The organism is Mycobacterium lentiflavum (assembly GCF_022374895.2).
In the GTDB taxonomy this organism is placed as follows: Bacteria; Actinomycetota; Actinomycetes; order Mycobacteriales; family Mycobacteriaceae; genus Mycobacterium; species Mycobacterium lentiflavum.
In genome coordinates, this window is record NZ_CP092423.2 from 2,616,891 (window position 1) to 2,674,561 (window position 57,671).

Here is a 57,671-nt window from a genome sequence, read left to right on the forward strand (position 1 = left end):
GCTGTCCCGCTACGTCGACGCGATCGTGTGGCGGACCTTCGGTCAGGAGCGGCTGGAGGCGATGGCCTCGACCGCGACGGTGCCGGTGGTCAACGCGTTGTCCGACGAGTTCCACCCCTGCCAGGTGCTGGCCGACCTGCAGACCATCGCCGAGCACAAGGGGTCGCTGCGCGGGTTGTCGCTGTCCTACTTCGGCGACGGCGCCAACAACATGGCGCATTCCCTGATGCTCGGCTCGGTCACCGCCGGAATGCACGTGACGATCGCGGCGCCGGAGGGCTTCACGCCGGACCCGGCCGTGCTGGCCGCCGCCGAGCAGCGCGCCGCGGCGACCGGCGCTTCGGTCAGTGTGACCGCCGACGCCGACGCGGCCGCCGCGGGCGCCGACGTGTTGGTGACCGACACCTGGACGTCGATGGGACAGGAGGCCGACGGGCTGGACCGGGTCAAACCGTTTCGGCCGTTCCAGATCAACGCACGCTTGCTGGGGCTGGCGAAACCGGAAGCCATTGTGCTGCACTGCCTTCCGGCTCACCGCGGCGACGAGATCACCGACGAGGTGATGGACGGGCCGGCCAGCGTGGTCTTCGACGAGGCCGAGAATCGGCTGCATGCCCAGAAGGCGCTGCTGGTGTGGCTGCTGGAGCGGTCGCGATGACGCGCAGCAAGGCCACCGCCGACATCACCCGGGCCGGGCGTCAGGCTCGCATCGTGGCGATCCTCTCGTCGGCGCCGGTGCGCAGCCAAAGCGAACTCGCCGCGCTGCTGGCCGACGAGGGCATCGATGTCACCCAGGCCACCCTGTCGCGCGATCTCGAAGAGCTCGGCGCGGTGAAGCTGCGCGGCGCCGACGGCGGCGTCGGGGTCTACGTCGTGCCGGAGGACGGCAGCCCGGTACGCGGCGTCTCCGGCGGCACCGCGCGCTTGTCGCGACTGCTGAGCGAGCTGCTGGTGTCCACCGATGCCAGCGCGAACCTCGCGGTGCTGCGCACTCCGCCGGGCGCAGCTGACTATTTGGCCAGCGCAATCGATCGCGCGGCGTTACCGTACGTCGTCGGCACCATCGCCGGGGACGACACTCTGTTCGTGGCCGCGCGGGAGCCGATGACCGGCGCCGAGCTGGCCCGAACTTTAGAACAGCTCAAGTAAACCTAGGAGATTGATTCATGTCAGAGCGCGTCATCCTGGCGTATTCCGGCGGTCTGGACACCTCGGTGGCGATCAGCTGGATAGGCAAGGAGACCGGCCGTGAGGTCGTAGCGGTCGCGATCGACCTCGGCCAGGGCGGCGAGGACATGGAGCTCGTGCGCCAGCGGGCGCTGGACTGCGGTGCGGTCGAAGCGGTCGTCGTCGATGCCCGCGACGAGTTCGCCGAGGGCTACTGCCTGCCGACGGTGCTGAACAACGCGCTCTACATGGACCGCTACCCGCTGGTGTCCGCGATCAGCCGGCCGCTGATCGTCAAGCATCTGGTCGCGGCGGCCCGCAAATACGGCGGCGGCATCGTCGCGCACGGCTGCACCGGCAAGGGCAACGACCAGGTCCGGTTCGAGGTCGGATTCGGTTCGCTGGCACCGGATTTGGAGGTACTCGCGCCGGTGCGTGACTATGCGTGGACGCGGGAGAAGGCGATCGCGTTCGCCGAGGAGAACGCGATCCCGATCAACGTCACCAAGCGCTCGCCATTCTCGATCGACCAGAACGTGTGGGGTCGCGCGGTGGAAACCGGCTTCCTAGAACACCTTTGGAACGCGCCCACCAAGGATGTCTACGACTACACCGAGGACCCGACCCTCAACTGGAGCACACCCGACGAGGTGATCGTCGGCTTCGAGCGGGGCGTCCCGGTGTCCATCGACGGCAAACCGGTGTCGGTGCTCGAGGCGATCGTGGAGCTCAACCGGCGGGCCGGCGCCCAAGGGGTCGGGCGCCTGGACGTCGTCGAAGACCGCCTGGTGGGCATCAAGAGCCGCGAGATCTACGAGGCGCCCGGCGCGATGGTGTTGATCACCGCGCACGCCGAACTCGAACATGTCACCCTCGAGCGCGAGCTGGGCCGGTTCAAGCGGACCACCGACCAGCGCTGGGCCGAGCTTGTCTACGACGGGCTGTGGTTCTCGCCGCTGAAGATCGCGCTGGAGAGTTTCGTTGCCAAGACCCAAGAGCACGTTTCTGGCGAAATCCGAATGGTGTTGCACGGCGGGCACATCGCCGTCAACGGCCGCCGCAGCTCGGAATCGCTCTACGACTTCAACCTGGCCACCTACGACGAGGGCGACAGCTTCGACCAGTCGGCGGCCAAGGGCTTCGTCTACGTGCACGGGTTGTCGTCCAAGCTGTCGGCCCGCCGGGACCTGGCCAGCGAGGCGTGAGTGTGAATTTCGCGACGAGACACGCCGTCAAACCGTCGCAGGGTTCACACTCGCGGCGGCGTGCGGGCGAAGTGAGGGCCCGGTGAGCACCAACGAGGGAGCACTGTGGGGCGGTCGCTTCGCCGACGGCCCGTCCGACGCGCTGGTCGCGCTGAGTAAGTCGACGCATTTCGACTGGGTGCTGGCGCCCTACGACGTCACCGCGTCGCGGGCGCACACCATCGTGTTGTTCCGGGCCGGGCTGCTCACTGAGGAACAACGCGACGGGTTGCTGGTCGGGCTGGACAGTCTGGCGCAGGACATCGCCGACGGCAGTTTCGGCCCGCTGGTCACCGACGAGGACGTGCACGGCGCGCTGGAGCGTGGACTGATCGACCGGGTCGGCCCCGAGCTGGGCGGCCGGCTGCGGGCCGGGCGGTCCCGCAACGACCAGGTGGCCACGCTGTTCCGGATGTGGCTGCGCGACGCGATCCGCCGGGTCGCCGCCGGGGCACTGGACGTCGTCGCCGCGCTGGCCGCGCAGGCCGACGCCCACCCGACGGCGATCATGCCCGGCAAGACGCACATGCAGTCCGCCCAGCCGATCCTGCTGGCCCACCATCTGCTCGCGCACGCGCATCCGTTGCTGCGCGATGTGGACCGCCTCGCCGACTTCGACAAACGCGCGGCGGTGTCCCCATATGGCTCGGGGGCGCTGGCCGGTTCGTCGCTGGGCTTGGATCCGGACGCGATCGCCGCGGACCTGGGATTCGCCACCGCCGCCGCCAATTCCGTCGACGCGACGGCCGCCCGCGACTTTGCCGCCGAGGCGGCGTTCGTCTTCGCGATGATCGGCGTCGATCTGTCGCGGCTCGCCGAGGACATCATCATCTGGAGCTCGACCGAGTTCGGCTACGTCACGCTGCACGACTCCTGGTCGACCGGCAGCTCGATCATGCCGCAGAAGAAAAACCCCGACATCGCCGAGCTGGCCCGCGGCAAGTCGGGACGGCTGATCGGGAACCTGGCCGGGCTGCTGGCGACGCTGAAGGCGCAGCCGCTGGCCTACAACCGTGACCTGCAGGAAGACAAGGAACCGGTGTTCGATTCGGTGGCTCAGCTGGAGCTGCTGTTGCCGGCGATGGCCGGGCTGGTGGGCAGCTTGACGTTCCACGTCGAGCGGATGGCGGCGCTGGCCCCGGCCGGCTACACCCTGGCCACCGATATCGCGGAGTGGCTCGTGCGGCAGGGAGTGCCGTTTCGGTCCGCGCACGAGGCCGCGGGCGCGGCCGTACGGACCGCCGAAGGCCGCGGCGTCGGCCTCGAGGAGCTGACCGACGACGAACTGGCGGCCATCAGCCCGACCCTGAAGCCCGACGTCCGTGCGGTGCTGACCGTCGAGGGCTCGGTGTCCTCCCGCGACGGCCGGGGGGGCACCGCGCCCGACCGCGTCGCCGCCCAACTGCGCGATGTCCTCGAAAGCTGTGCGGAGCTTCGGTCGCGGCTGGCGATCGAAAGATGACTCACGCCGGCTCCTGCCTGGCGCACGAGGGATACGTTCAGCCCCGGTTGCGATGACCAAAGGCCCTGTGGAACTGCGGGCCGCGCGGAGAGGCTGGACACGGATCAAATTCGCCATCGGAATGCCAGGAGGAATCATGGGTTGGCCAGTGGCTGCGGTGCTGATCGCGTTCGTCTTCGCCGTCATGGTGGTGCTCGCCACCTACATCAGCGTCCGATTCACCAAGAAGTAAGGCTTGCGCGAACCGATGACGGCCGGGTGGCACAGGGCGAGGGTGTGAACTCAATAAGACCCATTGTCGACACGCGGGATGGCCGGGTCCACGGGCGGGTCGTTGATGGCGTGTACGCATTCCTCGGGGTGCCCTATGCGGCGCCACCGTTCGGCGCCGACCGGCTCAACCCTCCCCGGCGACCCGACTCGTGGAGCGGGGTGCGTGAGGCCACCGCGTTCGGCGCGGAGGTGCCGCAGCTCAAACCCGACAATCCGCACTGGGCCGCGCTGCTACCCGATCCCGCCGTCTCAGGTGAGGACTGCCTGAACCTCAACATCTGGACTCCGGAGTTGGGATCGGCGGCGCTGCCGGTCATGGTGTGGATTCCGGGGGGAATGTTCGAGTTCGGTTCGGGCGCCTCGTACGACGGCAGCCGCTTTGCCCGCGACGGGGTGGTCTGCGTGACCATCAACTACCGCGTCGGGGCGGAGGGCTTTCTCTATCTCGATGACGGCACCGCTAACCTGGGCCTACTTGACGAGATCGCGGCCCTGCGCTGGGTACAGCAGAACATCGCTGCCTTCGGCGGATCCCCGGACAATGTCACCGTCTTCGGAGAATCAGCCGGGGCGATGAGTGTCGGCACGCTGCTCGGCATGCCCGGCGCCGACGGTCTGTTCCGGCGTGCCATCGCCCAGAGCGGAGCTGCTCACCAGGCCACTCCGGCCACGACCGCCTTGCGGATTGGCCGCTACTTCGCCGAAAAGCTCGGAGTGGCGGCTACCCATGAAGCCGTCGCCGCGGTGGCCACCGACCGATTCCTTTCCGCCCAGGCTGAGCTGAAGGCCGACCTTCTCGCACAGCCCGACCCCGAGCGTTGGGGCGCCGAAACGGTGGCCAGCACCCTGCTATGGCAGCCCGTCGTCGATGGCGACGTAATCCCGGATCGCCCGCTTGCCCGGATCGCTGCCGGCAGCGCCGCCCATGTTGACCTGCTGGTCGGTAGCAACACCGAGGAATGGCGACTGTTCCTGGTGGTCAGCGGCCTGATCGGGCAAATCACCGAACAAATCCTGACCGGACCGGTGTCGGTCTTCGGTTCGATGTCGCTGGCGGCCTACGGGCTTCCCGTCGACACCGCCCTTGCCGCCTATTGGGCCCGGTATCCCGAGGCGAGCCCGGGTGACCTGCTCGCGGCGGTACAGACCGACTGGTGGTGCCGCATCCCGGCCATCCGCCTCGCCGACGCCCACGTCGGGCCTGGTGCGGCCACTTACATGTACGAATTCGGTTGGCCATCAACGGCATTCGACGGACTCCTGGGTGCATGCCACGCACTCGAAGTCGCATTCGTGTTCGACATCCTCGGTAAGCAGTCCGAGCCGCTGCTGGGGCCCGAACCCCCGCAGCTTCTCGCCGACACCATGCACGCCGCCTGGATGTCCTTCGCCAGCACGGGCGACTGCGGGTGGCCCCGGTACGACCTGACACGGCGGACGACCATGTGCTTCAACACCACGTCGCATATCGCCACCGATCCGCGCGCCGCAGAACGCGCTTTGTGGGACGGCATACGTTAGTGCTCAGGTGTGATCTTGGCTATGTCGGCGTCGCCACATATTGCGGCGCCGCTCGCTTGGGAGGAATAAACTCGCAACTCGAAGCCGTAGGGTTGAACCCGTCGACCTGCATGTTCGTCACCAAGGGGTGGGACCAATGAGCGTCATCGCAGGCGTATGCGGTGCATTGCCGCCGTATCGCTATTCCCAACGAGAACTCACTGACTTCTTCCTCAGCATTCCCGGCTTCGCGGACTACGAGGACATCGTCCGGCAGCTGCACACCAGCGCCAAGGTCAACAGCCGCCATCTGGTCATCCCGCTGGAGCGCTATCCCCGGCTGACCGACTTCGGCGTCGCGAACCAGATCTACATCGACAATGCCGTTGAGCTGGGTACCGAGGCGCTGGCCGGGGCGCTGGACGACGCGGGGCTGCAGCCGCGCGACGTCGACGTGCTGTTCACGACGACGGTCACCGGGCTCGCGATCCCCTCCATCGACGCCCGGATCGCCGGACGGCTCGGGCTGCGCGACGACGTGCGGCGGGTGCCGCTGTTCGGCCTCGGCTGCGTGGCCGGGGCGGCCGGCGTGGCCCGGCTGAACGACTATCTGCGCGGCGACCCGGATGGCGTGGCCGCCCTGATCTCCGTCGAGCTCTGTTCGCTGACCTACCCGGGGTACAAGCCCTCGCTGGCCGGTCTGGTCGGCAGCGCCCTGTTTGCTGACGGCGCGGCATCCGTGGTCGCCGTCGGCGAGGACCGCGCGGCGGAGATCGGCGCCAGCGGTCCGGACGTGCTGGATTCGCGCAGCCACCTCTACCCGGACTCGCTGCGCACCATGGGCTACGACGTCGGCACCGAGGGCTTCGAGCTGGTGCTGTCCAAGGACGTCGCGGCCGTCGTCGAGCAGTACATCGAAGACGACGTCACCGGTTTCCTGGGGGCGCACGGCCTGACCCCGACCGACGTCGGTGCCTTTGTCAGCCACCCCGGTGGTCCGAAGGTCATCGAGGCGATCACCGCGGCACTAAGCCTGCCGCCCGACGCCCTGGAACTCACCTGGCGGTCGCTCGGCGAGATCGGCAACCTCTCGTCGGCGTCGGTGCTGCACGTGCTGCGCGATACCATCGCCAAGAAGCCGCCCAGCGCAAGCCCGGGTCTGATGCTCGCGATGGGGCCCGGCTTCTGCTCGGAGCTCGTCTTGCTGCGCTGGCACTGATGCCTGCGTATGGATCCCGCGTCGTCTCGTAGCCCGATGAATAGCACTCCTGAAGAGCTGGTCAAGGCGCTGCGCGCGGCGCTGAAGGAAAACGAGCGGCTGAAGCGGGAGAACCGTGAATACCTGGCTTTGCTAACCCAGGAAGCGACCGAGCCGGTGGCCATCGTCGGGATGGCCTGCCGGTACCCGGGTGCCGTGGACTCGCCGGAAGCCTTGTGGGAGATGGTCGCCGAGGGCCGCGACGTGGTGACCGACTTCCCGGCCGACCGCGGCTGGGATCTCGCCGAGCTGTTCGATCCCGACCCCGACGCGACCGGCAAATCGTACAACCGTTGCGGTGGATTCCTTTCCGGCGTCGCCGATTTCGACGCCGCGTTCTTCGGGATCGCGCCGAGTGAAGCGCTGGCGATGGATCCTCAGCAACGCTTACTGCTCGAGGTGTCGTGGGAGGCGTTGGAGCGGGCCGGAATTGACCCGATCACGCTGAGAGGATCGGCGACGGGCGTATTCGTCGGTATCTTCCACGGTTCGTATGGCGGTCAGGGCCGCGTCCCCGGAGACCTGGAGCGGTATGGCTTGCGCGGTTCGACTCTCAGTGTCGCGTCGGGCCGGGTCGCGTATTCGCTGGGGCTGGAGGGCCCGGCGGTGTCGGTGGACACGGCGTGCTCGTCGTCGCTGGTGGCGCTGCACCTGGCCGCGCGTTCACTGCGCGCGGGCGAGTGCGATGCGGCGCTGGTCGGCGGCGTGACCGTAATGGCCACCCCGGCGATGTTCGTGGAGTTCAGCCGCCAGCGGGCGCTGTCCGCCGACGGTCGGTGCAAGGCGTATGCCGGTGCGGCCGACGGCACCGGCTTCTCCGAGGGTGTCGGCGCGCTGGTGGTGGAGCGACTGGCCGACGCGCAGCGGCTGGGGCACCGGGTGCTGGCCGTGGTGCGCGGTTCCGCGGTGAATCAGGACGGCGCGTCCAACGGGCTGGCGACCCCCAACGGGCCGGCGCAGCAGCGGGTGATCCGGGCGGCGCTCGAGAATGCCCGGCTGGCCACGGCGGACGTGGATTTGGTGGAGGGCCACGGGACCGGCACCACATTGGGCGATCCCATCGAAGCCCAGGCGATCTTGGCAACCTACGGGCAGGATCGTCCGGCTGATCGGCCGTTGTGGCTGGGCTCGATCAAGTCCAACATGGGCCACACGTCGGCGGCGGCGGGAGTGGCCGGGGTGATCAAGCTGGTGCAGGCGATGCGGCACGGCGTGATGCCCCAGACGCTGCACGTGGATGTGCCTACGCCGCATGTGGATTGGTCGGCGGGTGCGGTATCGCTGCTGACCGAGCAGCGGTCGTGGCCGCCGCTGGATCGGCCGCGCCGCGCGGCGGTGTCGTCGTTCGGGATCAGCGGCACCAATGCGCACGTGATCCTGGAGCAGGCTCCGGTGGTGGAAACCGTTGCGGCTGATGGCGATATGCCGGTGGCGCCGTGGGTGTTGTCGGCCCGGTCGCCCGAAGCGCTGGCGGGCCAGGCGCGGCGACTGCTGGCATACGTGCAGGCCGATCCGCGGCTCGGTGTTGCCGACGTCGGGTGGTCGCTAGTGTCGACCCGCTCGGCGTTCGACCATCGGGCCGTGGTCGTCGGTACTCGCGACGAGCTGATGGCCGGGCTGGCCGGACTGGCGGCGGGGGAGCCGGGCGTCAACGTCGTGCAGGGGCGCGCACAGGCCGTCGGCAAGACGGTGTTCGTGTTTCCGGGTCAAGGCTCGCAGTGGGTCGGCATGGGAGCCCAATTACTCGACACCGCACCGGTATTCGCCGAGCAGTTGAACCGGTGTGAGAAGGCGCTCGGCGAGTACGTCGAGTGGTCGCTGATCGATGTGGTCCGCGGCGCGGCGGGCGCCCCGGGGCTGGATCGGGTCGACGTGGTGCAGCCCGTGCTGTGGGCAATGATGGTGTCGCTGGCCGAATTATGGCGCTCGATGGGTGTGCAGCCCGACGCGGTCATCGGCCACTCGCAGGGCGAGATCGCCGCGGCCTACGTGGCCGGTGCGTTGTCGCTGGAGGACGCGGCTCGGGTGGTGGCGCTGCGAAGCCGGCTGCTGGTGCAACTGTCGGGGGCCGGGGGCATGGTCTCAATGGCGTGCGGCCAGGACCAGGCGCGCGAGCTGTTGGCGCCCTCCGGTGATCGCTTGAATATCGCTGCGGTCAATGGTGTTTCGGCGATCGTCGTCTCCGGAGAGGTGCACGCCCTCGAGGAGCTGATCCGCCGTTGTGAGGGTGCCGGCGTGCGTGCCCGCCGGATCGACGTCGACTATGCCTCGCATTCGGCGCAGGTCGACGCCATTCGTGAGTCCCTTGCCCAGGCCCTCACCGGCATTGAACCTCGATCCTGCGCGGTCACCTTCTTCTCCACCGTCACCGGTGAGCCCCTCGATACCGCGGGGCTGAATGCCGACTACTGGTACCGCAGCATCCGTCAGACCGTGCAATTCGCGCGGGCGGTGCGTACGGCCAGCGACGCCGGCTACCGGGTGTTCATCGAATCGAGCCCGCATCCGGTGCTGGCCGCGGGCATCGAGGGCACCGTCGCCGATGATGCCGTCGTCATTCCGTCGCTGGGCCGCGACGACGGCGGGCTGGACCGGTTCTGGTTGTCCGCGGGTCAGGCGTATACCGAGGGTGTGGCGGTGGATTGGCGTCCCGTCTTCTCCGGCGCCCACCAAGTGGAGTTGCCGACGTATGCCTTCCAGGGCCGACGATTCTGGCTGCCCCCGATGGGGATTGGTGGCGGCGATCTCGGTGGCTTGGGATTGGCCGGAGCCGAGCACGGCCTGCTGGGCGCGGTGGTGCAGCGGCCCGACTCCGGTGCCGTGGTGCTGACCGGCCGACTGTCGCTGGCCGCGCAGCCGTGGCTGGCCGATCACGCGGTGGCCGGGGTGGTGTTGTTCCCCGGCGCCGGGTTCGTGGAGTTGGCGTTGCGGGCCGGCGACGAGGTCGGCTGCTCGGTGGTCGAGGAGCTGACACTGTCGGCACCGCTGCTGCTGCCCGCGTCCGACGGCGTCCAGATTCAGGTCGTGGTCGGGCCTCCAGGTAGCTCGGGCCGCCGGGCGGTATCGGTGTATTCCCTTGGCATGGAGCCCGATTCGGAATGGGCACTGCATGCCGAGGGCGCGTTGAGCATGGGCGCGGACAGTCCGGCCGCGAACTTGTCGGTATGGCCACCGGTGGGAGCGACGGCCGTGGACGTTGCCGACGCGTACGAGCACCTGACCCGGCGAGGCTACGAATACGGTCCCGCGTTTCAAGGCCTGCAGGCCATGTGGCGCCTCGGCAATGAGGTCTTCGCCGAAGTCGCCGTCCCCGAGGTCGCCGGGATGAGGGTCGACAGTTTCGGAATCCATCCGGTGCTGGTCGACGCCGCGTTGCATGCGATGGGCGTGGTCGGCGACCAGGCCGAGACCATGCTGCCGTTCTCCTGGCAGGGCGTGTGTCTGCACGCCGCCGGCGCGTCCCGGGCGCGGGTGCGGATCGCACCGGTCGGGGTGAGCGCGGTGTCGGTGGACCTGGCCGACGGAGCCGGCCTGCCGATCCTGTCGGTGCGGGAGCTGGTGGTCCGGCCGGTCTCGGCGGCCCAGCTAACGGCGGTGGCCGCGGCACCCCGGTCCGGCGGCGGCTTGCTGGAGGTGACGTGGTCGCCGGTTGCCGTGCCGCCCAACGCTTTTGGCGGACAAGACGTGAGGGTGTGGGAGCCGCGCTCGGGCGCCACGGTGGAGTCGGTGTATGCGGCCACGCATGAAGCGTTGGGTGTGTTGCAGTCGTGGTTGGCCGGTAGCGATTCGGGGCAGTTGGTGGTGCTGACTCGTGGTGCGGTGGGGCTGGCCGGCGAGGACGTGGTGGATTTGGCGGGTGCGGCGGTCTGGGGGTTGGTGCGTTCGGCGCAGGCTGAGCAGCCGGGCCGGGTGGTGCTGGTCGATAGCGATGGATCGTTGGACGACGGTTCGTTGGATATTGCCGAGGTGATCGCTTGCGGTGAACCGCAATTGGTGGTGCGGTCCGGCGTCGCGCACGCGGCGCGGCTGATCCCGTCGCGGTCGGTGTCGACGTTGCCGGCGGGTCAGTGGCGGATGAGCGTGGGTGGCGGCGGCACCCTGGAGGATCTGGTCGTGCGCCCGCTGCCTCGCGCAGAGGTGGCTGCCGGGCAGGTGCGGGTGGCGGTGGCTGCGGTCGGGGTGAATTTCCGGGATGTGTTGGTGGCGTTGGGGATGTATCCCGGCGGTGGCGAGCTCGGCGTCGAGGGTTCCGGGGTGATCGTCGAGGCCGGTCCCGGCGTCCGGGGCCTCAGCGTCGGCGACACCGTGATGGGCTTGTTGGGGGTCGTTGGATCCGAAGCGATTGTGGATGCGCGGCTGGTGACGAGGGTGCCGGCCGGCTGGTCGCTGCCGCAGGCCGCGAGCGTGCCGGTGGTGTTCTTGACCGCCCTGTACGGGTTGTCGGTGCTGGCCGGGCTGAAGGCCGGCGAGCGGGTGTTGGTGCATGCCGCTACCGGCGGGGTGGGGATGGCGGCCGTGCAGTTGGCCCGGCACTGGGGTGCGGAGGTATTCGCGACTGCCAGTCGTGGCAAGTGGGATACGTTGCGGGCGATGGGTTTTGACGACGATCACATGGGCGACAGCCGGAGTCTGGATTTCGAGGAGAAGTTCCTGGCGACTACCGGCGGGGCCGGGGTCGATGTGGTGCTCAACTCGCTGGCCGGTGAGTTTCTGGATGCCTCGCTGCGGTTGCTGGTCGGCGGCGGGCGGTTCATCGAGATGGGCAAGACCGATCTTCGTGACCCCGCGTCGATGGCGCCGGGCGTGAGGTACCGGGCGTTCGACCTGATCGAGGCCGGGCCGGACCTCACCGCGACCATGCTGTCCGACCTGATGGCGATGTTCGACGCCGGTGTGCTGAAGCCGTTGCCCGTCAGGATGTTTAATGTGCGGTCGGCCTCGTCGGCGTATCGGTTCGTCAGCCAGGCCCGCCACATCGGCAAGGTGGTGCTGACGATCCCGGACGGTCCCGGTGACCCGGTCCTCACGGGGTCCGGTGGCGGCCTGGCCGGCGGCTGCGTGCTGATCACCGGGGGCACCGGGATGGCCGGGTCGGCGGTGGCCGCGCACCTGGTGGCCCGTTACGGCGTGGCCCACGTGGTGCTCATCAGCCGCCGCGGCGCCGACGGCGAGGGCGTGCCGCAGCTGGTGGATCAGCTCAAAGCCGCCGGGGCCGAGGTGTCGGTGGTGGCCTGCGATGTCGCCGATCGAGAGGCGTTGGCGGCGTTGATCGCCGGGTTGCCGGCACGGTATCCGCTCAAGGGCGTGTTCCACGCCGCCGGGGTGCTCGATGACGGGCTGATCGCGTCGCTGACGCCGCAACGCATGGCCCCGGTGCTGCGGGCCAAGGTGGACGGCGCCTGGAACCTGCACGAGCTCACCCGCGAAATGGATTTGTCGGCGTTCGTGATGTTCTCCTCGATGGCCGGCATCGTGGGCTCCCCGGGACAGGGCAACTATGCCGCGGCCAACAGCTTCCTCGACGGCCTTGCCACCTACCGGCGTGCCCACGGCCTGGCCGGATTGTCGATCGCCTGGGGACTCTGGGAACAGGCCAGCGGCATGACCCGACACCTCGACGAGCGCGACAAAGCGCGGATGAGCCGTATTGGGCTCGCCCCCATGGCAACCGAGCAGGCGCTGCGACTGTTCGATACCGCGATGCTGGCCGAACGCCCGGTGATGGTCGCCGCGCGCATCGACCCCGGCGCGTTGGCCGACAACGGCGCGACACTGCCCCCGCTGCTCAGTCAGCTGGTCGCCCGCCCCATCCGGCGTGTCATCGACGAGACCGACACCACCGCCGCCTCGATGACCAGCCTGGTCGCTCGCCTGCAGGGCCTGTCCCCAGAACAGCGGCACAGCGAACTGGTCGACCTGGTCAGCCGCAACGCCGCCACCGTGCTGGGCCGTCCCAACGCCGGCGACATCAACGCGGGCAGCGTCTTCCAAGACCTCGGGTTCGACTCGCTGACCGCCGTCGAACTGCGTAACCGGCTCAAAACCGCGACGGGACTGACCCTTTCGCCGACCTTGATCTTCGACTACCCGACGCCGATAGTCCTGGCCGAACACCTCGAGACCCGGCTGGTGGTTCCCGGTGTTGCGAACTCCACCGAGCAGCCCAACCTGATGGCCCGTTTCGCACGCTTCAATGACATCACCCGCGAGTTGCAAACACTGCTGAACCAACCCGATTGGCAGCCAGAAGACAAGCCGCACTTGACCACCCGCATCCAGACATTGCTGACCACGCTCGGCGCCCACCTGGATCCGCACGACCAGCAGGAAGCCGACGACGAGGACATCCACAGTGCCAGCGAAAGCGAACTGTTCGCCATCCTCGACGAAGAACTCGGCTCGTAAGACGCCAAGGAGCGCCCGTGTCGGACACCGACAAACATCTTGATTACCTCAAGCGGCTGACCGCAGATCTGCGGCGCACGCGACGCCGGGTGGCCGAACTCGAGGGCAAACTGTCCGAGCCGGTGGCAGTGGTCGGGATGGCGTGCCGGTATCCGGGTGGAGTGGATTCGCCGGAAGCATTGTGGGACATGGTGGTTGAGGGCCGTGACGCCGTGTCGGATTTTCCTTCGGACCGGGGCTGGGACGTGGCGGGGTTGTACGATCCCGACCCCGATGCCCCTGGCAAGATGTACGTGCGGCAGGGATCATTTCTCGGCGACGCCGGCGATTTCGATGCCGGGTTCTTCGGGGTCGGCCCGAGCGAGGCGCTGGCGATGGATCCGCAGCAGCGCTTGATGCTGGAGCTTTCGTGGGAAGCGTTGGAGCGCGCGGGAGTTGACCCGCTGGGGTTGCGGGGGTCGGCGACGGGCGTGTTTGCCGGTGTGATCCATGCCGGCTACGGCGGGCAGGTGGAAGGCGAGCTGGAGGGCTACGGGCTCACCGGCTCGACGTTGAGCGTGACCTCGGGCCGGGTGTCGTATGTGCTGGGCCTGGAAGGCCCGGCCGTGTCGGTGGATACGGCGTGTTCGTCGTCGCTGGTGGCGCTGCACCTGGCCGCGCAGTCGTTGCGCTCGGGGGAATGCGATCTGGCCCTGATCGGCGGCGTCACGGTCATGGCCACACCCGCCGCCTTCGTCGAATTCAGCCGCCAGCGAGCGCTGGCCCCCGATGGCCGCTGCAAGGTGTACGCCGGGGCCGCCGACGGCACCGCCTGGTCGGAAGGCGCCGGTGTTCTGGTGGTGGAGCGGTTGGCCGACGCGCGCCGAGCGGGACACCCGGTGTTGGCGATCGTGCGCGGGACCGCCGTCAACCAGGATGGCGCGTCCAACGGGCTGACCGCCCCGAACGGGCCTTCCCAGCAACGCGTCATCCGCACCGCGCTGGCCGGCGCCGGCCTGACCGCGGCCGACGTCGATGTCGTCGAGGGCCACGGCACCGGAACCGTGCTGGGCGATCCGATTGAGGCGCAAGCGTTGTTGGCGACCTATGGCCAGGATCGGCCGGCGGACCGTCCGCTGTGGCTGGGGTCGATCAAATCGAACATCGGTCACACCTCGGCCGCCGCGGGCGTCGCCGGAGTCATCAAGATGATCGAGGCGATCCAGCACGGTGTGCTGCCGCAAAGCCTGCACGTGGATGTGCCTTCGCCGCATGTGGATTGGTCGTCGGGCGCGGTTTCGTTGTTGACCGAGTCGCGTGCCTGGCCCAGCGGCGACGGGCCGCGCCGGGCCGGCGTGTCGTCGTTCGGGATCAGCGGTACTAACGCGCACGTGATCATCGAGCAGCCGCCGGCGGCTGACGCCGAAGACGTTGTCGCTGAACCGGATCCGCGCGAGACGGCGTGGGTGCTGTCGGCTCGCTCCGAGCAGGCCCTGGCCAATCAGGCCAAGCGGTTGCTCGCCCGCGTGTCCGGGGACGCGAAGCTGAGCCCGGTGGACGTGGCGTGGTCCCTGGTGACGACACGCGCGGTGTTCGACCATCGGGCCGTGGTGGTCGGCGCGGACCGGGACCAGCTGATCGCCGGCTTGGGCGAGTTGGCCGCCGGTGAGCTGAGTGCCGGCGTCACGGCTGGGCGGGTCCGCTCGGCGGGCAAGACCGTGTTCGTGTTTCCCGGCCAGGGGTCGCAGTGGCTGGGGATGGGCCAGCAGCTCTACGACCGCTTTCCGGAGTTCGCCCGCGCATTCGACGAGGCGGTCGCCGCACTGGATCCGCTGCTGCGGCTACCACTGCGGCACGTGATCTGGGGCGAGGACGCGGAGCTGCTGCAGAGCACCGAGTTCGCGCAATCGGCGCTGTTCGCCGTCGAGGTGGCGGTCGCGGCGTTGCTTGCGCATTGGGGCGTGCTGCCCGACGTGGTGACCGGCCATTCCGTCGGCGAGATCACCGCGGCCTACGTGGCGGGCGTGCTGTCGCTCGCGGATGCGGCCAAAGTCGTTGCGGGCCGCGGGCGGTTGATGGCGGCATTGCCGCCCGGGGGTGCGATGGTCGCGGTTGCCGCCAGCGAAGCCGAAGTCGTGCCGTTGCTGGGTGCGGAGGTGAACCTCGCGGCGGTCAACGGCCCTAACGCCGTGGTGATCTCCGGTGCCGAGGCCGCGGTCACCGCGGTGGCCGACGAACTCGCGCGCCGGGGCCGGCGGGTACATCGACTGGCGGTCTCGCACGCCTTTCACTCCGCGCTGATGGAGGCGATACTCGGGGAGTTCGCGCAGCTGGTCGCCGGCGTGTCGGCCGCACCGCCGCGAATAGCTTTGGTGTCCAACCTGACTGGCGAACTGGCCGGGCCCGGCTACGGATCGCCCGAGTACTGGGTAGAGCATGTGCGCCAGCCGGTTCGTTTCGCCGATGGGGTGCGCGCTGCCGAGTCGTTGGGCGCCCGGGCTTTCGTGGAGGTCGGTCCGGGTCGCGGTCTCACCGCTGCCGTCGAGCAGTCGTTGACCACCGAGCAGGCGACATCGGTGATCACGGTGGCCAAGGACCGCCCCGAAGCGGAGTCGGCACTCAAGGCACTCGGGCAGTTGTTCACCATCGGCGTCCCCGTGGACTGGGCCGCGGCGGTAGGAAACGGGCACCGCGTCGACCTACCCACGTATGGCTTTGTCCGGCAACGATTCTGGCTGCCCCTTGGAGCGGTGGGATCGGGCAATGTAAGCAGTGTCGGCTTGGCCCGGGCGGCGCATCCGTTGCTGGGCGCGGTGGTGGAGCGACCCGACTCCGGCGGTGTGGTACTGACCGGCCTGTTGTCGGTAAGCGGATCGCCCTGGCTGGCCGACCACGTCGTCGACGGCGTGGTGTTGTTCCCCGGCGCCGGGTTCGTGGAGTTGGCGTTGCGGGCCGGCGACGAGGTCGGCTGCTCGGTGGTCGACGAGCTGACCTTGCTGGCCCCGTTGGTGTTGCCGCCGGGCGGCGCGGCGCGCGTGCAGGTCGTTGTCGACGCGGCGGGGGAGTCGGGCTCCCGTGCCGTGTGGGTGTATTCGCGTGGTGCGGCCACGGATTCGGTCTGGGTGCTACACGCCCAGGGCTCGTTGAGTGCCGCGGCGCCCGAACCCGCGGCGGATTTGTCGGTGTGGCCGCCGGTCGGGGCTTCGGTGGTCGAGGCCGGCGACGTGTACGAGGTCCTGGCGGCGCGCGGCTACGACTACGGCCCGGCGTTCCGCGGTCTGCGAACGCTGTGGCGGCGCGGGCACGAGGTCTTTGCCGAAGTGAGTGCCGGCGAGGGCGTGACCATGGGCGGCTTCGGGATTCATCCCGTCGTGCTGGATGCCGCGTTGCACGCCTGGGGGATTGCTGAGGGTGGCGATTCGACGATGCTGCCGTTCTCCTGGCAGGGCGTGTGTTTGCATGCCGCCGGGGCCTCCCGGGTCCGGGTACGCATTGCGCCGGCCGGTAGCGGCGCGGTGTCCGTGGACCTGGCGGACGGAACGGGTCTGCCGGTCTTGTCGGTGCGAGAGCTGGTGGTTCGGCCGATTTCGATCGGTGCGCTATCGGCCGCCCTAGCCGCTGCAGCCGGCGGCGGCGGCGGACTGTACGAACTCGCATGGACCCCGGTGTCGTTGGAGCCCGGTGCGGTTGCCACCGAGAACCTGACGGTGTGGGAGCCGAGTTCGGGTGTCACGGTGGAGTCGGTGTATGCGGCCACGCACGAGGCGTTGGGTGTGTTGCAGTCGTGGTTGGCCGGCGGCGACGCGGGGCCGTTGGTGGTGCTGACTCGTGGTGCGGTGGGGCTGGCCGGCGAGGATGTGGTGGATTTGGCGGGTGCGGCGGTCTGGGGGTTGGTGCGTTCGGCGCAGGCTGAGCAGCCGGGCCGGGTGGTGCTGGTCGATACAGACGGTTCGCTGGACGACGGTTCGTTGGACATTGCCGAGGTGATCGCTTGCGGTGAACCGCAATTGGTGGTGCGGTCCGGCGTCGCGCACGCGGCGCGGCTGGTCGCCGTCGGGGCAGGGGCCGTGCTGGAGCTGCCGCCCGGCGGCTGGCGGCTGGCCGCCGGCGGTGGCGGCACCTTGGAAGACGTGGTAGTCGCTCCGGCCGCGCCGGCGGAGCTGGCTTCCGGTCAGGTGCGGGTGGCGGTGGCCGCGGTCGGGGTGAACTTCCGGGATGTGTTGGTGGCGTTGGGGATGTATCCCGGTGGCGGTGAGCTCGGCGCCGAGGGAGCCGGGGTGGTGCTCGAGGTCGGGCCCGGGGTCCAGGGGCTGTCGGTCGGCGATGCGGTGCTCGGCTTGCTGGGAGTCGTTGGATCCGAAGCGATTGTGGATGCCCGGTTGGTGACGACGGTGCCGGACGACTGGTCGCTGCCGCAGGCCGCGAGCGTGCCGGTGGTGTTCTTGACCGCCCTGTACGGGTTGTCGGAGCTGGCGGGGCTCAAGGCCGGCGAGAAGGTGTTGGTGCACGCCGCCACGGGCGGGGTGGGGATGGCCGCGGTGCAGCTGGCCCGGCACTGGGGTGCGGAGGTATTCGCGACCGCCAGTCGGGGCAAGTGGGACACGTTGCGGGCGATGGGCTTTGACGACGATCACATTGGCGACAGCCGGAGTCTGGATTTCGAGGAGAAGTTCCTGGCGACTACCGGCGGGGCCGGGGTCGATGTGGTGCTCAACTCGCTGGCCGGCGAGTTTCTGGATGCCTCGCTGCGATTGCTGGTCGGGGGCGGGCGGTTCATCGAGATGGGCAAGACCGATCTTCGCGACCCCGCGTCGATGCCGCCGGCCGTGACGTACCGGGCCTTCGACCTGATGGAGGCCGGCCCGGACCACATCGCCACGATGCTGTCCGACCTGATCGCATTGTTCGAGGCCGGCGTGCTGAAGCCGTTGCCGGTCAAGACATTCGACGTGCGCTGCGCCTCGTCGGCGTATCGGTTCGTCAGCCAGGCCCGCCAGATCGGCAAGGTGGTGCTGACCCTGCCGGATGGTCCGGACGATCCGGTGCTGGCGAGCTCGACCGGCGGGCTGGCCGGGGGCAGCGTGCTGATCACCGGGGGCACCGGGATGGCCGGTTCGGCGGTGGCCGCACACCTGGTGGCGCGCTACGGCGTGGCTCACGCGATGTTGGTCAGCCGCAGCGGCGCCCACGGCGAGGGCGTGCCGGAGCTGGTGGATCAGCTCAAAGCCGCCGGGGCCGAGGTGTCGGTGGTGGCCTGCGATGTCGCCGATCGAGATGCGTTGGCGGGGCTGCTTACTCGACTGCCCACGCAGTATCCGCTCAAGGGCGTGTTCCACGCGGCCGGAGTGATCGACGACGGGTTGATCGCGTCGCTGACGCCGGGCCGAGTGGACACGGTTTTGCGGAGCAAGGTCGACGGTGCCTGGAACCTGCACGAGCTCACCCGCGAAATGGATTTGTCGGCGTTCGTGATGTTCTCGTCGATGGCCGGCATTGTGGGCTCCCCGGGACAGGGCAACTATGCGGCGGCCAACAGCTTCCTCGACGGCCTTGCCACCTACCGGCGAGCGCACGGTCTGGCCGGATTGTCGATCGCCTGGGGACTGTGGGAACAGGCCAGCGGCATGACCCAACACCTCAGCGAGCGCGACAAGGCCCGGATGAGCCGGGCCGGGTTGGCGCCGCTGTCCACTCCGCACGCACTCCAGGTATTCGACGAGGCCATGCTCGCCGACCGCCCGCTGCTGGTGGCCGCCCGCATCGACTCGGCGGGGCTGGGCGCGGGCGGTGCCGTTCCGCCGGTGCTGCGTGACCTGGTCAGGCGGCCGGGTCGGCGACTGATCAGCGATGCCGACGCAGCGGTGTCGACGTCGGGGCTGGCCACCCGGCTGCAGGGACTCAGCCCCGAGCAGCGTCACCACCAGTTGGTGGAACTGGTGTGCACCAACGCCGCTACCGTTCTGGGCAGGTCCAACGCCGACATCGAGGCCCAGCTGCCGTTCCAGGACCTCGGGTTCGACTCGCTGACCGCGGTGGAACTGCGCAACCGCATCAAAATGGCTACCGGGCTTACCCTTTCCCCAAGCCTGATCTTCGACTTCCCCACACCCGCGGCCCTCGCCGCACACATCGACGAACAGCTCGACTCGGTGACCACCGGTGCGCCGGCGGCCGCATCGGACCAGCTGGCGCGTTTCGCACGCTTCAATGACATCGCCCGCGAGTTGCAAACACTGGTCGACCAACCCAATTGGACGCCGGACGAAAAAACCCGCTTGGCCGCCCGCATCCAGGCCATCGTGAACGAATTGGAATCCCCGTCGCCGCTGACGACCAGCGAATCGCAGGTCATCGACGAAGACATCACCACCGCCACCGAACGCGAACTCTTCGCGATCCTCGATGACGATCTCGGCCCCTGATGTCCGACGTCGCAGTCATCGGCCTCGCCTGCAGATTGCCCGGTGCCGCCGGCCCGCGGGGCTTTTGGGAGCTCGTTCGCGACGGGTTGGAGGACACCCGGCTACCCGGTGACATCGCGGAGTTCGACGCCGACTTCTTCAACCTGTCGCCCCGCGAGGCCAGCGCGATGGATCCACGTCAGCGGATTGCACTCGAACTCGCCTGGGAACTCTTCGAAGACGCCTTTCTGATACCGGAAACCCTGCGCGGCGAACAGGTTTCGATCTACCTCGGGGCGATGACCGACGACTACGCCGTGCTGACGCTTCGCGACGGCGCGGACAATCTCGACCATCACTCCTTCGGCGGGGTTACGCGCGCCATGATCGCCAACCGGATCTCCTACGCGCTCGGCTTGCGGGGGACCAGCATGATCGTCGATTCCGGTCAATCGTCCTCGCTGGTCGCGGTGCACCTGGCCTGCGAAAGCCTGCGCGCGGGCGAGTCGGCGCTGGCGATAGCCGGTGGGATCCACCTCAACCTGGCCGACGAAACCGCGATGCTCGAAACGGAATTCGGCGCGATGTCGACTTCCGGTCACACCTATGCTTTCGACGGACGCGCGGATGGCTATGTGCGGTCCGAGGGTGCCGGCATGGTGCTGTTGAAGCCGTTGGTCGCCGCCCTGACGGACGGAAACAGAATCCGCGCCGTCATCCGCGCCAGTGCGGTCGGCAATGCCGGCCACAGCTCCGCCGGCCAGACCGTGCCGTCGGTCCCCGGGCAAGCCGACGTCATCCGGCGGGCGCTCGCCCGCGCCGGGCTGGGCGCCGACGACATCGACTATGTCGAGGCGCACGGCACCGGAACCGAAGTCGGCGACCCGGTCGAGGCGCGGGCACTGGGTGAGATCTTCGCTGCGCGCCAACAGAACCCGGTACGGGTGGGCTCGGTGAAAACCAACATCGGCCACACCGGCAGTGCGGCCGGAATCGCGGGCTTGCTCAAAGCGATACTGGCCGTCGAAAACGCGGTGATTCCACCAAGTCTCAACTACGACCCAAACGCGGTCGGCAACGATCTGAGAAGCCATGGGCTGCAGGTGAATACCGCACTGGCAGCGTGGCCGATCCGGGACCGGCCGCGCCGGGCCGGCGTGTCGTCGTTCGGAATGGGCGGGACGAATGCGCATGTGATCGTCGAGCAGGCGCCCGCACAGCCGGAAACTGTTGTCGCCGAACCACAACGAGTCACCCCGCTGCCGTGGGTGCTGTCGGCGCGCTCGGAGCAGGCGCTGATCAACCAGGCGGGGCGGTTGGCCGCCCACCTCACGTCCGACGACGTTGCGACCGTGACGGATGTGGCGTGGTCGCTGGCCACCACGCGGTCGGCCTTCGAACACCGGGCGGTGCTGGTGGGCAGTGATCGTCTGACCCTCAGCGCGGGCTTGACACGGTTGGCCAACGGAGACCGGGGGGCGGTAGCCGGCCGCGCTCGAGCGGGCGGCAAGACCGCGTTCGTATTTCCCGGCCAAGGTTCGCAATGGCTGGGAATGGGCCGCCAGCTCTACGGGCGCTTTCCGGTGTTCGCCTTGGCATTCGACGACGCCGTCGAAGCGTTGGATGTCGCGCTGCGTTCGGGATTGCGCGAGGTGATCTGGGGCGTCGACGCAGAGTTGTTGGCGAATACCGAATATGCACAGCCGGCGCTGTTCGCCACCGAGGTGGCAGTGGCAGCACTGCTGCAAAGCTGGGGAATCGAACCCGATCTGGTGATGGGTCATTCGGTGGGGGAGATCACCGCCGCACACATCGCGGGCGTGCTGACGCTCGACGACGCCGCGCGGCTCGTCGCGGCGCGGGGCCGCTTGATGGCGGCGCTGCCGGCCGGCGGCGTGATGATCGCCGTGGCCGCCAGCGAGGACGCCGTAACGCCGTTGCTCACCGACGGCGTGGCCATCGCGGCGGTCAATGCCCAAAACTCCGTGGTGCTTTCGGGCGCCGAGGCCCCGGTGGCCGCGGTGGCCGACCGGTTGGCGCAGCAGGGGGTGCGGGTACACCGCCTCGCGGTGTCGCATGCGTTTCATTCGGCCCTGGTAGAACCCATGATTGACGAATTTGCCCGCCTGATAGCTGACGTCAAAGCCGACGAGCCGCGGATTGGCTTGGTGTCCAACGTGACTGGCGAATTAGCCGGCGCCGACTATGCAACGGCGGAATACTGGGTCGAACATGTGCGCCGGCCGGTACGCTTCGTCGACGGCGTCCGCTTGGCGGAATCGTTGGGGGCCAACGTTTTTGTCGAGGTGGGTCCCGCAGCCGGCCTGAGCGCGGCGGTGGAGCAGTCGCTGAACAACGAGCATGCCGCCGCGGTGGCCACGCTGGTCAAGGAAGAGCCCGAAATCGAGGCGCTGATGAGCGCGGCTGGGCAACTCTTCGTCCACGGCGCAGCCGTTGATTGGCCGTCGATGGTGAACGGCCTGGGTGGACGTCGTGTCGAGCTGCCGACGTATGGCTTTGCCCGGCAACGGTTTTGGTTGGGCGCCCGCGCGGACGCGCCGGCGCCGTTGATCGACCGGGCGGCGGATCTGGCCGAGCAGTTGCGAGCACTGGCCCCCGAGGACCAACACCGGCAGTTGGTGGAACTGGTGCGCGCTCACGCGGCAACGGTGCTGGGGCACGCGAGCGGTCGTGACATCGAGGTCGAGCGCGCCTTTTCCGACATCGGTTTTGAATCGCTGTCCGGCGTCGAACTGCGCAACCGGCTGAAAGCCGCTACCGGCTTGGCCTTATCGCGCACGCTGATCTTCGACTTCCCCACCCCGTCGGCGCTGGCCGAACAACTGCGTCATCAGCTGCTGCACGACGAACGCGCAGATTCCGACGACGAGAAGACGTGGCAGGCGCTGAAAAAAATTCCGCTACGCGAACTTCGGCGAACCGGCTTGCTCGACAAGCTCTTGCTGCTCGCGGGCGAGTCGGAGCTGGCAGGTGCCGAACCCGGTGTCAGCAGTGACACCATCGATTCGTTGAGCCCCGATGCGTTGATCGCTATGGCGCTGGAGTCCGACAAAGCGGATGATGTCGAGTGACGAAATCCACGCTGGCAAGCCTGATTACACGTCCCTTTCCGTGAGTGATATCCGACACATGTTGAATAGCCGTATCTTTGCGGCCCTGAACCAGACCGCATAAACTTCCGTGCAATGGGGGGAACCATTTTAGGTAGAGGTCAGGTATGAGCGTCATCGCAGGTGTGTTCGGTGCAGTGCCACCGCACAGTTACAGCCAGGGCGAGATTACCGACCAATTCGTCAAGTTCCCGGTCTTGCAGGAACACGAAGCGATCGTCCGGCGTCTGCATGCCGGGGCGAAGGTCAACAGCCGCCACCTGGTCCTGCCTCTGGAGCAGTATCTGTCGCTGACCGATTTCACCGAAACGAACGAAATCTTCATCGAAAACGCCGTCAACCTCGGGTGCGAGGCCTTGCTGGGTGCTCTCGACGAGGCGGGACTGCAACCCCACGACGTCGACGTGATCGCCACCACGACCGTCACCGGCGTCGCGGTGCCGTCGCTGGATGCCCGCATCGCCGGGCGGATCGGCCTGCGCCCGGATGTTCGCCGGATTCCGCTGTTCGGTCTGGGCTGCGCCGGCGGCGCGGCAGGGGTGGCCTTCCTGCACAGCTATCTGAAGGGTGCGGCGGACGGCGTCGCGGTGCTGGTGTCCGTTGAGCTGTGCTCGCTGACTTTCCCGACCGTCAAGCCGACGGTATCGGGGCTGGTCTCCACCGCAATGTTCGGCGACGGGGCGGCCGCCGTGGTGGCCGTCGGCGATCGTCGCGCCGAACAAGACCAGCGGCTGCGTGCCAGCGGCCCCGACATCGTGGATTCCCGCAGCCGCCTCTACCCCGACTCACTGCACATCATGGCGTGGAACGTCGGCCCCGCCGGCCTGCAGCCGGTGTTCTCCCCGGAGCTGGCGACGATCGTCGAGCGGCACCTGGCCGGCGACGTCGACCGATTCCTCAGCGGACACAGCCTGACCAGGGGCGACATCGAGGCGTGGGTGGCCCACCCCGGTGGTCCCAAGGTGATCGATGCGATCGGCAAGAGCCTCGAGCTGCCCCCCGAGGCGCTCGAGTTGACCTGGCGCTCACTGGGCGAGATCGCCAACCTGTCGTCGGCGTCGGTGCTGCACGTCCTGCGTGACACCATCGCCAAGCCGCCGGCCGGCGGCAGCCCGGGCCTGATCGTCGCGATGGGCCCCGGATTCTCCTCCGAGCTCGTGCTACTGCGCTGGCACTGAGTCGGCGATTTCGACGACCAGCCCCGGGGTGGGACTGAGCGCGGCGAGGTTGGCCGCCCGGATTCGCTGAGCGGGCAACCGCAGGGTGGTTCGGGCCACCAGCCGGGCAAGCATGGTCGTCATCTCGGTCGTCGCCATCGCCGCCCCGATGCAGCGGTGCAGCCCGCCGCTGAACGGAATGAACTCGTGCGGTGCGGGCTTGCGGTAATCGGGAGAATCCGGGTCCCACCGTCGGGGCCGGAACTCGCGCGGATCCGGCCACACCTCGGGCAGCCGATGGGTGACGTAGGCGCTGAAGATCAGCAATCGACCCGCGCGGATCCGGTGTCCGTCGAAGCTGAGGTCGCGCATCACGCGGCGGGCGGAGATCACCGCGGGCGAGTACAGCCGAAGCGTCTCGTGGACCACGCCGTTGAGGTAGGTCAGCGCGCCGAGGTTGGCGGCGCTGGGCGGCTCGTCGCCGAGCACCCGGCGAACCTCGTCGGCGGCGTTGTCCCAGGCGCCCGGCAGGGTCAGCAGCGTGTAGATCGCCCAGGCCAGCGCGCCGCTGGTGGTCTCGTAGCCGGCGGTGATCAGCGAAATGATCGAGTCGCGAATCTCGTTGTTGCTCAATGCATATCCCTCATCGCCGCGACCGTTGATCAACATGGTTAGCAGGTGGTCGTCGGGTCTGGGCGCGGTGCGGGCGTCGGCGATCAGGCTGTCGATGAAGTCGTTGAGGCGCTGGCGGGCAGCCATCGCTCGCCGCCATCCGCGGGAGTTGAGACGCCGCTGCAGCGCCACGACCTGGGGCAGCTGGTGGGTCAGGTCCAGCAGCGGCTGGAGTTGCTCACCGAGGAAGTCGGAGTGCGCCGCCAAGCGTGAGCCGAACAGGCTCTCCGCGGTGCTGCGCCGCACCGCGCCGCGGCACTGCTGGTAGATGTCCAGCCGTTGCCCCCGCCGCCAGCCGTCGATCGTGGCGTCGATATTGGACACCATGGTCTGCACGTAGTCCTGGATCTGCCGGTGGCGCAGCCCCGGGGCCACCACGCTGCGGCGACGGCGGTGATCGTCCCCGTCACTGACGATCAGCGCGGTGGGCCCGTCGACCCATGCGAGGTTCTCGAACGTCCGCGCCCAGCTGAACGCGTCGGCGTTGGCGAACACGAATTTGTTGGCCTCGGGGCCGAGCAGATAGGTGTAGCCGTGCCGGCCGACGCCGGAATTGATCACCGGGCCCCGCAGCCGGTATAGGGCGAGCAACCCTTCGCCGGGCAGGTAGCGGATCGGTGGCTTGCTCATAGTGACTATTCGACCATTTCCGAGAGCTCCAGCCAGCGACTTTCCAGCGTGGCGACTTCGTCTTCCAGGGCCCGCAGCTCGCTCGTCAGCCGGGTGATGCCGACGTGGTCGGACTGGTCGTGGTCGGCGAGTTCGACGTGTTTGGCCGTAATCCGGTCGGCCAGCCGGGCCAGCTGGCGGTCGACCGAGGCCAGCTCCTTCTCGGCGGCGCGACGTTGCGCGCCGCTCATCGCCGCGGTGTCGGGGGTCGCCCGCGGCGGGTGCGCCCCAGGCGCGGAATCCGCAGTCAACCGCAGGTATTCGTCGACGCCGCCCGGCAGGTGGCGCAGCCGGCCGTCGAGAATCGCGTACTGCTGATCGGTGATGCGTTCCAGCAGATAGCGGTCGTGCGAGACGACGATCAGGGTGCCGGGCCAGGAGTCGAGCAAATCCTCGGTGGCCGTGAGCATGTCGGTGTCGACGTCGTTGGTGGGCTCGTCGAGGAGCAGGACGTTCGGCTCGGACAGCAAGGTCAGCATCAGCTGCAGGCGCCGACGCTGCCCGCCGGACAGCTCGCCGACTCGCGCGGAGAGCTCGGTGAAGCCGAGTCGCTCCAGCAGCTGGGCCGGGGTGACCTCGCGGCCCTCGACCTCGTACCCTCCGCGCAGCCGGCCCAGCACGTCGGCGATCCGGTCGTCGGCAAGGTCGGCTAGCCGATCGCCTTGTTGATCGAGCACCGCCAGCGCAACGGTCTTGCCGCGCTTCACGCGCCCGGTGTCCGGCGCGATGGTGCCGGCGATCAACCCCAGCAGCGTGGACTTGCCCGCGCCGTTGGCGCCGACGATGCCGGTCCGTTCACCAGGCGCGATCCGCCATTCGACATCGCGCAGCACCGGACGCCCGCCGAATGAAACGGAGACGTCGAGCAGGTCGATCACGTCCTTGCCTAGCCGGGCCGTCGCCAGCTTGGCCAGCTCGACGGTGTTGCGCAGCGGCGGCACGTCGGCGATCAGCTGGTTGGCGGCGTCGATCCGGAACTTCGGCTTGGAGGTCCGCGCCGGCGGGCCGCGGCGCAGCCAGGCCAGCTCCTTGCGCATCAGGTTCTGCCGCTTGGCCTCCACCGCGGCGGCCTGCCGGTCCCGTTCGACGCGCTGCAGCACGTACGCCGCGTAGCCGCCCTCGAAGGGTTCGACGATCCCGTCGTGCACCTCCCAGGTCGTGGTGGCGACCTCATCGAGAAACCATCGGTCGTGCGTCACCACCAGCAGCCCGCCGGTGTTGCGCGCCCAGCGCTGTTGGAGGTGGCCGGCCAGCCAGGTGATGCCCTCGATATCGAGGTGGTTGGTCGGCTCGTCGAGGGCGATAACGTCCCACTCGCCGATCAGCAGCCTGGCCAGCTGCACTCGTCGCCGTTGCCCACCGCTGAGCGTGGAAATCATTGCATCCCAAGCGATATCGGCTACCAGACCGCCGACCACATCGCGGATGCGCGGGTCGCCGGCCCACTGATGCTCGGGTTGATCGCCAACCAGCGTCCAGCCGACGGTGTGTTGCGGGTCCAGGGTGTCGGCCTGGCTCAGCGTGCCGACCCGCAATCCGCTGCGTTGGGTGACCCGCCCGGAGTTGGGCGGCAGCTGACCGCTCAGCAGGCGCAGCAGGCTGGACTTGCCGTCGCCGTTGCGACCGACGATGCCGATGCGCGCGCCGTCATTGACCCCGAGCGAGATCGAATCGAATACCACTTGAGTCGGGTATTCGAGGTGAACGGCCTCGGCCCCCAGAAGGTGCGCCACCGGGCCGAGGCTAGCAAGACGTCGACCCCGGACTGGCCCAGGTGACCAATCCTTCCGGATCCGTCTCGGTCGCCGCCCTCCCGGACGGCGGCGTCGTGCAGATGAAACTAGACGACGAACTCATCGTAGGGGCCGCGGAATTGCCGACATCCGACCAGGCCGACGCGGCACAAGCGCACGTGTTCGCCACCCGCTACGTCGACACCGATTGACCTTCACTTAGCTCCGTCGGCGGGAGGCGCAGGTGGAGCGGGATCGACCTTGCGCGGGCGACGACCAATGACACCCTCGGTCCACGGCCGCTCCTCGGTGTAGACAGCGGCGTCGTCCGGCTGCACGCGCTTGGCCGTGCCGCCCGCTTTATTCTGACCGGCGCCGAGCCCGCCCATCGCCGCCCCGCCTCCCATTGCTCCGGCGGTCCCCGGCGTGCCCGAGCTCGCACCGTGCAGACCGGATCCGGCCGCCGACCGCGCCACCGACTCGGGATCCATCGCGATCTGCCCCTTCGGCATCTGCAGCCCCGTAGGCGGTTGTGCCGCGTTCGGCGGTTGCAACGGTGGCTGCAACCGTGGCGGCGTGCCGATTCCACTGCCGCCCAACGGTATTCCGGCGCCAGCGCCCGCCGAAGCGGCCGGGGCCAGATGCGGTGGGTGCCCACCCGGGGGCAGCGGTGGGATCAACGGCGCGCCCGGCGTGGGGCCCGCCGCAGCAGGCTTGGGGCCCACGCCTTTTGCCATGTTCGCGAACTGGCCCGCGGCGCCCATCAGCTTCGACGGGGACGGTAGCGGCAGCTTCGGCATGCCGGCGCCTGCCGACTTGGCAAGGGCGGCCTGCTGGGCGCTCATGGATTTGGCGAAGTTCGCGGTCGCCGCCTTCTGCTGTTCCTGCGCTTGCTTTTGCGCCTGCCGCGCGATGTCCTGCGCCTCTTCGCGCGCTTTTCGCGCCTCTTCCTGTGCTTCCTGCCGTGCTTTGCGCGCTTCCTCTCGTCCCTTCTCCGCCTCCTCTTTCTGCGCTTTCAGCATCGCTTGCATGGGCTGCATAGCCCGTTGCTGTGACCGATCCGCTATCTCCTGTGCCTTCTCTTCGGGCGTCTTGAGGAGATCGGCGTCCGCTCGATCGGGCGGCATCGAAAGATTGATCACCGACCACGGCAAACCAGCTTGTTTGCGGTATTCGACCCGCACGTCTTCGGACATCTTCTGCAGCCGCTTATAGGCCTCGTAGTCGCGGCTGGAGATTCTCTTCGAAGTCAACTTGGTGTGCAGGGGTTCCACTTGTTCCGGACGGGGGTGTTGAACGACCGCGACACAATGTGCTGAGGCGAGCGCCCGCGCCTGTTGGCTCAGCAGCGCGCAGTTGGCCGCCATCTGGTTCAGCCACACCCGGTGCAGCTCGAACTGCTTCTCGACCTGGGTAACCGCCGCCCCGCGCCAGGACTCGAAGGGCCGGAACCGCAGCGCGGCGTCCCGCAGTTTCCCCTCATAGGCACCCCAGTTGTCGGCAAATCGGAATAACGCCGTTGCGCGCGCATCGCCCGCATTGATTTGTTTCGCCGCGTCTCTGACGCGCAGAAACACGTTGTCCGCCTGCAGCACCAACGCTCTGGTCCCGTCTCCCAACCACGACGGGCTGGTGGGCGGGGGGACATACGAGCCGACGGCGTCGGGCCGGAGTTGGTACGCGGACGGGCGCCGCAGCGTGGCCGAGAAAGCCGGCATGGCCGACGTCAGTTTGTTCGCGGCCTCCGAGTCGACGCCGTCGTATTTTATGGCGGCATGGACTAGCAACTCTGCCAGACGCCGCCACCGCTCTTCGCCTGTCTTGAGGGCCATCGACACGTTGTGGGCGGATCGCTGCAGCACGGTGGCCGCGTTGAAGACCATCGCGAGCTCGCATGGAGCTGTGGGTGCGTCGTCGGGCCATTGCGGCATGGCCTCAGCCAGGTCTTTGGCCCTGTCGATCAGCTCCTGCGGCTCGACACTGAGCGTCGATGGTGGGCGTTCCGGGGGCTTGACGACACTCGGCACGCTCGGTTGCTGGACACTGATCGCCGGCAGTCCGCGTGACGACGGTGGTAGTTTCACCATCCCAATCCTGTTCTGCTGCTACCAATCGGCGTGCTGACACCGCTGCGAATTGACGTGGTGAGCACATGGGAGTGTTGCAACGAGGCGATCCGTATTGCGCCGGGCTGAATTGTCTGCCCAGACAAACCCGACGCCTGGGAGCCTAATCGACATTCGGCTTTTCGGCGTGATATCACGCAGTTTCGGCGGGCGCGCCAATGCTGCAGTCGCACTGGCGAATTGATTGAACACGCGATGTAGAAAAGGTTAATCAGGGACTGCCGCGGATTCGCCATAGAGGTCGGCGGTACGCCGCCGATAAGCCGGGTCTGCCAGTGCGGTGTCGTGCAGCGCGGTGAGGTGTGTCCAATACAGCCAGTCGGCGATCGCCGCACGTCGGGTTTCCGCGTCGACCCGACGGTGTGCGGCCCGAAGCGCAAGCTGTTCGGCCGCGGATGCGTAGGCGTGAAACGCCCGCAGGTGTGCGTCCTCTCGGCCGGTATCGGTGCTGAACATCGGTTCCATGACTTCGAACCACAACATGCCTTCTTCGGCCGGCTCAGTGCTGGCCGCGGGCGGGGGCGGCAACCGGTCGCGCAAGCTCTCATCGGGGACGGTCGCCAGCCATTCGGCCGCCTGCGGATCGACCACCTCCAACCGGGACCGGCCGACCATCTCCCCGCTATCCGGGATGTCGTCCGGCTGCAGCACGAACTTCTCCACCCCTGGTGCGGAATCGGCCAACTGCTCCTCGGTGGCGATGACCGCCCGCAGCTCGTACCCGTGGTGCTGCGCCCAGCCCTGCACCGCGATCACCGGGTAGGTCGCCCAGCTCGCCCGGTCGGCGACCGGGATCTCGTCGTCAGCGCTGGCCAGGTACACCGGTTCGGGCAATCGCACTCCGTCGGGGATATACGCGATGCCGTAGCTGTTGGCCAACACAATCGCGCCGTCGGTCGTCACCGCGGTCACCCAGAAGAAGCCGAAATCACCCTCGTCGTCGTCGCCGCCCGGCACGTTCAAGGCGGCGGCGATGCGCCGGGCCAGCAGCAGCGGATCGACCCCGTCGCGCCGCGCTGCGTCCGCGGTGGCGGCTTCGGCGACGGCATCGCGTTCGGCCCGCGCCGCTGATACCGGGATCGAGGCCATGACGGCGTCCCGGGTGCGGGGCACCGGTGTTGTGGCGGTCGAGCCGCTTGCCGGCTTGGATCCGGAGTCCGGGGCCGGATCGGCGGCGACGGGGGAGGTGCCGGGCGCCTGCGACGGCGTGCCGGTCGGCGCGACCGCGGGACCTGTTGCGCCGCCACCGGCATCCGGGGCCGCCGACGGTGGCGGCGGCTGGGGCATGGCCGGCGCTGCCGGACCGTGCGGTGTCGGAGGGGCCGTCGGACCCAGCGGAGCCGCCGGAGCCGCCGGACTCAACGGGGTGTGCGCGGCGGGCGTCTCGACCGGCATCGGTCGAACCGGCCGGTCGTGGGCCGGCGGGGGCGCCACCGGTGGGTGGTGTGCCGGCGCCGGGTGCCCCGCCGCCGGTCGCAGGGGTGCGATGGGAGGCTTCGACGACCCCGCGAGTGACTGCGGGATTCCGCGGCCGCCTGCGCCGCCACCTGCTTGCGAAACCGAAAACAGACCTCGACCGCCCGCGCCCCGCGGCGGAGTCGACGCCGGTCGATCCTTTTGCGTTGCCGGATCCGGGGCGATTCGTGGATCGCCCGGTGGTTTCGAACCGTCGGCCGTTGCGGGCCCCGGCCCGTTTTGCATGCCCGACTCAGTCGGTGTTCCCGGGCCATTCGCCGTTACCGGTCCATCCGCCGTTGCGGGACCATCGTCGGCGCCCGGGCCTTCGTCGGCGCCCGGGCCTTCGTCGGCTCCCGCACCGCCCGGAATTGCCTGATCAGCGGGGTTTTGCGGGTCGCCGGACACGTCCTGATCGGTCGGCGCGTCACCTGCATCCGTCGACGTGTCCACCGACGCGGGCTTCACCGCGCCGTCTGACGCGTCCGGGTCGGCGGGAGCGCCCCACGCCCCGGAGTCGACGCCGTCGCCGGCATCCGGACCGGCCGGGCCTGCCGACGGTCCAGGATTGAAGGCATCCTCCGGCGCCTCCGGATTCAGCGGTGCCGCGCCACCGGCGAAGCCGGGGTCCGGCGCACTGGGACCGCTCGCCGCCGGCCCCGTGGAGTGCCCAAGCTGCTCCGGCGCTGGAGGTGGCGCCGACGACACCTGCGGACCGCCGCCCGGCACCGGTGCCTGCACTGCTGAAGACGCGACCCTGGGCGGTGGCGTTGCGGCCTTGTCCCTGTTGCCGGTGAACTGAGCCTGGTCGAGTTGATCGCCCAGCTTCCGGTCGGTTTCGGCGTACCTGCGAGCGGCGGCAGCGATCTTTGATCCGGTCGCCGTGATGGCGGCTTGGGCGGCGGGCAACCCTTCCGTCACCGGCGCCTCGATCATCGGCATCGTCACGTTGATCGCTTCCGACACCGGATCCGCGCCGGTCGCTGCCCACGGCGGCGGCGGCTGCGGCAGCACCTGGCTCTGTAAGGTGGCGCCGGCGAGCTCGAGATGGAACGGGTCGACGATCAGGTGTTCAGGCATTGCCCAAAATCCTTGCCCAAAATCCTTGCGTAGCAACGCATTCGATACCCCCCAGGGCGAACTACATCGATTGCACCACGATCGTGACCGACCCACAACAGCGAGCAGACCCAACGCCGAGCCGTCGGGAGCCTAACAGCTACCCGACCCGCGGCTTGAGATGTTTCGACGGCGTTGGCCGGACGGGCGTAAACGCGTAACCATGCAGCCTCGCGTGCGGCCGTCGACAACGCCGCGCGGGCAAACAGCCTGACCAGAACCGCTAAGGACAGCGATGTGCCATGATGTCTCAGCTGTCGAGAGTGGGGAGCAGCGGTGGATCTGAACTTGTCGATGATCACGCGGCCGGTGGAACGACTGGTCGCGACGGCCCAGAACGGCCTGGAGGTCTTGCGGCTGGGGGGCCTCGAGACCGGCACCGTTGCGTCGCCGTCGCAGATCGTCGAGAGCGTGCCGATGTACAAGCTGCGGCGCTACTTTCCGCCCGACAATCGCCCCGGGCAGCGTCCCGTGGGCCCGCCGGTGCTGATGGTGCACCCGATGATGATGTCGGCGGACATGTGGGACGTGACCCGCCAAGACGGTGCGGTCGGCATCCTGCACTCGCACGGGCTGGACTGCTGGGTCATCGACTTCGGTTCACCGGACAAGGTCGAGGGCGGCATGCGCCGCAACCTGGCCGACCACATCGTCGCGCTCAGCCAGGCGATCGATACGGTCCGCGAAGCCACCGGCGCCGATGTCCATCTGGTCGGGTATTCGCAGGGCGGGATGTGGTGCTATCAGGTCGCCGCCTACCGCCGTTCCAAAGCGCTGGCCAGCATCGTGACCTTCGGATCGCCGGTGGACACCCTGGCCGCGTTGCCGATGGGCATCCCGGCAAACTTCGCCCCGCCCGTGGCCAACTTCATGGCCGATCACGTCTTCAGCCGGCTGGCCATCCCCGGCTGGATGGCGCGGGCCGGCTTCCAGATGCTGGATCCGCTGAAGACCGCGAAGGCGCGCGTCGACTTCGTGCGCCAGCTGCACGACCGCGAGGCGCTGCTGCCCCGCGAACAACAGCGCCGATTCCTCGAGCGCGAGGGGTGGATCGCCTGGTCCGGTCCGGCGATCTCGGAACTGCTCAAGCAGTTCATCGCGCACAACCGAATGATGACCGGCGGTTTCGCCGTCAACGGCCAGATGGTCACGCTCACCGACATCACCTGCCCGGTGCTGGCCTTCGTCGGCGAGGTCGATGACATCGGCCAGCCGGCGTCGGTGCGCGGTATCCGCCGCGCGGCACCCGACGCCGAGGTCTACGAAGCGCGCATCCGCACCGGTCATTTCGGCCTGGTCGTCGGATCCAAAGCGGCAGAACAGGGTTGGCCCACCGTCGCCGCGTGGATCGAATGGCTCTCCACCGGTGGCGACAAGCCCGACAACATCGACCTGATGGCCGATCAGCCCGAAGAGCACACCGACAGCGGCGTCGCGCTGAGTTCGCGGCTCACGCATGGCATCGGCGAGGCGTCGGAGGCGGCGATCGAGCTGGTGCGCGGCGCCACCGGCGCCGTGGTCGCGGCCAACAAATCCATCCGGACCCTGGCCGTCGAGACCGCACGTACGCTGCCCCGGCTGGCCCGGCTGGGGCAGATCAACGACCACACCCGAATCTCGTTGGGCCGCATCATCACCGAGCAGGCGCGCAACGCGCCGCGAGGCGAGTTCCTGCTTTTCGACGGTCGCGTGCACACCTATGAGGCGGTCGACCGCCGCATCAACAACGTTGTCCGCGGCCTGATTCAGGTCGGCGTGCGGCAGGGCGACCGGGTCGGCGTGCTGATGGAGACGCGGCCCAGCGCGCTGGTCGCAATCGCCGCACTGTCCCGGCTCGGTGCCGTCGCGGTGGTGATGCGCCCGGACGCCGATCTGACCGCGTCCGTCCGGCTCGGGCGGGTCAGCGAGATCATGACCGACCCCACCAACCTCGAGGCCGTCCGCGATTGGCCGGGCCAGGTGCTGGTGCTCGGCGGCGGTGAGGCGCGCACCCTGCACCTGCCCGAAGACGGCTCCAAGCAAAACCCGGTCATCGACATGGAGCAGATCGACCCGGATGCCGTCGAGCTGCCCGCCTGGTACCGGCCCAACCCGGGACTGGCCCGGGATCTGGCGTTCATCGCGTTCAGCGCGGTCGGCGGCGAGCTGGTGGCCAAGCAGATCACCAACTACCGGTGGGCGGTGTCCGCGTTCGGGACCGCTTCGGCGGCCGGCCTGGACCGCCGCGACACCGTATATTGCCTGACGCCGCTGCATCACGAGTCCGCCCTGTTGGTCGCCCTGGCCGGCGCGGTCGTCGGCGGTACCCGCATCGCGTTGTCGCGCGGGCTGAACTCGGACCGCTTCGTCCACGAGATACGGCAATACGGCGTCACCGTGGTGTCCTACACCTGGGCGATGCTGCGCGACATCGTCGACGATCCCGCCTTTGTGCTGCACGGCAACCACCCCGTTCGGCTGTTCATCGGTTCGGGTATGCCGACCGGATTGTGGGATCGGGTCGTCGACGCGTTCGCGCCCGCGCAAGTCGTCGAGTTCTTCGCCACCACGGACGGACAGGCGGTGCTGGCCAACGTGTCCGGCGCCAAGATCGGCTGTAAGGGCCGGCCGCTGCCGGGCGCCGGCCGAGCAGAACTCGGTGCCTACGACGCCGAGCACGATCTGATCCTGGAAGACGAGCGGGGGTTCGTTCAGATCGCCGACGTCAACCAGGTCGGGGTGCTGCTCGCGGCTTCCAACGGGCCGATCGATCCGACGGCGTGGGTCAAGCGGGGCGTTTTCGCGCCCGCCGACACCTGGATCTCCACCGAGTACCTGTTCCGCCGCGACGAGGACGGCGACTACTGGCTGATGGGCCGGCGCGGCTCGGTGGTGCACACCGCGCGCGGGCTGGTCTACCCCGAGCCGGTCACCGACGCGCTCGGCCTGATCAACGGCGTGGATCTCGCGGTGACCTACAACGTGCCGTTCGGCAACCTCGAGGTGGCGGTGTCGGCGGTGACGTTGTTGCCCGGGGCCACCATCACCGCGGCGGATTTGACCGAAGCTTTCGCCGCCATGCCGGTCGGGCTGGGGCCCGACATCGTTTGCGTGGTGCCGGAGATGACGTTGAGCGCGACCTACCGTCCCACCGTCAGCGCCCTGCGCGCGGCCGGGATTCCCAAATCCGGTCGGCATGCCTGGTATTTCGATGCCACCAGCGAGCAGTACCGCAAGCTGACGCCGGCGGTGCGGGCCGAGCTGAGCGCTACCTACAAGGGCACCGACGATAAGGGCACCGATGGTTGACGACACGCTGCTGAGCATTCTGGTCTGTCCGCAGGACCGCGGTCCGCTGCTGCTGGTGTCCCAAGAAGACGGCGACGAACTGCTCTACAACCCGCGGCTGCGTCGCGCCTACCGCATCGAGGACGGCATCCCGGTGCTGTTGATCGACGAGGCACGCGATGTCGACGACGACGAGCACGCCCGTCTCATGGAACGAGGCCGTCCGGCAACTCCCCGGTGAGGTAGCGCTGCAGGTTCGGTGCGATGGTGCGCGCGATCTGTTCGGCCGGCAGCGACGCGAACGGCTCCAATTCGAGGATGTAGCGGGCCATTACCACGCCCATCAACTGCGACGCGGCGAACTGGATGCGGATGCGGCCGGTACCCGGTGGATTGTCGACGCGCGGCCCCACTTCGGTGATGATCACCTCTTGGAAAAAGGAGCGCACCAAGCTCACTTCGGCACCGGACAGCAACGACCGCATGGTCGCGATCAAGCCGGCCCCCAGCTCGGAGTCCCAGAGGTGCAACAGCAGCGACGGGAGCCGCAGCCCGAGTTCTCCGACCGGCGTCTCGCGTATCGGCCCAAGCACCGTCATGGGATCGATCGGCAGATGTATCGCCGCGGCGAACAGCTGCTGTTTGGTCCCGAAGTAGTGATGCACCAACGCGGAATCCACGCCGGCTCCCGCGGCCACCGCCCGTATCGAGGTGCGGTCAATGCCGTTGCGGGCGAATAGTTCTCGTGCGCTGGTGAGAATGCGCTCGCGGGTGTCGGAGTTTCCGGCCGGGCGGCCGGGCCGCCGGCGCCCGGTCTTGGCGGCCGTCACGTTATGGCGTTCGGCGCCGCAGTGTCGCCGCGGCCAGGCACAACGCCGCGAACGCAGAACCCGCCACCACGGCGATGTCGCGCACCGCGATGCCGGTCAGTTCGGTATGGGCATTGACCTGTTGCAGGGCTTCCAGCGCGTAGCTGGCCGGCATGACATTGCTGATCCATTGCAGCCAGTCTGGCATCAGCGCTCGGGGCACGATGATGCCGGCCAGCAGCAGTTGCGGCACCATCACCAGCGGGATGAACTGCACTGCCTGAAACTCGGTGCGGGCGAACGCACTACACAGCAGACCCAGCCCGACGCCGAGCACCGCATTGACGATCGCGATCACGAATACCCACACCCAGCTGCCCTTGGTGTCGAAGCCGAGGAACCAGAAAGACACGGTGCACGCCACCGTCGCCTGCGCCGCCGCGGCGATCGAGAAGGCGGTTCCGTAGGCGATCAGCAGGTCGAGCCGGCGCAGGGGAGTGGTCAGAATGCGCTCCAGCGTCCCCGAGGCCCGTTCGCGCTGCATGGTGATCGCGGTGATGATGAACATCACGAACAGCGGGAAGAGGCCCAGCAGGATCAGGCAGGCGTTGTTGAACGGCGCCGGCGTGCCCGGCAAGTGGCGGGCATTGTGAAACATGAAGTACATCAACGTGATAACCAGAACCGGGACCGCGAGGATCATCGCGACACTGCGGTGATCGGAGGCCAGCTGACGCAGTATCCGCGTGGTGGTGGCCGTATACCCCTTGAGCCCTAACCGGCTTCGCGCATGATGTTGCGCTTGATGATGGACAGAAACGCGTCCTCCAGTGACGTGCATCCGGTGTCCTCTCGTAGTTGGGTCGGCGTGGTGTGGGCGACCAAGTTCCCGTCGCGCATCAGCAATAGGTCTTTGCAGTGATCGGCCTCGTCCATCACGTGACTCGAGACCAGCAGGGTGGTGCCGGCGTGGGCGAGGTCGTTGAACTGATCCCAGAGGTCGGCGCGCAGCACGGGGTCGAGCCCGACCGTGGGCTCGTCGAGCACCAGTAGCTCCGGCTGGCAGACCAGTGCGCAGGCCAGCGACACCCGGGTGCGCTGGCCGCCGGAGAGGTTGGCGCAGAACGCGGTCCGGTGATCGGTCAGCCCGACCCGCTCGATTGCGTGGTCGGCGGCCTGGCCGTCGAAGCCGTACAGCGACGCGAAGTAGCGGACGTTGTCGACGATCCGCAGGTCGTTGTAGATGGTCGGGTCTTGGGGCAGGTAGCCGACGCGGCGGCGCAGCTCGGCGGAGCCGGCGGGTCTGCCGAGCACCGTCACGGTTCCCGACGTCACGTTCTGCGTGCCGACGATGCTCCGGATCAGCGTGGTCTTGCCGCAGCCGGACGGGCCGAGCAGGCCGGTGATGCTGCCCTTCCCGATCTGCACCGAAAAGTCGTGCAGAGCTGGGCGTTTGCCGCGGATGACGCGGAGCCGGTCGATATCGACGGCGACTTCGCCGCCGCTGGGGATTAATTCATCACGAGATGAAATCATCATGTGATGAATATCCGCCGGCGGGGCGAGGGTGTCAAGGGTCTGTATGTTCTTCGCCACCGCCAGGTGACCACGAGACACTTTTCAGAAGCGATATCACCTGCGATATCGCAAACGAAAAGGACCTCATGGTCAGGTCGCGGTACAGACGTGACCCATGTGACTACGGGCGCACGGCTCCGGTCAGCTGGGGGAGCCGGGGCGGCGCAACGGCAGATGACCGTGCACGCCTTCGGCGTAGGCGGTCTCGGCGTGCTGCGTGAAGTCGACGCCGGTTGTCTCTTCTTCGGGGCTGATCCGGAAGCCCATCGTCCGCTCGATCACCGTCGCGAGGACGAACGTCACCGCGAACGCGTAGACCGCGACGACGACGATCGCGAGGGTCTGCTTGCCTAGCTGGCCGAAGCCGCCCCCGTAGAACAGGCCCTGCGGGCCCGACGTCATGACGGCCGTGGCCAGCAGCCCGATCAGGAAGACCCCGACCACCCCGCCGACGAAGTGCACACCGACGACGTCGAGCGAATCGTCATAGTTGAAGCGCAATTTCGCGGTGACCGCGAACGCGCAGACGACGCCCGCGGCGAGACCGACGGCCGCAGCGCCAAGCGTGTTGACGGTGCCGCACGACGGCGTGATCGCGACGAGGCCGGCCACCACACCGGATGCCGCGCCGAACGTCGTGGGCCTGCCGTCGCGGATCTGCTCGACCGTCAGCCAGCCCAGCATGCCGAGGCAGCCGGCGACGAGCGTGTTGAGGAAGATGGCCGCGGCAGTCCCGTTGGCGGCCAACGCGGAACCGGCGTTGAACCCGAACCAGCCGAACCACAGCAGTCCCACGCCGACGAAGAGCAACGGCAGATTGTGCGGTCGCATGGCGTCTTTCTTGAAGCCGATGCGGGGTCCGAGCACCAGCGCCAGCGCCAGCGCCGAGGAACCCGAGACGATCTCGACGACCAGGCCGCCCGCGTAGTCGAGCACGCCGAGCTTGGCCAGCCAGCCGCCGGGGCCCCATACCCAGTGCGCGACAACCGAATACACGACAATCGCCCAAATCGGCACGAACACCATCCAGGCGGCGAACTTGGCACGGTCAGCGATCGCGCCACTGACCAGGGCTGCCGTGATGATCGCGAACGTCAGTTGGAACGTCGCATAGAGGAGCTCGGGAACCGTGCCGTGCAGGCTGTCGGGCGTGATGCCGAGCATCCCGAGATGACTGAGGTTGCCGATGAACCCGCCCGCGCCGTCCTCGGAGAACGCCAGCGTGTAGCCGACCAGCAGCCAGGTCACCGTGACAAGCGGGATCGAGACGAAGCTCATCATCATCATGTTGAGCACCCCGGTGGTGCGGACCATCCCGCCGTAGAAAATCGCCAGGCCCGGGGTCATCAACAGGACCAGGGCGGTACTGGCCAGCAGCCACGCGGTGGCAGCGGGGTCGATTGCATGCATTGTTTGGGCTCCTTCGCCACGCGGCAACCGGAGAGTTTGCCATGTTCGGGCGCTCGGTAGGTTCGGTGGGTGGGTGCACGCGAGCTGGTGGTCGACCCGGTCGCGGCGGCGCACCGGCTACTCGGCGCCACCCTGACCGGCCGGGGCGTGCGCGCGGTCATTGTCGAGGTGGAGGCCTATGGCGGGGTTCCCGACGGGCCGTGGCCGGATGCGGCGGCGCACTCCTACCGGGGACCCAGCGGCCGCAACGCGGTGATGTTCGGGCCGCCGGGACGCCTGTACACCTACCTCAGCCACGGGATCCACACCTGCGCCAACGTCTCGTGCGGACCCGACGGCACGGCCGCCGCCGTGCTGCTGCGCGCGGCCGTGATCGAGGACGGCGTCGACACCGCCCAGGGCCGCCGCGGGGCGGCCATCCGTACCACCGCGCTGGCGCGCGGTCCCGGCAATCTGTGCGCAGCGTTGGGAATTACGATGTCCGACAACGGGATTGACCTGTTCAACCCGCACAGCCCGGTATCGCTGACGTTGAACCCGACCGACGGCGCGGTGGCGGGCCCGCGGGTGGGCGTCAGCCACGCCGCCGACCGGCCGTGGCGGCTGTGGCTTGCCGGTCGACCGGAAGTCTCGGCGTACCGGCGAAGTCCGCGGGCACCCGCGCCGGGCGCCAGCGACTAGATTCTTACCCCATGATCCTCGACGAGCTGGGCTGGCGTGGACTGATCGCGCAGTCCACCGACCTCGACGCCCTGGCCGCCGAAGTGCAGCGCGGACCACTGACGGTGTACGCCGGCTTCGACCCCACCGCACCGAGCCTGCACGCGGGACACCTGGTGCCGCTGTTGGCACTGCGGCGTTTTCAGCGCGCCGGGCACCGGCCCATCGTGCTGGCGGGCGGGGCGACCGGCATGATCGGGGACCCGCGTGAGGTCGGTGAGCGCAGTCTGAATGAGGCCGGCACCGTCGCCGAATGGACCGAACGCATTCGCGGACAGCTGGAACGCTTCGTCGACTTCTCGGATTCCGGGAACTCACCCACCGGCGCGATCGTCGCCGACAACCTCGAGTGGACGGGCCCGATGTCGGCGATCGAGTTCCTGCGCGATCTCGGCAAGCACTTCTCGGTCAATGTGATGCTGGATCGCGATACCATCCGGCGCCGGCTCGACGGCGACGGGATCTCCTACACCGAATTCAGCTACATGCTCTTGCAGGCCAACGACTACGTCGAACTGCACCAGCGTTATGGCTGTGCGCTGCAGATCGGCGGCTCGGATCAATGGGGCAACATCATCGCCGGGGTTCGGCTGGTGCGCCAGAAGCTGGGCGCGACGGTGCACGCACTGACGGTCCCGCTGGTGACGGCGGCCGACGGCACCAAGTTCGGCAAATCCACCGGTGGTGGCAACTTGTGGCTGGACCCGCAGTTGACCAGTCCATATGCGTGGTACCAGTACTTCGTCAACACGGCTGACGCCGACGTGATCCGCTACCTGCGGTGGTTCACCTTCTTGTCCGCCGAGGAGCTGGCCGAGCTGGAACAGGCCACCGCGCAGCGTCCGCAACAACGCGCGGCCCAGCGGCGGCTGGCCACCGAACTCACCGTCTTGGTGCATGGCGAGGCGGCCACCGCGGCCGTCGAACACGCCAGTAAGGCGCTGTTCGGTCAGGGCGAGCTGGACCGTCTCGACGAAGCGACGCTGGCCGCCGCGCTGCGCGAAACGTCGGTCGCCGAGCTCAAACCCGGTGGGCCCGATGGGATCGTCGACCTGTTGGTGGCCAGCGGCCTTTCGGCCAGCAAGGCCGCCGCACGACGCACGATCGGCGAGGGCGGCGTTTCGGTCAACAACATTCGGATTGACAGCGACGAGTGGTCGCCGCAGGACTCGGATTTCCTCTACGGCCGGTGGCTGGTGCTGCGTCGTGGAAAGCGCAACATCGCCGGCATCGAAAAGGTCTAGAAAAAGTATTCAGCGGAGATCTCGTCAATCGGAGGGGAAGCCGATATGAGAGGAGGGGAGCCTCGTTTGGAAGGAGCGACGAGATCCCCGCTGTGAGAACTAGTTTTCCCGGATCGACGGCTCGCCGGTATCCCTCAACTGGTTGAATTGCCGGTGGAAATCCCGTGTCCCCCATTAGGGGGACAACATCGTCGGGCACCGCGCCGCTGATGATCTCAAATCACTTATGGCACAAGTGATTTGGTGGACCGATCTGCTCGACCGTGGGCGGCGGGCGCTCAGCGGCAAAACATATTGCACCGGCGGTTGTCAAGAAGTTCGGCGCAAAACGCGTTGGTGTGCAAACCTTTACCTGGCCGTGTCCTAAACGTGACACTCGTTGGCCACTGTAGTCACAGTGATTTTGCGCGGCCACGAACAATCGACGAGAAGCGAGACATGACGGCGCAATCAATGGCTCACCAGGGGACCTTACGGGTCGGCGCACCGGCGAAAGCCTACGGATTTATGGCGCTGACCACGGCATTGATTGCCGGAGCCGCGACGATGGCCGCCCCCATCCGCGCCGACATGGCGGGCAACACCTTCCTGTCGGCGCTGACCAACGCGGGTATCGCCGTCACTCAGCCGGCCACGACGCTGGCGCAGGGGCAATCAGTGTGCCCGATGCTCATCCAGCCGGGCGGCTCGTTCGACTCGGTCGTCTCGGAAGTGGCCACGGGCAGCGGGATGACCGAGAAAAATGCGGGGATCTTCACGATCATCGCGATCGGCACGTTCTGTCCTGCGATGATTGCGCCGTTGGTTCCGGACCGGTTCAAGGCGTAGCAAGATCCTTGCCTCGGTGCCCGTATCCTCTTCAGCAGTACGGGAGCAATCGAGGTGAACGACACGAGTGGCCGACGACAGGCAGCGTCACAACGGTGAACGACGTCCGCGCGCGGCGTCTGGCTGGTCGGGACCGGGTCGGGCGCGCTCGGCCCAACCGCGGCACTCCACCGGCGACGGTGATCGCCCGGCGGACAACGGGCCCCCAATACCGCCCGACGTGGACCCCAAACAGCTGGCCCCCGAGATCCGGGGTGAATTGAGCACCCTGGATCGCGCGACCGCCGATGCGGTGGCCCGCCACCTGGTCGCCGCCGGCGAGTTGATGGACGAAGACCCGGAAGCCGCCCTGAACCATGCCCGTGCCGCGCGCGCCAGGTCCAGCAGGATCGCCGCGATCCGCGAAGCCGTCGGAATCGCCGCATACCGCTACGGCGACTGGGCCCAGGCGCTGTCCGAATTGCGTGCCGCCCGCCGGATGGGCAGCAAGTCCTCGTTGCTGGCGTTGATCGCGGATTGCGAACGCGGCCTTGGCCGTCCGGAGCGGGCGATCGAACTGGCCCGCGGGGAAGAAGCGGCCCGGCTGTCCGGCGACGACGCCGACGAGCTGCGCATCGTGGTCGCCGGCGCCCGCTCCGATCTCGGGCAACTCGAACAGGCGCTGACCCTGTTGTCCACGCCACAACTGGATCCGAGTCGCTCGGGCACGACGGCCGCCCGGCTGTTCTACGCCTACGCCGACACCCTGCTGGCGCTCGACCGCAAGGACGAAGCGCTGCAATGGTTTTTGCACTCCGCGGCCGCCGACGTCGACGGTGTGACCGATGCCGAAGACCGGGTCAGCGAGCTGGGCTGACAATGCTGGGTTCAATCAAATGAAAAGCATTGCGCAGGAATATGATTGCCTGCTCATTGATCTGGATGGCACGGTGTTTCGCGGCCACAGTGCCACCGACGGCGCGGTGCAGACACTCGACGAGGTAAGCAGCCGCAAACTGTTCGTCACCAACAACGCATCCCGCAGCGCCGACGAAGTAGCGACCCACCTGCGCGACCTCGGGTTCACCGCCACCCGGGACGACGTCGTCACCAGTGCCCAAAGTGCCGCACACCTGCTTTCCGGTGAGCTGCCGCCGGATTCGCCCGTGCTGATCGTCGGTACCGACTCGCTGGCCAACGAGATCGCCGCGGTCGGGCTGCGCCCGGTGCGCCGCTTCGACGACAACCCGGTCGCGGTCGTCCAAGGACTGTCGATGACGATCGGCTGGCCCGATCTCGCCGAGGCCGCACTGGCCATTCGGGCCGGCGCGTTGTGGGTGGCGGCCAATGTCGACCCGACGCTGCCCACCGAGCGGGGCCTGCTGCCCGGCAACGGATCTCTGGTAGCCGCACTGCGGGCGGCGACCGGCGCCGAACCCAAGGTGGCCGGAAAGCCTGCCCCGACGCTGCTCGACGATGCGGTCGCCCGCGGGGACTACCGCGCGCCGTTGGTGATCGGCGACCGCCTCGACACCGACATCGAGGGCGCCAATGCCGCAAAGCTCCCCAGCCTGATGGTGCTGACCGGGGTGAGCAGCGCGCGCGACGCGGTGTACGCCATCGCCAAGCAGCGGCCCACCTACATCGGCCACGACCTGCGCGCGCTGCGCCAGGGCAGCAACCTGCTCGCGGTCGGGCCGCAGCCCGGCTGGGCGATCGACGTCGCAGATGGCGCGGTGACGGTCACCGCCAGCGGCGCCTTTGAAGCAGACGACGACGGGGACGGGCTGTCGATCGTGCGGGCCGTCGCCAGCGCGGTGTGGGGCGCCGATAACTCCGATTTCCAGGGCCGCGCGGCGCGCATCCAGCCCGGTGACGACCGGGCCCGCGACGCGCTCGAGCGCTGGTCTCTCGTGCATGGGGACTAGCGGATGACTACCGTAGAACCGCAATGAATATCGATCCCGCACAGATTCGCGCCGACATCGACAACCTGCTGGCGCAGCTGCCCGACCTGGCCGACCCGGAGAACCGGGAGACCGGGCCGTCCCTCGCCGAGCTCGAAGACATCGCACGCCGGCTTTCGCAGGCCCATGACGTGCTGCTGGCCGCGCTGGAGTCGGCGGAGAAGGGCTGAGGTGCGGGCATGGCACGACGCGCCCGCGTTGACGCCGAGCTGGTGCGTCGCGGACTCGCACGATCCCGTCAGCAGGCAGCCGAGTTGATCGGCGCCGGCAAGGTCAGCATCGACGGCATGCCTGCGGTCAAGCCCGGCACCGCCGTTGCGGCGACCGCGGCCCTGACCGTCGCCGACGGCGGCGAGCGGCGGTGGGTGTCGCGCGGGGCACACAAGCTGACCGGCGCGCTCGACGCGTTCGGGATCCCGGTGGCGGGCCGCCGCTGCCTGGACGCCGGCGCGTCGACCGGCGGCTTCACCGAGGTCCTGCTGGATCGTGGTGCCGACGAGGTGGTGGCCGCCGATGTGGGCTACGGCCAGCTGGCCTGGTCGCTGCGCTCGGACTCGCGGGTGATCGTCGTCGAGCGGACCAACGTTCGCGACCTGTCACCCGAGGCGATCGGCGGTCGTGTCGACCTCGTGGTGGCTGACCTGTCGTTTATCTCGCTGTCCACCGTGTTGCCCGCGCTGGCTGGTTGCGCCGACCCCGGCGCGGATATCGTTCCCATGGTGAAGCCGCAGTTTGAGGTCGGGAAGGGCCAGGTCGGTGCCGGCGGGGTCGTCCGCGACCCCGCGATGCGCGCCGGCTCGGTGCTGGCCGTAGCGGGACGTGCCGGCGAGCTGGGCTGGCACACCGTGGACGTCACGGCCAGTCCGCTGCCGGGGCCGTCGGGCAATGTCGAGTATTTCCTGTGGCTGCGCGCCGACACCGATCGGGCGCTGACCGGCGACGGGCTCGTCGATGCGGTGCGGCGCGCGGTGGGCGAGGGCCCGCAATGACCGTCGAACGTACCATCCTGCTGGTCGTGCACACCGGACGCGAGGAAGCCACCGAGACCGCGCAACGCGTTCAGAAAGTGCTGAGCGACAACGGAATTGCGCTTCGCGTGCTGTCGGCCGAGGCCGTCGATCGGGGGCCGCTGCCGCTGTCTCCGGACGACGTACGGGCGATGGGCGTCGAAATCGAGGTGGTCGACGCCGAACCCGACGCCGCGGAAGGCTGCGAGTTGGTGCTGGTGCTCGGCGGCGACGGAACCTTCCTGCGCGCGGCGGAATTTGCTCGTAACGCGGGGATTCCGGTGCTGGGCGTCAACCTGGGGCGGATCGGCTTCCTGGCCGAGGCCGAGGCCGAAGCCATCGACCGAGTGCTCGAACATGTGGTCGCGCAGGACTACCGGGTGGAGGAGCGCCTGACGCTCGACATCGCGGTGCGGCATCGCGGACAGGTGATCGATCAGGGCTGGGCGCTCAACGAGGCCAGCCTGGAGAAGGGCCCGCGGTTGGGCGTGCTCGGCGTGGTCGTCGAAATCGAGGGACGGCCGGTGTCGACCTTCGGCTGCGACGGCGTCCTGGTGTCGACTCCGACCGGATCGACCGCCTACGCCTTCTCCGCCGGCGGCCCGGTGCTGTGGCCGGACCTCGAGGCAATCCTGGTGGTGCCCAACAACGCTCACGCACTGTTCGGCCGACCGATGGTCACCAGTCCGGACGCCACGATCGCGATCGAGATCGAGGCGAGTGGCAACGACGCCCTGGTGTTCTGCGACGGCCGTCGCGAAATGGTGCTACCCGCAGGAGGGCGGCTCGAGGTGAAACGTTGTGGCACCGCGGTGAAATGGGCCCGGCTGGACAGCGCGCCGTTCACCGACCGACTGGTGCGTAAGTTCCGTTTGCCCGTGACCGGTTGGCGCGGAAAGTAACGGCGCCGCAGCGGTACTGACGTCATGCTGACCGAAATCCGCATCGAGTCACTGGGTGCGATCAGCTCTGCTGTCGGGGAGTTCGACCGCGGCCTGACCGTACTGACCGGTGAGACCGGCACCGGCAAGACCATGGTGGTGACGGGGCTTCATCTGCTCGGCGGGGCTCGCGCCGACGCCAACCGGGTGCGTTCGGGTGCCGAACGCGCGGTCGTCGAAGGCCGTTTCACCACAACCGATCTCGACGACTCTGCGATCGCGCAGCTGGATGAGATGCTGGAGGCGTCGGGCGCGGAACGCGACGAGGACGGCAGCGTGATCGCGCTGCGCTCGGTCAGCCGCGAGGGGCCGTCTCGGGCTTATCTCGGCGGTCGCAGCGTGCCCGCGAAATCGTTGGGAGACTTCACTACCGGGCTACTGACCCTGCACGGCCAGAATGACCAGCTGCGGCTGATGCGGCCCGAGGAGCAACGCGGCGCGCTGGACCGGTTCGCAAAAGCCGGCGCCGCGCTGGAGCGCTACCGCAAAGTGCGCGACGCCTGGCTGACGGCGCGGCGCGACCTGTTCGACCGGCGCAACCGCATGCGCGAACTCGCGCTGGAGGCCGATCGGCTGAGCTTCGCGCTCAACGAGATCGATGCCGTGGACCCGCAGCCGGGCGAGGACGACGCTCTGGTCGCCGATATCGTGCGGCTCTCCGAGCTGGACACACTGCGCGAGGCCGCGGCCACCGCCCGCGAGGCGCTCTCGGCGGAGGATCTGTCGGGCGACAGCGCGGCCGACACTCTCGGGCGCGCAAGGGCCGCACTGGAATCCACCGACGACGCCAAGCTGCAGGCGTTGGCCGAGCAGGTGCGCGAGGCGCAGACCGTGGTGGCCGATGCGGCCCAGGAACTCGGCGGCTACCTGCAAGAGCTGCCGGTCGATGCCAGCGCGCTGGAATCCAAGCTGGCCCGCCAAGCCGAGTTGCGGACACTGACGCGCAAGTACGCCGCGGACGTCGACGGCGTGCTGCGGTGGGCGGCTGAATCGCGCGACCGGCTGGCCCAACTCGACGTTTCCGAGGAAGGGCTGGCGGCGCTGGAACGCCGCGCCGACGAGCTCGCCGGCGAATTGGCAGAAGCCGCAATCGATCTCAGTAAGGCCCGGCGCAAGGCGGCGAAGAAGCTGGCCAAAGAAGTGACCGCCGAGCTGTCCGGGCTGGCGATGGCCGATGCCGAATTCACGATCGAGGTGAGCACCGACATCGCCACCGAGAAGGACGACCCGGCCGCCCTCACGGTGTCCATGGGGCCCGCCGGGCCCATCCTGGCCCGCGCGGGCGGCGACGGCATCGACCAGGTCGAGTTCGGCTTCGCCGCGCACCGAGGCATGACGGTGCTGCCGCTGGCCAAGAGCGCCTCCGGCGGTGAGCTGTCCCGGGTGATGCTGGCTTTGGAAGTGGTACTGGCGGCGTCGGCGGCGGGCACCACGATGGTGTTCGACGAGATCGACGCCGGTGTCGGTGGCCGGGCGGCGGTCCAGATCGGGCGGCGGCTGGCGCGGCTGGCACGCACTCACCAGGTCATCGTGGTGACCCACCTGCCACAGGTCGCGGCGTACGCCGACGTGCACCTGGTGGTGCATCCGGCCGGGCCGCGGGGGACCAGCGTGGTACGGCGGGTGACCGACGACGAGCGGGTCGCCGAGCTGGCGCGGATGCTGGCCGGTCTGGGCGAATCCGACAGCGGCCGCGCGCACGCCCGGGAGTTACTCGACGGCGCCCAGAATGACGAGATCTAACCGTCGCGGAGCCGCGCGACCGTCGAGCGAGACCATACCGGGATCCGCCTGTTACGGATGTGACTCTAGATAACTTCTGGGGCTAATGTTACGGCGCGCCTCCCCGCCCGAGCCGTCCATCGCGGCCAGAATCGCCCCCATGAAGATGTCAGGGCTGCTCACACGTAATGCTTCCCGGCCGGGTCTGACCGGCACCGCACGGGTCGACCGCAACATCGACCGCCTGCTGCGTCGGGTCTGCCCGGGTGACATCGTCGTGCTGGACGTCCTGGACCTGGACCGCATCACCGCCGAGGCACTGGTGGAGGCCGACATCGCCGCCGTCGTCAACGCATCGCCGTCGGTCTCCGGCCGCTACCCGAACATGGGCCCCGAGGTGTTGGTCAACAACGGCGTCACGCTGATCGACGAGACCGGGCCGGACATCTTCAAGAAGGTCAAGGACGGCTCCAAGATTCGCCTGTATGAAGGCGGGGTGTACGCCGGCGAGCGTCGGCTGATCCGCGGCACCGAGCGCACCGACCACGACATCGCCGACCTGATGCGCGAGGCCAAGAGCGGCCTGGCCGCCCATCTGGAGGCGTTCGCGGGCAACACCATCGAGTTCATCAAGAGCGAGAGCCCGCTGCTGATCGACGGTATCGGCATCCCCGACGTCGACATCGACATGCGTCGCCGCCACGTGGTGATCGTCGCCGACGAGGACAGCGCCGCCGACGATCTGCGCTCGCTGAAGCCGTTCATCAAGGAGTACCAGCCGGTCCTGATCGGCGTCGGTAGCGGCGCCGACGTATTGCGCAAGGCCGGCTACCGTCCGCAGCTCATCGTCGGCGACCCCGAGCAGATCAGCACCGACGCCCTCAAGTGCGGCGCCCACGTCGTGTTGCCGGCCGACGCCGACGGTCACGCGCCCGGGCTGGAGCGGATCCAGGACCTCGGAGTCGGGGCGATGACGTTCCCCGCCGCGGGTTCGGCCGTCGACCTGGCCCTGCTGCTGGCCGACCACCACGGCGCGGCGCTGCTCGTGACGGCCGGTCACACCGCCAACATCGAGACGTTCTTCGACCGGACGCGTACCCAGAGCAATCCGTCGACGTTTTTGACCAGGCTTCGGGTCGGGGAGAAGGTGGTCGACGCCAAGGCGGTCGCCACCCTCTACCGCAATCACATCTCCGGCGGTGCCATCGCGCTACTGGCGCTGACGATGCTGATCGCCGTCATCGTCGCGCTGTGGGTGTCGCGCACCGACGGCGTGGTGCTGCACTGGATCACCGACTACTGGAATCACTTCTCCCTATGGATTCAGCACTTGATCACCTAGTCAGTTCGAAGGACGTGCGCTCATGATCTCGCTACGCCAACATGCCTTCTCGCTGGCCGCGGTCTTCCTCGCGCTGGCCATCGGCGTCGTGCTGGGTTCGGGCTTCTTGTCCGACACCCTGCTGTCCAGCCTGCGTGACGAGAAGCGCGACCTCTACACGCAGATCAGCGGGCTCAATGACCAGAAGAATGTCCTCAACGAAAAGCTCAGCGCGGCAAATAATTTCGATAACCAGATGATGGGCCGGATCGTCCATGACGGGCTGGCAGGCAAATCCGTCGTCGTCTTCCGCACCCCGGACGCCAAGGACGACGACGTCGCCGCGGTCTCGAAGATCGTCGGCCAGGCCGGCGGGACCGTCACCGGGACGGTGGCGCTGACGCAGGAGTTCGTCGACGCCAACTCCGCGGAGAAACTGCGGACCGTGGTGAACTCGTCGGTGCTGCCGGCCGGCCAGCAACTCAGCACCAAACTCGTCGACCAGGGATCACAGGCCGGTGACCTGTTGGGCATCGCCCTGCTGCTCAACGCCAACCCGGCGGTCCCACCCGTGCCAGAAATCACGGAGACGCAGCGCGACACCGTGCTGGCGGCGCTGCGCGAGACCGGATTCGTCACATATCAACCCAGCGACCACATGGCAGCGGCCAACGCCGCGCTGATCGTCACCGGTGGCGCGCTGCCGCAAGACGCCGGCAATCAGGGAGTCAGCGTGGCCCGCTTCGCCGCGGCACTGGCACCCCACGGCTCGGGCACGCTGCTGGCCGGGCGCGACGGATCGTCGACGGGCGGTGCCGCGGTCGCGGTCGCCCGCGCCGACGCCGGCATCAACTCCGCGATCAGCACCGTCGACGACGTCGACGCCGCACCGGGTCGGATCACCGCGATCCTGGGCCTGCATGACCTGCTCAACGGCGGGCATGTCGGGCAGTACGGCACCGGTCACGGCGCCACGTCGATCACCGTCGCGCAGTAGCGATTCGCAGTCGGCCACCCGGTTGCCGGGCGTGTTAGCCGCGCCGCGGGGTTGCTGGTGTTAGGGTGGATTTCCGTGGGTCGGCAGGCCCAGCCAGTCACGTTCGACGATAACGACGCCCTGCCCGTCTTCACGGAGGTCGCTTTAGTGCGTAGGCATCCGCAAACCACCACCAAGCACCTCTTCGTCAGCGGTGGTGTCGCATCCTCACTCGGTAAGGGTCTGACCGCCAGTAGCCTCGGACAGCTACTGACCGCGCGCGGACTGCACGTCACGATGCAAAAGCTCGACCCGTATCTCAACGTGGACCCGGGCACGATGAACCCGTTCCAGCACGGCGAGGTCTTCGTCACCGAGGACGGTGCCGAGACCGACCTCGACGTCGGTCACTACGAGCGATTCTTGGATCGCGACCTGTCCGGCTCCGCGAATGTCACTACCGGACAAGTGTATTCGACCGTCATCGCCAAGGAGCGCCGCGGCGAATACCTCGGCGATACCGTTCAGGTGATCCCGCACATCACCGACGAGATCAAGCGGCGCATTCGGGCGCTCGCCGAACCGGACGCCAACGGCAACCGCCCGGACGTCGTGATCACCGAGATCGGCGGCACGGTCGGCGACATCGAGTCACAGCCCTTTCTCGAGGCGGCGCGGCAGGTCCGCCACGATCTCGGTCGTGAGCACGTCTTCTTTCTGCACGTGTCGCTGGTGCCCTACCTGGCGCCGTCCGGTGAACTCAAGACCAAGCCGACGCAGCACTCGGTGGCCGCGCTGCGCAGCGTCGGAATCACGCCCGACGCGTTGATCCTGCGCTGCGACCGCGACGTCCCCGAGCCGTTGAAGAACAAGATCGCGCTGATGTGCGACGTCGACATCGACGGCGTCATCTCCACTCCGGACGCGCCTTCGATCTACGACATCCCCAAGGTGCTGCACCGCGAGGAGCTCGACGCGTACGTGGTGCGCCGGCTGAACCTGCCGTTCCGCGATGTCGACTGGACCCAATGGAACGACCTGCTGCGCCGGGTGCACGAGCCGCACGAAACCGTGCGAATTGCCTTGGTGGGCAAGTATGTTGATCTGTCCGATGCCTACCTCTCGGTGACCGAGGCGTTGCGCGCCGGCGGGTTTCGGCACCACGCGAAGGTCGAGATGGTCTGGGTGCCGTCCGACGACTGCGAGAACGCCACCGGTGCCGCGGCGGCGCTGGCCGACGTGCACGGTGTGCTGATCCCCGGCGGATTCGGCATCCGCGGCATCGAGGGCAAGATCGGCGCGATCCGGTATGCGCGGGCCCGCGGGTTGCCGGTGTTCGGTCTGTGCCTCGGGCTGCAGTGCATCGTGATCGAAGCCGCTCGCTCGGTCGGTCTGACCGAAGCCAACTCGGCCGAATTCGAACCGTCCACACCGGATCCCGTCATCTCGACGATGGCCGATCAGGAGCACATCGTGGCCGGCGAAGCCGACCTCGGCGGCACCATGCGGCTGGGTGCCTATCCCGCGGTGCTCGAGCCGGATTCGATTGTGGCCCAAGCATATGGAGCCACTCAGGTGTCCGAGCGGCACCGGCACCGCTACGAGGTCAACAACGCCTACCGTGCCAAGATCGCCGAAAGCGGGCTGCGATTCTCCGGGACCTCGCCCGACGGTCATCTGGTGGAGTTCGTCGAATACCCGTCGGACATTCACCCGTTCGTCGTCGGTACCCAGGCCCACCCCGAACTGAAGAGCCGGCCCACCCGGCCACACCCACTGTTCGTCGCATTCGTCGGCGCGGCCATCGACTACAAAGAGGGTGAGCTGCTTCCGGTGGAGATCCCTGAGCACACGTCCAACGGCAACCAGCATCGAGACAGTGCCGACCGGTCGATACCTGAACCCGCCACTCGTGGCTGAGCATGACTTCGAGACGGCGTCGAGCGAATTGCTCTACACCGGAAAGATTTTCACGCTGCGCCGCGACGAGGTGCGGATGCCCGGGGGCAACACCGCGGCGCGAGAGGTGCTGGAACACTACGGCGCCGTCGCCATCGTGCCGATGCGCGAGGACCACAGCATCGCGATGGTCTACCAGTACCGGCACACCTTCGGCCGGCGGCTATGGGAACTGCCGGCGGGTCTGCTCGACCTCGCGGGCGAAGCGCCCCACCTCACGGCCGCACGCGAACTTGAGGAGGAAGTCGGTCTGCACGCCGACACCTGGCGCGTTCTCGTCGACCTCGACACCGCGCCCGGATACAGCGACGAATCGGTACGCGTGTTCCTGGCCACGGATCTGACCGAGATCGGCCGACCCGAGGCGCACGACGAAGAAGCCGACCTGACGATGCGCTGGGTCCCGATGAAGGAAGCGGTGCGCCTCGTCTTCAGTGGTGAGGTCATCAATTCCATCGCCGTATCGGGGATTCTGGCCGCCCACGCCGTCACGACGGGTCTGGCCCAGCCGCGCCCGGTGGACATCCCGTGGCCGGACAAGCCCCAGGCATTCGCGGCTCGAAAAGCGGCCGCGCAATGACGACCGCGCTGACCCTCGAGTCGCAAATGCAGGGCTATCTCGACCACTTGACGATCGAGCGTGGCGTCGCGGCCAACACGCTCAGCTCGTATCGGCGCGACCTGCGCCGCTATTCAAAGCACTTGGAAGACCGTGGAATTCACGATCTTGCCAAGGTCGGCGAGGACGACGTCAGCGAATTTCTGGTCGCGTTGCGCCGCGGTGATCCCGATTCCGGAGCGGTCGGCTTGTCGGCGGTGTCGGCGGCACGGGCGCTGATCGCGGTGCGCGGCCTGCATCGCTTCGCTGCCGCCGAGGGGCTGGCCGAATTGGATGTGGCGCGCGCGGTGCGACCGCCGACCCCCGGCCGCCGGCTGCCCAAAAGCCTGACCATCGACGAAGTGCTGGCGCTGCTGGAAGGCGCCGGCGGGGAAAGCCCGTCCGACGGTCCGCTGACGCTGCGCAACCGGGCGCTGCTGGAGCTGTTGTATTCCACCGGATCACGCATCTCCGAAGCCGTCGGCCTCGACGTCGACGACATCGACACCCAGGCCCGTTCGGTGCTGCTGCGCGGCAAGGGCGGCAAGCAGCGGCTGGTGCCGATCGGTCGTCCCGCCGTCCACGCGCTCGATGCCTACCTGGTACGCGGACGCCCGGAGCTGGCCCGCCGGGGTCGCGGCACCGCCGCGATCTTCCTCAACGCCCGCGGCGGACGGCTGTCGCGGCAAAGCGCATGGCAGGTGCTGCAGGACGCCGCCGAGCGTGCCGGGATCACCTCGGGGGTGTCGCCGCACATGCTGCGGCACTCGTTCGCCACGCATCTGCTGGAGGGCGGGGCCGACGTGCGCGTCGTGCAGGAGCTGCTCGGGCACGCCTCGGTGACGACCACGCAGATCTACACGCTGGTCACCGTGCACGCGCTGCGCGAGGTGTGGGCCGGAGCCCACCCGCGCGCGCAGTAGCTCAGCGCAGGTAATCGGACTCCAGCACCAGGTCGGACACCATCGACTGGTATTCGAGGTGGGCCTTGTGCTCGACGGTGTTCCACAACTTGCCCTGCTGCTGGCGCATGTACTCGCGGTACTTCGGCGCACCGGGCACCCGGACGTTGTCGGCAACCGCGATCGAGCCCTTATGCAGCCAGCCCCGGTCCATGATGCTCAACAGATCGTTGAGGTAGGCGTCCTTGTCGTGGTCGAGGAACAGGAAATCGAGTGCACCAGAAGCGAATCCGTGTTCGCTGGCGAGCGCGTCGAGCGTGCGCCCGCCGTCACCGAGGGTGCCGACGACGCACGTCACCCGATCGGCGACACCGGCATGCGCCCAGATTCGCCGGGCGTTAGCGGCGTTGGCCTCGGCGAGCTCGACGGAAAACACCTTGGCGTTCGGCGCGGCCCGGGCGATCCGCAGCGCGCCGTAGCCGCAGTAGGTGCCCAACTCCAGCGCGAGCGCGGGGTCGGCCCGGCGTACGGCGGCGTCGAGCAGCAGGCCCTTCTCGTCGCCGACATTGATCAGCATCGACTTCTCGTAGGCGAACTTGTCGATGGTCGCCAGCACGTCGTCGATGTCACCGGCTCGGGCGTGGGCGAGGACGTAGTCGACCGCGGCCGCCTCGCGTCCGTCGCCGATCTGGCCCGTCGTGGTGATGTTGCGAACTCCGGCAGCCATCCGCCACACCGACCATCGCAGCAGCGGTATCCGTCTCTTGAGGTCCATAGGCCCTACCCTAGGCATGGTCGACCCAGCGGTGGTGTCCAACACTTGCGTCCCCGCGGTCCCGGCTATAACGTCCGGCCATCGGTGGCGGTCGGCGGAGGAGCCAGATGAGCGGTTATCGCGAGCTTCACCAGTTCAGCCTCGACGATCCGAGGACATTCTGGGCGCAGGCCGCGGAGGCGGTGACGTGGATCCAGGCGCCGAAGCGGATCCTCGATGACAGCCGACCGCCTTTCTATCGCTGGTTTCCCGACGGGGAACTCAACACGTGCGTCAACGCCCTCGACCGACACGTCGACGCCGGCCGCGGCGGCACGCCGGCGCTGATTTACGACTCACCCGTGACAGCGACGAAGCGCACCCTCTCCTATGCCGAATTGCTCGATCTCACATCGCGTTTCGCCGGGGTGCTGCGCAACTTGGGGGTGAGCAAAGGCGACCGCGTGGTCATCTATATGCCGATGATCCCGGAAACGGTGGTCGCCATGCTGGCGTGCGCCCGAATCGGTGCGGTGCATTCCGTGGTCTTCGGTGGATTCGCCGCGCACGAGCTCGCCACTCGCATCGACGACGCTCGTCCTGCCGTGGTCGTCTCGGCGTCCTGCGGCATCGAACCGACCCGGGTTGTGGAGTACAAGCCCATGCTCGACGCGGCGATCGCTGCCAGTGCGCATCCGCCACGGCACTGCGTCATCGTGCAGCGTGACCGGCTGCGCTGCAGCATGGTCGACGGCCGTGACAGAGACTGGCAGGAGCTGATTGGCGTCGCCGAGCCAGTGGCGGCAGTCGCGGTGGCCGCAACGGATCCGCTGTACATCCTGTACACCTCGGGTACCACCGGCAGACCCAAAGGCGTGGTGCGGGACAACGGTGGTCACGCGGTAGCGCTGCTTTGGAGCATGCGCCACATTTACGACGTCAGCCCCGGCGATGTCTATTGGGCGGCGTCGGACGTCGGCTGGGTGGTCGGGCACTCCTACATCGTCTACGGACCACTGTTCGCGGGCGCCACCACGGTGCTCTACGAGGGAAAGCCGGTGGGCACGCCCGACCCAGGTGCTTTCTGGCGTGTGATCACCGAGCACGAGGTGAAGGTTTTCTTCACCGCGCCGACCGCAATCCGCGCGATCCGCCGGGACGATCCCGACGGCACCTGGCTGCAGCGCTATGAGCGCGCCCATCTGGAATCGGTGTTCCTCGCCGGCGAGCGGCTCGACCCCGACACTTACTCATGGGTGTCGGACAAGGTCGGCGTTCGAGTCATCGACCACTGGTGGCAGACCGAGACCGGGTGGGCGATTGCAGCCAATCCGATAGGTGCGGAACCGCTGCCGATCAAGCCCGGTTCGCCGGGCGTGCCGATGCCGGGCTACGACGTCGCGATCCTCAATCCGGACGGAGCGGCCTGCTCGCCTGGTGAGGAGGGCGCCATCTGCCTGAGTCTGCCGCTCCCGCCTGGTGCCTTCCCGACGCTCTGGGAGGATGACGCGCGGTACGAAGCCTCGTACTTGTGCGAGCATCCCGGCTATTACCTGACCGGCGACGGCGGATATGTCGATCAGGACGGCTATCTGTTCGTCATGGGCCGCATCGACGATGTCATCAACGTGGCCGGTCACCGGCTCTCCACCGGCGAAATAGAAGCGGTGCTGGCGTCACACCCCGCGGTGGCCGAAGTGGCGGTCATCGCCGTCGCCGACGACATCAAGGGCCAGGTCCCGCGCGGGTTCGTCGTCCTGCAGGCCGGGTCGCCGGGGGACGGGCTCGCCGACGAGTTGGTGGCGCTAGTTCGCGACGAGATCGGGGCGGTGGCGTGTCTGAAGCGCGTCGACATCGTCTCGGCGTTGCCGAAGACGCGCTCCGGCAAGATTCTCCGCAAGGCGATGCGCCGCATCGCGCACGGCCACGACGATGAGATGCCGTCCACCATCGAGGACCCTGACGTGCTGCATGCGCTGCGGCCCGTCTTGACCCTGGAGCCAGGCGCACGGGAGTCGCTGGAACCGGCGTGACCACCCAGACCGGCCGGCAGTGACGCGCGGCGGTAACGTCCGCATCCCCTTCGACTGGTGCTCGTGTGACTGGTGTTAAGCAAGCGAATTCAACGACATCACGTCCGCGATATCCGCACATATTCGCTGGTGAAACACCCTGCGGGTCGCCCGGTTTACGCGCGCCTACCCGATAGACTTTCGGACGATGTTCACCTTCGCAATACCCCGGGCATGACCGACCAGCCTGACGACGGCGTCGAGATTGGCCTTACGGGGCGTCCGCCGCGGGCGATACCGGAACCGCAGCCGCGTACCTCGCACGGCCCGGCAAAGGTGATTGCGATGTGCAACCAGAAGGGTGGCGTCGGAAAAACCACCTCGACGATCAACCTGGGTGCCGCGCTCGCCGAGTACGGCCGGCGGGTGTTGCTGGTGGACATGGATCCGCAGGGCGCGCTGTCCGCGGGCCTCGGCGTCCCGCACTACGAGTTGGAAAAGACCATTCACAACGTGCTGGTCGAGCCGCGGGTGTCGATCGAAGACGTGCTGCTTTCCACCCGGGTCAAGTACCTGGACCTGGTGCCCAGCAATATCGACCTGTCGGCCGCCGAGATTCAGCTGGTCAACGAGGTGGGCCGGGAGCAGACGCTGGGTCGGGCGCTGCATCCGGTGCTGGACCGCTACGACTATGTCTTGATCGACTGCCAGCCGTCGCTCGGCCTGCTCACCGTCAACGGGCTGGCCTGCTCCGATGGCGTGGTCATCCCGACCGAGTGCGAGTTCTTCTCGCTACGCGGCCTGGCGCTGCTCACCGATACCGTGGACAAGGTGCGCGACCGGCTCAACCCGAAGCTTGAGATCAGCGGCATCCTGCTGACCCGCTACGACCCGCGCACGGTCAACGCCCGTGAGGTGATGGCCCGGGTCGTCGAACGCTTCGGTGACCTGGTGTTCGACACCGTGATCACCCGGACCGTGCGTTTCCCGGAGACCAGTGTGGCGGGTGAACCCATCACCACCTGGGCGCCGAAGTCGACCGGCGCCATCGCCTATCGCGCTTTGGCCCGCGAGTTCATCGACCGCTTCGGCGCGTGAACGACACAGCCAATGGTGAGGCGGCAGCGCAGAACGGCTCCTCGACCGGTTTCCAAGTCCGCCTCACCAACTTCGAGGGGCCGTTCGACCTGCTGCTGCAGCTGATCTTCGCGCATCGTCTCGACGTGACCGAGGTGGCGCTGCATCAGGTCACCGACGACTTCATCGCCTACACCCGCGAGATCGGCACCCAGCTGGATCTGGAGGAGACCACCGCGTTCCTCGTGGTTGCCGCGACCCTGCTCGATCTCAAGGCCGCGCGGCTGCTGCCGGCCGGACAGATCGATGACGAGGAAGACCTCGCCCTGCTCGAGGTGCGGGACCTGCTCTTCGCCCGGCTGCTGCAGTACCGCGCGTTCAAGCACGTCGCGGAGATGTTCGCCGAGCTGGAAGCCACCGCGCTGCGCAGCTACCCGCGCGCGGTGTCGCTGGAAGACCGGTTCACCGAACTGCTGCCTGAAGTGATGATCGGTGTCGACGCCGAGCGGTTCGCCCAGATCGCTGCGGTCGCGTTCAGCCCGCGGCCGGTGCCGACGGTGGCCATCGGCCACCTGCACGAGCTCAAGGTCTCGGTGCCCGAGCAGGCCCAGAAGCTGCTGTCGATGCTCGAAGCGCGGGGCAGCGGCCAATGGGCCACGTTTTCCGAGCTGGTCGCCGACTGCGAGGTACCGATGGAAGTGGTGGGACGCTTTTTGGCGCTGCTCGAGCTGTATCGGTCCCGGGCGGTAGCATTCGACCAGTCGGAGCCGCTTGGCGTGCTCCAGATTTCGTGGACCGGGGAGCGTCCGACCGCCGAAATACGGGACGAATAAATGACTCGCGCCGTGA

Annotated in this window: 39 protein-coding genes (1 of these 39 only partly in view); 30 read left to right on the forward strand and 9 right to left on the reverse strand. The window is 68.1% G+C overall.

Annotated elements, in window-relative coordinates; all coding sequences use genetic code 11:
* The 10 genes from argF to MJO58_RS12460 form a co-directional block, all read left to right on the forward strand.
* Positions 1-658, forward strand: partial view of an ornithine carbamoyltransferase gene (argF, locus tag MJO58_RS12415; RefSeq protein ID WP_239722983.1) — the 3' portion only. Its footprint begins 269 nt before the window's first position; the window shows 658 of its 927 coding nt (coding positions 270-927); its start codon lies beyond the left edge, outside the window; it ends in the stop codon at positions 656-658.
* Positions 655-1,149, forward strand: a complete 495-nt coding sequence (locus MJO58_RS12420; protein WP_239723254.1) for an arginine repressor — start codon at positions 655-657, stop codon at positions 1,147-1,149. Before argF ends, MJO58_RS12420 begins: the two co-directional genes overlap by 4 nt.
* A gap of 17 nt (positions 1,150-1,166) precedes the next feature.
* A complete protein-coding gene (locus MJO58_RS12425) occupies positions 1,167-2,372 on the forward strand; it encodes an argininosuccinate synthase (protein WP_090601742.1) in 1,206 nt (401 codons plus the stop codon).
* 82 nt (positions 2,373-2,454) lie between these two features.
* On the forward strand, positions 2,455-3,873 hold the full coding sequence (argH, locus tag MJO58_RS12430) for an argininosuccinate lyase (RefSeq protein ID WP_090601743.1): 1,419 nt from the start codon (positions 2,455-2,457) through the stop codon (positions 3,871-3,873).
* Between the two features lie 258 nt (positions 3,874-4,131).
* Positions 4,132-5,667: a carboxylesterase/lipase family protein gene (locus tag MJO58_RS12435; protein WP_434086349.1), complete on the forward strand. Its 1,536-nt coding sequence runs from the start codon at positions 4,132-4,134 to the stop codon at positions 5,665-5,667.
* A gap of 136 nt (positions 5,668-5,803) precedes the next feature.
* On the forward strand, positions 5,804-6,865 hold the full coding sequence (locus tag MJO58_RS12440) for a type III polyketide synthase (RefSeq protein WP_239722985.1): 1,062 nt from the start codon (positions 5,804-5,806) through the stop codon (positions 6,863-6,865).
* Between the two features lie 36 nt (positions 6,866-6,901).
* A complete protein-coding gene (locus MJO58_RS12445; protein ID WP_239722986.1) occupies positions 6,902-13,309 on the forward strand; it encodes a type I polyketide synthase in 6,408 nt (2,135 codons plus the stop codon).
* 17 nt (positions 13,310-13,326) lie between these two features.
* On the forward strand, positions 13,327-19,710 hold the full coding sequence (locus tag MJO58_RS12450; RefSeq protein WP_239722987.1) for a type I polyketide synthase: 6,384 nt from the start codon (positions 13,327-13,329) through the stop codon (positions 19,708-19,710).
* Entirely contained in the window at positions 19,710-22,781 is a 3,072-nt protein-coding gene (locus MJO58_RS12455) for a type I polyketide synthase (protein ID WP_239722988.1), read from the forward strand. The genes MJO58_RS12450 and MJO58_RS12455 overlap by 1 nt, the downstream gene beginning before the upstream one ends.
* A 146-nt stretch (positions 22,782-22,927) precedes the next feature.
* Positions 22,928-23,998: a type III polyketide synthase gene (locus MJO58_RS12460; RefSeq protein ID WP_239722989.1), complete on the forward strand. Its 1,071-nt coding sequence runs from the start codon at positions 22,928-22,930 to the stop codon at positions 23,996-23,998.
* On the opposite strand, the gene MJO58_RS12465 is transcribed toward MJO58_RS12460, so the two are convergent.
* Both MJO58_RS12465 and MJO58_RS12470 read right to left on the reverse strand, forming a co-directional pair.
* Complete coding sequence (locus MJO58_RS12465) at positions 23,981-25,264, reverse strand: cytochrome P450 (RefSeq protein ID WP_239723255.1); 1,284 nt, start codon at positions 25,262-25,264, stop codon at positions 23,981-23,983. The two genes, MJO58_RS12460 and MJO58_RS12465, sit on opposite strands and share 18 nt — an antisense overlap.
* Positions 25,265-25,284: 20 nt before the next feature.
* Positions 25,285-27,051 carry an ABC-F family ATP-binding cassette domain-containing protein gene (locus tag MJO58_RS12470; RefSeq protein ID WP_239722990.1) on the reverse strand — a complete coding sequence of 589 codons (1,767 nt, stop codon included), beginning with the start codon at positions 27,049-27,051 and terminating at the stop codon, positions 25,285-25,287.
* A 41-nt stretch (positions 27,052-27,092) separates the two neighbouring features.
* Here MJO58_RS12470 and MJO58_RS12475 point away from each other — a divergent pair, with 41 nt between their 5' ends.
* Positions 27,093-27,263 (forward strand): hypothetical protein, encoded by a 171-nt coding sequence (locus tag MJO58_RS12475; RefSeq protein WP_239722991.1) that lies wholly within the window; start codon positions 27,093-27,095, stop codon positions 27,261-27,263.
* 3 nt (positions 27,264-27,266) lie between these two features.
* On the opposite strand, the gene MJO58_RS12480 is transcribed toward MJO58_RS12475, so the two are convergent.
* The gene (locus MJO58_RS12480) at positions 27,267-29,138 is read right to left on the reverse strand and encodes a PPE domain-containing protein (protein ID WP_239722992.1); all 1,872 of its coding nucleotides are present in this window, start codon (positions 29,136-29,138) and stop codon (positions 27,267-27,269) included.
* Between the two features lie 246 nt (positions 29,139-29,384).
* Entirely contained in the window at positions 29,385-31,712 is a 2,328-nt protein-coding gene (locus tag MJO58_RS28725) for an EspK C-terminal domain-containing protein (protein WP_276553212.1), read from the reverse strand.
* Between the two features lie 333 nt (positions 31,713-32,045).
* On the opposite strand from MJO58_RS28725, the gene MJO58_RS12490 reads away from it, so the two are divergent.
* Positions 32,046-35,039 carry an acyl-CoA synthetase gene (locus MJO58_RS12490; RefSeq protein ID WP_239723256.1) on the forward strand — a complete coding sequence of 998 codons (2,994 nt, stop codon included), beginning with the start codon at positions 32,046-32,048 and terminating at the stop codon, positions 35,037-35,039.
* Positions 35,032-35,259: a Trm112 family protein gene (locus MJO58_RS12495; protein ID WP_239722993.1), complete on the forward strand. Its 228-nt coding sequence runs from the start codon at positions 35,032-35,034 to the stop codon at positions 35,257-35,259. Before MJO58_RS12490 ends, MJO58_RS12495 begins: the two co-directional genes overlap by 8 nt.
* Here the strand turns inward: MJO58_RS12495 and MJO58_RS12500 are convergent.
* From MJO58_RS12500 to MJO58_RS12515, 4 genes are all read right to left on the reverse strand, one after another.
* Entirely contained in the window at positions 35,225-35,848 is a 624-nt protein-coding gene (locus MJO58_RS12500; protein ID WP_090601758.1) for a TetR/AcrR family transcriptional regulator, read from the reverse strand. The two genes, MJO58_RS12495 and MJO58_RS12500, sit on opposite strands and share 35 nt — an antisense overlap.
* Before the next feature lies 1 nt (position 35,849).
* Entirely contained in the window at positions 35,850-36,668 is an 819-nt protein-coding gene (locus MJO58_RS12505; RefSeq protein ID WP_090601759.1) for an ABC transporter permease, read from the reverse strand.
* Complete coding sequence (locus MJO58_RS12510) at positions 36,602-37,366, reverse strand: ABC transporter ATP-binding protein (protein ID WP_090608930.1); 765 nt, start codon at positions 37,364-37,366, stop codon at positions 36,602-36,604. The genes MJO58_RS12505 and MJO58_RS12510 overlap by 67 nt, the downstream gene beginning before the upstream one ends.
* 180 nt (positions 37,367-37,546) lie before the next feature.
* Entirely contained in the window at positions 37,547-38,815 is a 1,269-nt protein-coding gene (locus MJO58_RS12515) for an ammonium transporter (protein WP_239722994.1), read from the reverse strand.
* A gap of 69 nt (positions 38,816-38,884) precedes the next feature.
* Here MJO58_RS12515 and MJO58_RS12520 point away from each other — a divergent pair, with 69 nt between their 5' ends.
* From MJO58_RS12520 to xerD, 14 genes are all read left to right on the forward strand, one after another.
* Positions 38,885-39,496, forward strand: a complete 612-nt coding sequence (locus MJO58_RS12520; protein WP_090601761.1) for a DNA-3-methyladenine glycosylase — start codon at positions 38,885-38,887, stop codon at positions 39,494-39,496.
* Between the two features lie 11 nt (positions 39,497-39,507).
* Positions 39,508-40,779, forward strand: a complete 1,272-nt coding sequence (gene tyrS, locus MJO58_RS12525) for a tyrosine--tRNA ligase (protein ID WP_090601762.1) — start codon at positions 39,508-39,510, stop codon at positions 40,777-40,779.
* A 507-nt stretch (positions 40,780-41,286) separates the two neighbouring features.
* Positions 41,287-41,607, forward strand: a complete 321-nt coding sequence (locus MJO58_RS12530) for a DUF732 domain-containing protein (RefSeq protein WP_276327207.1) — start codon at positions 41,287-41,289, stop codon at positions 41,605-41,607.
* A gap of 67 nt (positions 41,608-41,674) precedes the next feature.
* Complete coding sequence (locus tag MJO58_RS12535) at positions 41,675-42,463, forward strand: tetratricopeptide repeat protein (protein ID WP_239722995.1); 789 nt, start codon at positions 41,675-41,677, stop codon at positions 42,461-42,463.
* Positions 42,464-42,482: 19 nt separating this feature from the next.
* Positions 42,483-43,514 (forward strand): HAD-IIA family hydrolase, encoded by a 1,032-nt coding sequence (locus tag MJO58_RS12540; protein ID WP_239722996.1) that lies wholly within the window; start codon positions 42,483-42,485, stop codon positions 43,512-43,514.
* Between the two features lie 23 nt (positions 43,515-43,537).
* Positions 43,538-43,723, forward strand: a complete 186-nt coding sequence (locus MJO58_RS12545; RefSeq protein WP_090601765.1) for a hypothetical protein — start codon at positions 43,538-43,540, stop codon at positions 43,721-43,723.
* A gap of 9 nt (positions 43,724-43,732) precedes the next feature.
* Entirely contained in the window at positions 43,733-44,542 is an 810-nt protein-coding gene (locus tag MJO58_RS12550; RefSeq protein ID WP_239722997.1) for a TlyA family RNA methyltransferase, read from the forward strand.
* Positions 44,539-45,462, forward strand: a complete 924-nt coding sequence (locus MJO58_RS12555; RefSeq protein WP_090601767.1) for an NAD kinase — start codon at positions 44,539-44,541, stop codon at positions 45,460-45,462. The genes MJO58_RS12550 and MJO58_RS12555 overlap by 4 nt, the downstream gene beginning before the upstream one ends.
* Before the next feature lie 24 nt (positions 45,463-45,486).
* Entirely contained in the window at positions 45,487-47,244 is a 1,758-nt protein-coding gene (gene recN, locus MJO58_RS12560; RefSeq protein ID WP_239722998.1) for a DNA repair protein RecN, read from the forward strand.
* A 139-nt stretch (positions 47,245-47,383) separates the two neighbouring features.
* A complete protein-coding gene (gene steA, locus MJO58_RS12565) occupies positions 47,384-48,565 on the forward strand; it encodes a putative cytokinetic ring protein SteA (protein WP_090601769.1) in 1,182 nt (393 codons plus the stop codon).
* A gap of 22 nt (positions 48,566-48,587) precedes the next feature.
* The gene (locus tag MJO58_RS12570) at positions 48,588-49,541 is read left to right on the forward strand and encodes a copper transporter (protein WP_239722999.1); all 954 of its coding nucleotides are present in this window, start codon (positions 48,588-48,590) and stop codon (positions 49,539-49,541) included.
* Between the two features lie 147 nt (positions 49,542-49,688).
* Positions 49,689-51,440 carry a CTP synthase gene (pyrG, locus tag MJO58_RS12575; protein WP_239723257.1) on the forward strand — a complete coding sequence of 584 codons (1,752 nt, stop codon included), beginning with the start codon at positions 49,689-49,691 and terminating at the stop codon, positions 51,438-51,440.
* Positions 51,433-52,059 carry an NUDIX domain-containing protein gene (locus tag MJO58_RS12580; protein ID WP_239723000.1) on the forward strand — a complete coding sequence of 209 codons (627 nt, stop codon included), beginning with the start codon at positions 51,433-51,435 and terminating at the stop codon, positions 52,057-52,059. Before pyrG ends, MJO58_RS12580 begins: the two co-directional genes overlap by 8 nt.
* Positions 52,056-53,000 carry a site-specific tyrosine recombinase XerD gene (gene xerD / locus MJO58_RS12585; RefSeq protein ID WP_239723001.1) on the forward strand — a complete coding sequence of 315 codons (945 nt, stop codon included), beginning with the start codon at positions 52,056-52,058 and terminating at the stop codon, positions 52,998-53,000. Before MJO58_RS12580 ends, xerD begins: the two co-directional genes overlap by 4 nt.
* 1 nt (position 53,001) lies before the next feature.
* Here xerD and MJO58_RS12590 read toward each other — a convergent pair whose 3' ends face one another.
* Entirely contained in the window at positions 53,002-53,754 is a 753-nt protein-coding gene (locus tag MJO58_RS12590) for an O-methyltransferase (protein ID WP_239723002.1), read from the reverse strand.
* Positions 53,755-53,861: 107 nt separating this feature from the next.
* Here MJO58_RS12590 and MJO58_RS12595 point away from each other — a divergent pair, with 107 nt between their 5' ends.
* From MJO58_RS12595 to MJO58_RS12605, 3 genes are all read left to right on the forward strand, one after another.
* Positions 53,862-55,766 (forward strand): acetate--CoA ligase, encoded by a 1,905-nt coding sequence (locus MJO58_RS12595; RefSeq protein WP_239723003.1) that lies wholly within the window; start codon positions 53,862-53,864, stop codon positions 55,764-55,766.
* 213 nt (positions 55,767-55,979) lie between these two features.
* Positions 55,980-56,843, forward strand: a complete 864-nt coding sequence (locus tag MJO58_RS12600; protein ID WP_239723004.1) for a ParA family protein — start codon at positions 55,980-55,982, stop codon at positions 56,841-56,843.
* Positions 56,840-57,655, forward strand: a complete 816-nt coding sequence (locus tag MJO58_RS12605) for a segregation/condensation protein A (protein ID WP_090601775.1) — start codon at positions 56,840-56,842, stop codon at positions 57,653-57,655. Before MJO58_RS12600 ends, MJO58_RS12605 begins: the two co-directional genes overlap by 4 nt.
* The last annotated feature ends 16 nt before the right edge of the window (positions 57,656-57,671 follow it).

What these genes read in the sequence shown, in the direction of transcription:
- MJO58_RS12420 (WP_239723254.1), top strand. Translation starts at nt 655, where the DNA reads ATGACGCGCAGCAAGGCCACCGCCGACATCACCCGGGCCGGGCGTCAG.
- MJO58_RS12425 (WP_090601742.1), top strand. Translation starts at nt 1,167, where the DNA reads ATGTCAGAGCGCGTCATCCTGGCGTATTCCGGCGGTCTGGACACCTCG.
- MJO58_RS12440 (WP_239722985.1), top strand. Translation starts at nt 5,804, where the DNA reads ATGAGCGTCATCGCAGGCGTATGCGGTGCATTGCCGCCGTATCGCTAT.
- MJO58_RS12445 (WP_239722986.1), top strand. Translation starts at nt 6,902, where the DNA reads ATGAATAGCACTCCTGAAGAGCTGGTCAAGGCGCTGCGCGCGGCGCTG.
- MJO58_RS12455 (WP_239722988.1), top strand. Translation starts at nt 19,710, where the DNA reads ATGTCCGACGTCGCAGTCATCGGCCTCGCCTGCAGATTGCCCGGTGCC.
- MJO58_RS12460 (WP_239722989.1), top strand. Translation starts at nt 22,928, where the DNA reads ATGAGCGTCATCGCAGGTGTGTTCGGTGCAGTGCCACCGCACAGTTAC.
- MJO58_RS12480 (WP_239722992.1), bottom strand. Translation starts at nt 29,138, where the DNA reads ATGGTGAAACTACCACCGTCGTCACGCGGACTGCCGGCGATCAGTGTC.
- MJO58_RS28725 (WP_276553212.1), bottom strand. Translation starts at nt 31,712, where the DNA reads ATGCCTGAACACCTGATCGTCGACCCGTTCCATCTCGAGCTCGCCGGC.
- MJO58_RS12490 (WP_239723256.1), top strand. Translation starts at nt 32,046, where the DNA reads ATGATCACGCGGCCGGTGGAACGACTGGTCGCGACGGCCCAGAACGGC.
- MJO58_RS12495 (WP_239722993.1), top strand. Translation starts at nt 35,032, where the DNA reads ATGGTTGACGACACGCTGCTGAGCATTCTGGTCTGTCCGCAGGACCGC.
- MJO58_RS12505 (WP_090601759.1), bottom strand. Translation starts at nt 36,668, where the DNA reads ATGCACGTCACTGGAGGACGCGTTTCTGTCCATCATCAAGCGCAACAT.
- MJO58_RS12510 (WP_090608930.1), bottom strand. Translation starts at nt 37,366, where the DNA reads ATGATGATTTCATCTCGTGATGAATTAATCCCCAGCGGCGGCGAAGTC.
- MJO58_RS12515 (WP_239722994.1), bottom strand. Translation starts at nt 38,815, where the DNA reads ATGCATGCAATCGACCCCGCTGCCACCGCGTGGCTGCTGGCCAGTACC.
- tyrS (WP_090601762.1), top strand. Translation starts at nt 39,508, where the DNA reads ATGATCCTCGACGAGCTGGGCTGGCGTGGACTGATCGCGCAGTCCACC.
- MJO58_RS12530 (WP_276327207.1), top strand. Translation starts at nt 41,287, where the DNA reads ATGGCGCTGACCACGGCATTGATTGCCGGAGCCGCGACGATGGCCGCC.
- MJO58_RS12540 (WP_239722996.1), top strand. Translation starts at nt 42,483, where the DNA reads ATGAAAAGCATTGCGCAGGAATATGATTGCCTGCTCATTGATCTGGAT.
- MJO58_RS12545 (WP_090601765.1), top strand. Translation starts at nt 43,538, where the DNA reads ATGAATATCGATCCCGCACAGATTCGCGCCGACATCGACAACCTGCTG.
- MJO58_RS12550 (WP_239722997.1), top strand. Translation starts at nt 43,733, where the DNA reads ATGGCACGACGCGCCCGCGTTGACGCCGAGCTGGTGCGTCGCGGACTC.
- MJO58_RS12555 (WP_090601767.1), top strand. Translation starts at nt 44,539, where the DNA reads ATGACCGTCGAACGTACCATCCTGCTGGTCGTGCACACCGGACGCGAG.
- recN (WP_239722998.1), top strand. Translation starts at nt 45,487, where the DNA reads ATGCTGACCGAAATCCGCATCGAGTCACTGGGTGCGATCAGCTCTGCT.
- steA (WP_090601769.1), top strand. Translation starts at nt 47,384, where the DNA reads ATGAAGATGTCAGGGCTGCTCACACGTAATGCTTCCCGGCCGGGTCTG.
- MJO58_RS12570 (WP_239722999.1), top strand. Translation starts at nt 48,588, where the DNA reads ATGATCTCGCTACGCCAACATGCCTTCTCGCTGGCCGCGGTCTTCCTC.
- xerD (WP_239723001.1), top strand. Translation starts at nt 52,056, where the DNA reads ATGACGACCGCGCTGACCCTCGAGTCGCAAATGCAGGGCTATCTCGAC.
- MJO58_RS12590 (WP_239723002.1), bottom strand. Translation starts at nt 53,754, where the DNA reads ATGGACCTCAAGAGACGGATACCGCTGCTGCGATGGTCGGTGTGGCGG.
- MJO58_RS12595 (WP_239723003.1), top strand. Translation starts at nt 53,862, where the DNA reads ATGAGCGGTTATCGCGAGCTTCACCAGTTCAGCCTCGACGATCCGAGG.
- MJO58_RS12600 (WP_239723004.1), top strand. Translation starts at nt 55,980, where the DNA reads ATGACCGACCAGCCTGACGACGGCGTCGAGATTGGCCTTACGGGGCGT.